This window comes from Haemophilus sp. SZY H53 (assembly GCF_054332375.1).
Map to the genome: position 1 here is coordinate 1 of NZ_JBTGNV010000005.1, position 57,671 is coordinate 57,671.

At 39.0% G+C, this 57,671-nt stretch carries 40 protein-coding genes and 2 pseudogenes (1 of these 42 running past the window's edge); 21 read left to right on the forward strand and 21 right to left on the reverse strand.

Translation table 11 applies throughout. The features are described from left to right. Nucleotides 1-240: 240 nt before the first annotated feature. A complete protein-coding gene (gene gmhB / locus ACXVWB_RS05815) occupies nt 241-795 on the reverse strand; it encodes a D-glycero-beta-D-manno-heptose 1,7-bisphosphate 7-phosphatase (protein ID WP_049357206.1) in 555 nt (184 codons plus the stop codon). A gap of 173 nt (nt 796-968) precedes the next feature. Here gmhB and metN point away from each other — a divergent pair, with 173 nt between their 5' ends. Genes metN through ACXVWB_RS05830 form a run of 3 tightly spaced genes read left to right on the forward strand, consistent with a single transcriptional unit; the run spans nt 969 to nt 3,558 of the window. Continuing rightward, the gene (gene metN, locus ACXVWB_RS05820; RefSeq protein ID WP_049357205.1) at nt 969-2,006 is read left to right on the forward strand and encodes a methionine ABC transporter ATP-binding protein MetN; all 1,038 of its coding nucleotides are present in this window, start codon (nt 969-971) and stop codon (nt 2,004-2,006) included. After that, nucleotides 1,996-2,688, forward strand: coding sequence for a methionine ABC transporter permease (locus ACXVWB_RS05825; RefSeq protein ID WP_049357203.1), 693 nt, complete (start codon nt 1,996-1,998; stop codon nt 2,686-2,688). Before metN ends, ACXVWB_RS05825 begins: the two co-directional genes overlap by 11 nt. A 39-nt stretch (nt 2,689-2,727) precedes the next feature. Continuing rightward, nucleotides 2,728-3,558 carry a MetQ/NlpA family lipoprotein gene (locus ACXVWB_RS05830; protein WP_289902098.1) on the forward strand — a complete coding sequence of 277 codons (831 nt, stop codon included), beginning with the start codon at nt 2,728-2,730 and terminating at the stop codon, nt 3,556-3,558. A 185-nt stretch (nt 3,559-3,743) separates the two neighbouring features. Here ACXVWB_RS05830 and rpoC read toward each other — a convergent pair whose 3' ends face one another. The 8 genes from rpoC to tal form a co-directional block, all read right to left on the reverse strand. After that, nucleotides 3,744-7,994 (reverse strand): DNA-directed RNA polymerase subunit beta', encoded by a 4,251-nt coding sequence (rpoC, locus tag ACXVWB_RS05835; RefSeq protein ID WP_458485242.1) that lies wholly within the window; start codon nt 7,992-7,994, stop codon nt 3,744-3,746. A 123-nt stretch (nt 7,995-8,117) separates the two neighbouring features. Then, a complete protein-coding gene (gene rpoB / locus ACXVWB_RS05840; RefSeq protein ID WP_289902100.1) occupies nt 8,118-12,146 on the reverse strand; it encodes a DNA-directed RNA polymerase subunit beta in 4,029 nt (1,342 codons plus the stop codon). Between the two features lie 298 nt (nt 12,147-12,444). After that, entirely contained in the window at nt 12,445-12,816 is a 372-nt protein-coding gene (gene rplL / locus ACXVWB_RS05845) for a 50S ribosomal protein L7/L12 (RefSeq protein WP_049357197.1), read from the reverse strand. 54 nt (nt 12,817-12,870) lie between these two features. Continuing rightward, nucleotides 12,871-13,362 (reverse strand): 50S ribosomal protein L10, encoded by a 492-nt coding sequence (gene rplJ, locus ACXVWB_RS05850; RefSeq protein WP_005694693.1) that lies wholly within the window; start codon nt 13,360-13,362, stop codon nt 12,871-12,873. A gap of 312 nt (nt 13,363-13,674) precedes the next feature. Then, complete coding sequence (locus ACXVWB_RS05855) at nt 13,675-14,064, reverse strand: RidA family protein (RefSeq protein WP_289902101.1); 390 nt, start codon at nt 14,062-14,064, stop codon at nt 13,675-13,677. An 80-nt stretch (nt 14,065-14,144) separates the two neighbouring features. Further along, nucleotides 14,145-14,891, reverse strand: coding sequence for an MlaA family lipoprotein (locus ACXVWB_RS05860; RefSeq protein WP_289902102.1), 747 nt, complete (start codon nt 14,889-14,891; stop codon nt 14,145-14,147). A gap of 167 nt (nt 14,892-15,058) precedes the next feature. Continuing rightward, nucleotides 15,059-15,682 carry a YagU family protein gene (locus ACXVWB_RS05865; protein ID WP_289902103.1) on the reverse strand — a complete coding sequence of 208 codons (624 nt, stop codon included), beginning with the start codon at nt 15,680-15,682 and terminating at the stop codon, nt 15,059-15,061. 198 nt (nt 15,683-15,880) lie between these two features. Then, on the reverse strand, nt 15,881-16,837 hold the full coding sequence (gene tal / locus ACXVWB_RS05870) for a transaldolase (protein ID WP_289902104.1): 957 nt from the start codon (nt 16,835-16,837) through the stop codon (nt 15,881-15,883). Nucleotides 16,838-17,129: 292 nt separating this feature from the next. Between tal and ACXVWB_RS05875 the strand changes: the two genes are divergently transcribed. The 10 genes and pseudogenes from ACXVWB_RS05875 (at nt 17,130) to ACXVWB_RS05920 (ending at nt 28,660) form a co-directional block, all read left to right on the forward strand. After that, entirely contained in the window at nt 17,130-18,755 is a 1,626-nt protein-coding gene (locus tag ACXVWB_RS05875) for an ABC transporter substrate-binding protein (RefSeq protein ID WP_128786789.1), read from the forward strand. Between the two features lie 80 nt (nt 18,756-18,835). Beyond that, entirely contained in the window at nt 18,836-19,756 is a 921-nt protein-coding gene (gene oppB, locus ACXVWB_RS05880) for an oligopeptide ABC transporter permease OppB (RefSeq protein ID WP_049357190.1), read from the forward strand. Between the two features lie 9 nt (nt 19,757-19,765). Next, nucleotides 19,766-20,701 carry an oligopeptide ABC transporter permease OppC gene (gene oppC, locus ACXVWB_RS05885; RefSeq protein WP_289902105.1) on the forward strand — a complete coding sequence of 312 codons (936 nt, stop codon included), beginning with the start codon at nt 19,766-19,768 and terminating at the stop codon, nt 20,699-20,701. 9 nt (nt 20,702-20,710) lie between these two features. Continuing rightward, nucleotides 20,711-21,682: an ABC transporter ATP-binding protein gene (gene oppD / locus ACXVWB_RS05890; RefSeq protein ID WP_128786786.1), complete on the forward strand. Its 972-nt coding sequence runs from the start codon at nt 20,711-20,713 to the stop codon at nt 21,680-21,682. Beyond that, nucleotides 21,679-22,677 (forward strand): murein tripeptide/oligopeptide ABC transporter ATP binding protein OppF, encoded by a 999-nt coding sequence (gene oppF, locus ACXVWB_RS05895; protein WP_014064663.1) that lies wholly within the window; start codon nt 21,679-21,681, stop codon nt 22,675-22,677. Before oppD ends, oppF begins: the two co-directional genes overlap by 4 nt. 278 nt (nt 22,678-22,955) lie before the next feature. Continuing rightward, nucleotides 22,956-23,570, forward strand: coding sequence for a ribosome biogenesis GTP-binding protein YihA/YsxC (yihA, locus tag ACXVWB_RS05900; protein ID WP_049357183.1), 615 nt, complete (start codon nt 22,956-22,958; stop codon nt 23,568-23,570). A 129-nt stretch (nt 23,571-23,699) separates the two neighbouring features. Continuing rightward, nucleotides 23,700-24,560 (forward strand): annotated as a pseudogene (locus ACXVWB_RS05905) (YifB family Mg chelatase-like AAA ATPase); the annotation flags it as partial. Nucleotides 24,561-24,665: 105 nt separating this feature from the next. After that, on the forward strand, nt 24,666-26,492 hold the full coding sequence (locus ACXVWB_RS05910; protein WP_297568323.1) for a hypothetical protein: 1,827 nt from the start codon (nt 24,666-24,668) through the stop codon (nt 26,490-26,492). A 228-nt stretch (nt 26,493-26,720) separates the two neighbouring features. Continuing rightward, on the forward strand, nt 26,721-27,665 hold the full coding sequence (locus ACXVWB_RS05915; protein WP_297568475.1) for a nucleoid-associated protein: 945 nt from the start codon (nt 26,721-26,723) through the stop codon (nt 27,663-27,665). After that, a complete protein-coding gene (locus tag ACXVWB_RS05920) occupies nt 27,662-28,660 on the forward strand; it encodes a GTP pyrophosphokinase (protein ID WP_297568325.1) in 999 nt (332 codons plus the stop codon). The genes ACXVWB_RS05915 and ACXVWB_RS05920 overlap by 4 nt, the downstream gene beginning before the upstream one ends. A 353-nt stretch (nt 28,661-29,013) precedes the next feature. Here the strand turns inward: ACXVWB_RS05920 and ACXVWB_RS05925 are convergent, their stop codons facing one another. Next, nucleotides 29,014-29,397 carry a helix-turn-helix domain-containing protein gene (locus ACXVWB_RS05925; protein WP_297568328.1) on the reverse strand — a complete coding sequence of 128 codons (384 nt, stop codon included), beginning with the start codon at nt 29,395-29,397 and terminating at the stop codon, nt 29,014-29,016. A gap of 151 nt (nt 29,398-29,548) precedes the next feature. Here ACXVWB_RS05925 and ACXVWB_RS05930 point away from each other — a divergent pair, with 151 nt between their 5' ends. The 7 genes from ACXVWB_RS05930 to ACXVWB_RS05960 all read left to right on the forward strand — a co-directional run bounded on the left by ACXVWB_RS05930 (nt 29,549) and on the right by ACXVWB_RS05960 (nt 46,347). Then, nucleotides 29,549-29,983 (forward strand): hypothetical protein, encoded by a 435-nt coding sequence (locus tag ACXVWB_RS05930; protein ID WP_297568330.1) that lies wholly within the window; start codon nt 29,549-29,551, stop codon nt 29,981-29,983. A 12-nt stretch (nt 29,984-29,995) separates the two neighbouring features. Further along, on the forward strand, nt 29,996-30,637 hold the full coding sequence (locus ACXVWB_RS05935; protein WP_297568332.1) for a hypothetical protein: 642 nt from the start codon (nt 29,996-29,998) through the stop codon (nt 30,635-30,637). Between the two features lie 60 nt (nt 30,638-30,697). Further along, nucleotides 30,698-30,898: a hypothetical protein gene (locus tag ACXVWB_RS05940; RefSeq protein WP_297568334.1), complete on the forward strand. Its 201-nt coding sequence runs from the start codon at nt 30,698-30,700 to the stop codon at nt 30,896-30,898. A 1-nt stretch (nt 30,899) separates the two neighbouring features. After that, entirely contained in the window at nt 30,900-31,397 is a 498-nt protein-coding gene (locus tag ACXVWB_RS05945) for a hypothetical protein (RefSeq protein WP_297568340.1), read from the forward strand. Nucleotides 31,398-31,584: 187 nt separating this feature from the next. Next, entirely contained in the window at nt 31,585-33,348 is a 1,764-nt protein-coding gene (locus ACXVWB_RS05950; RefSeq protein WP_297568343.1) for a ShlB/FhaC/HecB family hemolysin secretion/activation protein, read from the forward strand. A gap of 122 nt (nt 33,349-33,470) precedes the next feature. Continuing rightward, nucleotides 33,471-45,836 (forward strand): two-partner secretion domain-containing protein, encoded by a 12,366-nt coding sequence (locus tag ACXVWB_RS05955; RefSeq protein ID WP_297568346.1) that lies wholly within the window; start codon nt 33,471-33,473, stop codon nt 45,834-45,836. Nucleotide 45,837: 1 nt separating this feature from the next. Continuing rightward, entirely contained in the window at nt 45,838-46,347 is a 510-nt protein-coding gene (locus ACXVWB_RS05960; protein ID WP_297568349.1) for an SMI1/KNR4 family protein, read from the forward strand. Nucleotides 46,348-46,811: 464 nt separating this feature from the next. On the opposite strand, the gene ACXVWB_RS05965 is transcribed toward ACXVWB_RS05960, so the two are convergent. The 8 genes from ACXVWB_RS05965 to ACXVWB_RS06000 all read right to left on the reverse strand — a co-directional run bounded on the left by ACXVWB_RS05965 (nt 46,812) and on the right by ACXVWB_RS06000 (nt 54,706). Continuing rightward, the gene (locus ACXVWB_RS05965) at nt 46,812-47,447 is read right to left on the reverse strand and encodes a hypothetical protein (RefSeq protein ID WP_297568352.1); all 636 of its coding nucleotides are present in this window, start codon (nt 47,445-47,447) and stop codon (nt 46,812-46,814) included. 1 nt (nt 47,448) lies between these two features. Further along, nucleotides 47,449-48,336, reverse strand: a complete 888-nt coding sequence (locus ACXVWB_RS05970) for a DNA-processing protein DprA (protein WP_458485243.1) — start codon at nt 48,334-48,336, stop codon at nt 47,449-47,451. Nucleotides 48,337-48,398: 62 nt separating this feature from the next. Continuing rightward, on the reverse strand, nt 48,399-48,614 hold the full coding sequence (locus ACXVWB_RS05975) for a tRNA delta(2)-isopentenylpyrophosphate transferase (RefSeq protein WP_297568357.1): 216 nt from the start codon (nt 48,612-48,614) through the stop codon (nt 48,399-48,401). Nucleotides 48,615-48,735: 121 nt separating this feature from the next. Beyond that, the gene (locus tag ACXVWB_RS05980; RefSeq protein WP_458473283.1) at nt 48,736-50,190 is read right to left on the reverse strand and encodes a hypothetical protein; all 1,455 of its coding nucleotides are present in this window, start codon (nt 50,188-50,190) and stop codon (nt 48,736-48,738) included. Then, on the reverse strand, nt 50,151-51,269 hold the full coding sequence (locus tag ACXVWB_RS05985) for a TniQ family protein (protein ID WP_297568362.1): 1,119 nt from the start codon (nt 51,267-51,269) through the stop codon (nt 50,151-50,153). Before ACXVWB_RS05985 ends, ACXVWB_RS05980 begins: the two co-directional genes overlap by 40 nt. Beyond that, nucleotides 51,227-52,120, reverse strand: coding sequence for a TniB family NTP-binding protein (locus tag ACXVWB_RS05990; RefSeq protein ID WP_297568365.1), 894 nt, complete (start codon nt 52,118-52,120; stop codon nt 51,227-51,229). Before ACXVWB_RS05990 ends, ACXVWB_RS05985 begins: the two co-directional genes overlap by 43 nt. Continuing rightward, the gene (locus ACXVWB_RS05995; protein ID WP_297568368.1) at nt 52,120-54,051 is read right to left on the reverse strand and encodes a Mu transposase C-terminal domain-containing protein; all 1,932 of its coding nucleotides are present in this window, start codon (nt 54,049-54,051) and stop codon (nt 52,120-52,122) included. Before ACXVWB_RS05995 ends, ACXVWB_RS05990 begins: the two co-directional genes overlap by 1 nt. Continuing rightward, the gene (locus tag ACXVWB_RS06000) at nt 54,044-54,706 is read right to left on the reverse strand and encodes a TnsA endonuclease N-terminal domain-containing protein (protein ID WP_458473285.1); all 663 of its coding nucleotides are present in this window, start codon (nt 54,704-54,706) and stop codon (nt 54,044-54,046) included. The genes ACXVWB_RS05995 and ACXVWB_RS06000 overlap by 8 nt, the downstream gene beginning before the upstream one ends. Nucleotides 54,707-54,868: 162 nt before the next feature. Between ACXVWB_RS06000 and ACXVWB_RS06005 the strand changes: the two are divergent. Continuing rightward, nucleotides 54,869-55,540: pseudogene (locus ACXVWB_RS06005) on the forward strand (ATP-binding protein); the annotation flags it as partial. Between the two features lie 43 nt (nt 55,541-55,583). On the opposite strand, the gene nfuA reads toward ACXVWB_RS06005, so the two are convergent. The 3 genes from nfuA to ACXVWB_RS06020 all read right to left on the reverse strand — a co-directional run. After that, nucleotides 55,584-56,168: a Fe-S biogenesis protein NfuA gene (gene nfuA / locus ACXVWB_RS06010; RefSeq protein WP_005694707.1), complete on the reverse strand. Its 585-nt coding sequence runs from the start codon at nt 56,166-56,168 to the stop codon at nt 55,584-55,586. A gap of 113 nt (nt 56,169-56,281) precedes the next feature. Further along, nucleotides 56,282-56,971: a ComF family protein gene (locus ACXVWB_RS06015; RefSeq protein WP_289902165.1), complete on the reverse strand. Its 690-nt coding sequence runs from the start codon at nt 56,969-56,971 to the stop codon at nt 56,282-56,284. A 19-nt stretch (nt 56,972-56,990) separates the two neighbouring features. After that, nucleotides 56,991-57,671: the final stretch of a type IV pilus secretin PilQ gene (locus ACXVWB_RS06020; RefSeq protein ID WP_289902107.1), read on the reverse strand. It continues 705 nt past the right edge of the window; 681 of the gene's 1,386 nt are visible here — the last part of the coding sequence; its start codon lies beyond the right edge, outside the window; its stop codon occupies nt 56,991-56,993.

The following is a 57,671-nucleotide window of genomic DNA, read 5'->3' on the forward strand; positions in this document are numbered from 1 at the left end:
TTAAAAAATATTTTTAAAACAAGTCAATCAACAAGTGCCCACACAGATTGTCTGATATATTGTTAAAGAGCAAAAAAGAACGACGCACTGGCTTTATTACGTTTCACAACAGTGCGTCGTTGTGTGGGGCGTATTATAGATATTTCAGAATTCTTTGCAAGTGCTTTTTTGTAAAAAATGTGATTTTTTTCTTAATTGAATATCTTTTCGTCTATTCGCTCAAAAAATAGATTATTTTTGTTATTTAATTAATCGCTTTGCTATTCTTGGTAAATCTGCAATAGAATCCAAAACATAATCAGCGAGATTCTCTCCTTCTTCTGTAATAGGTTTACCTGTTCGTACTAAAATATTTGTTCTCACGTTTGCGTCAATACCCGCTTTAAGATCTTCAATCTTATCGCCAACCATAATAGATTGCGCAGGATCGATTTTTAGTGCTTTAATCGCCTCTAATAACATGCCTGATTTTGGTTTTCTACATGCACAGTCTTCTTTATATTCGCCTTTCCCTTCCGGGTGATGAGGACAATAGTAGATACCATCTAAATCAATACCACGATCAGCCAATGACCAGTCCATCCATTCTGTAAGCTGCAAAAATTGTTCTTCTGAAAAATATCCACGAGCAATACCTGATTGATTCGTCACTAAAACTAAAAGGTATCCCAGTTCTTTTAGCGCTTTTAGTGCATCAATACTGCCTTCAATAAATTGGAAATCTTCAATTTTATAAACATAACCATGGTCGATATTTAAGGTACCATCTCGATCCAAAAAAATAGCTTTCTTCATATATTTTCTTATTTACCTTCTTCTTAAGGCAAATTATCTCCTTTATCTTCTACATTAGCAATAATAAGTCATAACCAATCAATCTAAAAAAGATCCGTTAACATATTGACATAGCAATCTAGACGTCTAGAATACAGATTAAACTTAGATATTAACTGACGACAAGGGCTTATATGATTAAGCTAAATAATATTACGAAGATTTTTACACTTCCAGATAAAAAACTGACTGCACTTGATAATGTTTCATTACATGTGCCTAAAGGACAGATTTGTGGGGTCATTGGTGCCTCTGGTGCGGGCAAAAGTACGCTGATCCGTTGTGTAAACTTATTAGAAAGACCAACTCACGGTGCCGTAATCATCGATGGCGTAGATTTAACTCAACTTTCTGACGCTGAATTAGTGAAAACACGCCGCCAAATCGGCATGATTTTCCAACATTTTAATTTATTGACCTCTCGAACCGTTTTTGAAAACGTAGCGTTACCACTTGAATTAGAAAATAAATCAAAAGCAGAAATTCAAGAGAAAACAACCGCACTTTTAGCGCTTGTTGGATTAAGTGATAAACATAATGTGTATCCAGCTAATCTCTCAGGCGGCCAAAAACAGCGTGTAGCCATTGCTCGAGCACTTGCAAGTGATCCCAAAGTATTATTATGTGATGAAGCTACTAGCGCATTAGATCCCGCTACAACACAATCCATTCTAAAATTATTAAAAGAAATCAACCGCTCTTTAGGCATTACAATTCTTCTTATTACCCATGAAATGGAAGTAGTTAAACGAATCTGCGATCAAGTTGCAGTAATTGATAAAGGCCGTCTCGTTGAACAAGGCACAGTTAGCGAAATTTTCTCTAATCCAAAAACAAAGTTAGCTCAAGAATTTATTAGTTCTACTTTCCATATCTCGTTGCCAGAAGAATACTTGGAAAATTTATCTCATAGTCCCAAACATGCAAGATCTTACCCAATTATCAAATTTGAATTTACTGGTCGCTCTGTCGATGCGCCACTACTTTCTCAAGCATCGAAAAAGTTTGGTGTCGAACTCAGTATTTTAACTTCACAAATTGATTATGCCGGTGGCGTTAAATTCGGCTTTACTATTGCAGAAGTTGAAGGTGATGAAGATGCAATTACACAAACTAAGGTCTATTTAATGGAAAATAATGTTCGAGTAGAGGTACTAGGCTATGTTCAATGAATTATGGGCAACACTTAGCCAACAATTTCCCGATAATTTTGCTAATTTATTAACGGTATCTACCGTTGAAACAATTTATATGTCGGTCTTATCAACATTAATTGCAGCTTTATTAGGTTTACCATTAGGTTTTTTAACCTTTTTAACCAATAAAGGGGCGATTTTAGAAAGCAAAAAGCTCAATGCGTGTTTAAATGTCATTATTAATATTGGACGTTCAATCCCTTATATTATTTTGTTACTTGCTTTAATTCCGCTTACCAGTTGGTTACTTCCTAGCGGGAGCATTGGTTCTAATGCAGCGATTGTGTCATTAAGTGCGGCGGCAACACCATTTTTTGCTCGCCTAACAAGTAATGCGCTTTTTGAGATTCCAATGGGTTTAACTGAAACCGCAAAAGCAATGGGTGCAACCAATTGGCAAATTATTCGTAAATTCTATTTGCCTGAATCCCTACCTACGCTAATTAATGCTATTACGCTCACTTTCGTGACATTAATTGGCTATACCGCAATGGCGGGAACGCAAGGCGGTGGCGGCTTAGGAAGCCTCGCCATTAACTATGGTGTCTATCGCAATATGCCATCGGTAACTTGGGCGGCAACGATTGTTATCGTGATTATCGTGATGCTCAGTCAAAAATTAGGCGACACGCTCGCAAAACGAGTGGATCACCGTTAATTATTTTCTATAGTATTTTATTCACAACAAGGAAAAAACATGAAATTAAAAAACTTATTTGCTATCACTGCTATTGCGTCAGCATTAGTATTAACAGGGTGTAAAGAAGAGAAAAAAGCAGATGTAGCATCAACTACACCTACTGCAACATCAATCAAAGTTGGTGTAATGGCGGGTCCTGAGCACCAAGTAGCTGAAACTGCTGCAAAAGTCGCAAAAGATAAATACAACTTAAATGTTGAATTTGTTTTATTCAATGACTACGCATTACCAAACACTGCGGTATCTAAAGGTGATTTAGATGCTAACGCAATGCAACACAAACCTTACCTAGATGAAGATGCAAAAGCAAAAAGCTTAAATAACTTAGTGATCGTTGGTAACACCTTTGTTTACCCACTTGCTGGTTATTCTAAAACTATTAAAAATGTAAATGATTTAAAAGAAGGTGCTAAAATCGTTGTTCCAAACGATCCGTCAAACCGCGGTCGCGCATTAATTCTTCTAGAAAAACAAGGTTTAATCAAACTTAAAAATGTTAACGACCTTCTTTCAACTGTAGCTGATATTGTTGAAAATCAGAAAAACTTCAAAATTTCTGAAGTAGATACTTCTGTTGCCGCTCGTGCACTAGATGATGTTGATCTTGCTGTTGTAAATAACACTTATGCGGGTCAAGTTGGTTTAAATGCGCAAGATAACGGTGTCTTCGTAGAAGATAAAGATTCTCCATACGTAAACATCATCGTTGCACGTACTGATAACAAAGACAGCAAAGCGATCCAAGATTTCGTCAAAGCGTACCAAACTGAAGAAGTTTACCAAGAAGCGAAAAAACACTTTAAAGATGGTGTTGTAAAAGGCTGGTAATCTTAGCTTAGAAGTACATATTTCAAAGCCATCCATTAGGGTGGCTTTTTATTGATGAAAAGAAAGTGCGGTCATTTTACAATACTTTTCCAAAAGAAAAATTCATCAAAACCTAACCGCTCTTTCTGTATTAAGATAATAAAAAACCCAAGTTTAAACTTGGGTTTTCTTTTATTGATTAGCGATTACTCTGCATCATCTGCCATATTAAGCATTTCTGCTAAGTTAGCGGTTGCATCATCTACTGTCATGACAAATTCATCAGCAATTACTGCTTCATCGTCTTCAGACAATTTAATCACAACATCGTCTACAATACGTTTTTTGTGACGACCTTGGTGATACGCAAAACCAGTACCTGCAGGGATTAAACGACCTACAATTACGTTCTCTTTCAAGCCGCGTAATTCATCACGTTTACCCGCCACCGCAGCTTCAGTAAGCACGCGAGTGGTTTCTTGGAACGATGCCGCAGAAATGAAGGATTCTGTCGCCAATGATGCTTTGGTAATACCAAGTAATTCACGTTCGAATTCAACCGGTGGTTTACCTTCCACTTCACGTTTACGGTTCACAATTTTCACGCGAGCTACTTCAACTTGTTCCCCTTCGAGGAATTCGCTGTCATAAGCTTTCGTAATGACTGCTTTACGTAACATTTGACGTACAATAACTTCGATGTGCTTATCGTTAATTTTTACCCCTTGTAAGCGGTAAACTTCTTGCACTTCGTTTACGATATATTCAGTTACAGCACGAACACCGCGTAAACGTAAGATATCGTGTGGTGTCTCTGCACCATCAGAAATCACGTCACCACGTTCTACCATCTCACCTTCAAATACGTTGAGCTGACGCCATTTTGGAATCATTTCTTCGTAGATTTCACCTTCAGTTGGGGTGATTAACAAGCGACGTTTACCTTTGGTTTCTTTACCGAAGGACACGATACCTGAAATTTCTGCCAAAATAGCAGGCTCTTTCGGTTTACGAGCTTCGAATAAATCAGCAACGCGTGGAAGACCACCAGTAATATCTTTAGTACCTACAGATTCTTGTGGAATACGTGCAAGTGGTTCACCCACTTTCACTTCCGCACCGTCATCTAAACTTACGATTGCTTTACCTGGTAAGAAGTATTGTGCAATAACATCAGTTTCAGGTAAGAAAATATCGTTACCTTTTGCATCAACTAATTTGATGGTTGGACGTAAATCTTTACCTGCTGTTGCACGTTCACCCACGTCTTGTACCACGATAGAAGAAAGACCGGTTAATTCATCCGTTTGACGAGTTACAGTTAAACCGTCCACGATATCAACGAATTTCACAAAACCTGATACCTCAGAGACAACTGGCATGGTATGTGGATCCCAGTTTGCCACTGTTTCACCTGCTGATACTTCTTGACCATCTGCTTTATTCAATACCGTACCGTAAGGCACTTTATAGTGTTCTTTCGTACGACCGAATGCATCGGTTACGGTTAACTCAGTATTACGAGAAGTTAACACTAATTTACCTTCGTCATTCACAACGAATTTTGCGTTAGCAAGGTGTAAAGTACCGTTGTTTTTGATTTGTACGCTAGATTCTTTCGCGGCTGCAGAAGCTGCACCACCGATGTGGAACGTACGCATGGTTAACTGTGTACCTGGCTCACCGATAGATTGAGCAGCGATAACACCCACTGCTTCACCTTGGTTGATGAGGTGACCACGTGCTAAGTCACGACCGTAACATTTCGCACATACACCGAAGTCAGTATCACAAGTTACAACAGAACGTACTTTTACGCTGTCCACTGAGTTTGCATCTAACACATCACAAAGTTTTTCATCTAATAACGTGTTACGTGCAATTAAAACTTCTTCTGTACCTGGTTTATACACATCTTCAGCTACAACACGACCTAACACTAATTCGCGAAGTGGAACTTTCTCATCGCCACCTTCGATTAATGGAGTCATGACTAAGCCTTCGTGTGTACCACAGTCATCTTCAACGATCACTAAGTCTTGTGCTACATCAACTAAACGACGAGTTAAGTAACCCGAGTTTGCTGTTTTTAATGCGGTATCCGCCAAACCTTTACGTGCACCGTGGGTTGAAATAAAGTACTGAAGTACGTTCAAACCTTCACGGAAGTTCGCTGTAATTGGGGTTTCGATGATCGAACCATCTGGACGCGCCATCAAACCACGCATACCTGCTAACTGACGAATCTGAGCTGCAGAACCACGCGCACCAGAGTCAGCCATCATAAAGATACTGTTGAAAGAAGCTTGTTTCTCAGGGTTACCTTCACGGTTGATGACTTCTTCCTGAGATAAGTTTTCCATCATCGCTTTCGCTACGCGCTCATTCGCCGCAGCCCAAATATCGATAACTTTGTTATAACGTTCGCCAGCTGTTACAAGACCAGATTGGAACTGTTCTTGAATTTCTGCCACTTCTTCTTCCGCTGCAGAAATAATTTCATATTTTTTCTCTGGGATAACCATATCATCGATACCCACAGAAGAACCTGAACGTGCAGCGTAAGCAAAACCGGTATACATAATATGGTCAGCAAACATTACTGCTTCTTTCAAACCTAAACGACGATAAGCTTCGTTGATGAGTTTAGAAATTGCTTTTTTACCTAATGTTTGGTTGAACAATAAATAAGGCATGCCTTTCGGCGCGATCATCCATAAGATTGCACGACCGATAGTGGTATCGGTTAATGTGGTTTTCTCTTCTAATTCGCCAGCTTCATTTTTCACATATTCAGTAATACGTACTTTAACACGAGAATGTAACTCCGCTTCACCTGTGCGATACGCTTTTTCAGCTTCGCGCGGATCTTGCAATAACATGCCTTCGCCTTTACCGTTTACTTTTTCACGGGTCATATAATAAAGACCCAACACCACGTCTTGTGATGGAACGATAATTGGATCACCGTTTGCTGGTGAAAGTACGTTGTTGGTTGACATCATTAACGCACGTGCTTCTAACTGCGCTTCAAGTGTTAATGGTACGTGAACCGCCATTTGGTCACCATCGAAGTCCGCGTTGAACGCCGCACAAACAAGTGGGTGTAACTGGATTGCTTTACCTTCGATTAGAAGTGGTTCAAACGCTTGAATACCTAAACGGTGAAGTGTCGGTGCACGGTTCAATAGAATTGGGTGCTCACGAATAACTTCTGCCAAGATATCCCAAACGATCGCGTCTTCACGCTCAACCATTTTCTTAGCCGCTTTAATTGTGGTTGCATAACCACGGCTTTCTAATTTTGCATAGATAAACGGACGGAATAATTCCAATGCCATTTTCTTCGGTAAACCACATTGGTGTAAGTGCAAGTATGGACCTACAGTGATTACAGAACGGCCTGAATAGTCAACACGTTTACCTAATAAGTTTTGACGGAAACGACCTTGTTTACCTTTGATCATATCCGCAAGTGATTTTAATGGACGACGGTTAGAACCCGTAATCGCACGACCACGACGACCATTATCTAATAACGCATCCACAGATTCTTGTAACATACGTTTTTCGTTGCGCACGATAATATCTGGTGCAATTAAATCTAATAAACGTTTTAAACGGTTGTTACGGTTGATCACGCGACGATATAAATCGTTCAAATCAGATGTTGCAAAACGACCACCATCTAATGGTACTAACGGACGTAAATCTGGTGGAAGTACCGGTAATACCGTCATCACCATCCACTCTGGTTTATTACCAGACTGTTGGAAAGCTTCTAATAATTTTAAGCGTTTAGTGATTTTCTTACGTTTTGTTTCAGAGTTAGTTTCTTGTAACTCTTCACGTAATTTTTCACATTCCACTTCAAGATCAATACCTTTAAGTAAATCTTGAATTGCTTCAGCACCCATTTTCGCTTCGAATTCATCTTGCCAACGGTCTTCTGCATCAAGGAATTGTTCTTCAGTTAATAACTGTCCACGTTTCAAATCGGTCATACCCGGTTCGGTCACGATGTACATTTCAAAGTAAAGCACACGTTCAATATCACGTAATGGCATATCAAGTAATAAACCAATACGGGATGGAAGTGATTTTAAGAACCAAATGTGTGCAACTGGACAAGCCAATTCGATATGGCCCATACGTTCACGACGCACTTTAGTTTGTGTAACTTCAACACCACATTTTTCACAAATCACACCACGGTGTTTTAAGCGTTTATATTTACCGCATAAACATTCGTAATCTTTTACTGGCCCGAAAATACGTGCACAGAAAAGACCATCACGCTCAGGTTTGAACGTACGATAGTTGATTGTTTCAGGTTTTTTAACTTCACCAAATGACCACGAACGGATCATGTCTGGAGAAGCTAACCCAATTTTAATCACATCAAAATCTTCACTCGTTTTTGATTGTGCTTTTAAAAACTTAACTAAGTCTTTCACAAATAGTCTCCTGTCGGAGTTAAGGGTTTCAAAGTGTGGTCAAAAATATTTTGTTTTTTAATCGCACTTCGGTGATTTCTTCCTTTTGCTTCCCCTGCGAACAGGGGAAGACAGGTTTGTCGATTACTCTTCGTCTAACTCGATATTCAAACCAAGTGAACGGATTTCTTTCATAATTACGTTGAAAGATTCTGGCGTACCCGGATCCATTTGTTGGTTGCCACCGACAATGTTTTTATACATCTTCGTACGGCCGTTCACGTCATCGGATTTCACGGTTAACATTTCTTGTAAGGTGTAAGCTGCACCATATGCTTCAAGTGCCCATACCTCCATCTCACCGAAACGTTGACCACCGAATTGTGCTTTACCACCAAGTGGTTGTTGAGTAACAAGACTATAAGAACCGGTTGAACGAGCATGCATTTTGTCATCAACTAAGTGGTTCAATTTGAGCATGTACATATAACCTACAGTTACTGGACGCTCGAATTTCTCACCAGTACGGCCATCATATAACGTAATCTGACCTGAAGTTGGTAAGCCACCGAGTTTCAACATTTCTTTGATTTCTTGCTCAGCAGCACCATCAAACACAGGTGTTGCTACCGGTAAACCTTTACGTAGGTTTTCCGCTAAACGCATGATTTCGTCATCGCTAAAGGTGCTTAAATCAACTTTTTGTGCGCCATGACCTAAATCGTATGCTTTTTGCATATAGCCACGAAGTTTCTCAACATCTTGTTTTTGTTTGATCATCGCATTGATTTGATCACCGATACCTTTCGCCGCTAAGCCTAAGTGGGTTTCTAAGATCTGACCGATGTTCATACGAGATGGTACGCCCAGTGGGTTCAATACGATTTCAACAGGTTGGCCATTCTCATCGTATGGCATATCTTCAACTGGGTTAATTTTCGAGATAACACCTTTGTTACCATGACGACCCGCCATTTTATCACCCGGCTGGATGTGACGTTTCACCGCAAGGTAAACTTTAACCACTTTTAACACGCCTGGTGCAAGGTCATCGCCTTTAATGATTTTCTTACGTTGTACTTCAAGTTTGTGTTCAAACTCTTTACGTAATTCTTCATATTGCTCAGCAAGCTGTTCTAATTGGTTTTGTTTTTCTTCATCTGAAATGGTTTGTTCTAACCATTTAGTGCGATCCATTTTATCTAACTGAACCGCATCAATACCGCCTGCAATAAGTACATTACGTACACGAGCAAACAAGCCAGCTTCTAAGATTTCTAATTCATCAGAAAGGTCTTTCTTAGCTTGTTTTAACTGCATTTCTTCAATTTCTAATGCACGTTTGTCTTTTTCTACGCCATCACGGGTGAAGACTTGAACGTCAATTACAGTACCACTTACGCTGTTTGGTACACGTAATGAAGAGTCTTTCACATCAGATGCTTTTTCACCGAAGATTGCACGTAACAATTTTTCTTCTGGTGTTAATTGCGTTTCGCCTTTAGGGGTTACTTTACCGACTAAGATGTCACCACCTTTCACTTCAGCACCCACATAAACGATACCTGATTCATCCAATTTGCTTAATGCAGATTCACCTACGTTTGGAATATCCGCAGTGATTTCTTCAGAACCTAATTTAGTATCACGTGCCACACAAGATAATTCTTGAATGTGGATTGTCGTGAAGCGGTCTTGTTGTACAACACGCTCAGAAACTAACATTGAGTCTTCGAAGTTATAACCGTTCCAAGGCATGAACGCCACACGGATATTTTGACCTAATGCTAATTCACCTAAATCTGTTGAAGGACCATCAGCTAATACTTCACCACGGTTAATTGGATCGCCTAAATTCACACAAGGAATTTGGTTGATACAGGTATTTTGGTTAGAACGGGTGTATTTAATTAAGTTATAAATATCGATACCCGCTTCGCCTGCTACAGTTTCGTCTTCATTTACTTTGATAACGATACGAGACGCATCAACGTATTGAACTGTACCACCACGTTTCGCAACAACCGCCACACCTGAGTCAAGTGCGATTGGTTTTTCCATACCTGTACCCACTAACGGCTTATCAGCACGTAAAGTCGGAACTGCTTGACGTTGCATGTTCGCACCCATTAAGGCACGGTTCGCATCGTCATGCTCTAAGAATGGAATTAACGCTGCAGCCACAGATACCACTTGTTGAGTTGAAACGTCCATATAATGAATTTCTTCTGGTTTATAAAGACCAGATTCACCACGCTCACCACGCGCAGTAACGAATGCATCAGTAAAGCGATTGTTCTCATCAAGATTTGAGTTCGCCTGTGCAATGATGTAGTTCGCTTCATCAATTGCAGATAAATATTCGATTTCTTCAGTTACTTGGCCATCAACCACTTTACGATACGGGGTTTCTAAGAAACCATAATCGTTCGTACGAGCAAACGCAGAAAGTGAGTTGATCAAACCGATGTTTGGACCTTCAGGAGTTTCAATTGGACATAAACGACCATAGTGGGTGTTATGTACGTCACGTACCTCAAAGCCTGCGCGTTCACGCGTTAAACCGCCTGGACCTAATGCAGAAATACGACGTTTATGTGTCACTTCTGATAATGGATTGTTTTGGTCCATGAATTGCGAAAGTTGTGAAGAACCAAAGAATTCTTTCACTGCCGCAGAAATTGGTTTTGGATTAATTAAGTCTTGTGGCGTGATCGCATCTAAATCGCCTAAAGATAAACGCTCTTTAACCGCTCTTTCTACACGAACTAAACCAATACGGAATTGGTTTTCTGCCATTTCACCTACGGAACGAATACGACGGTTACCCAAGTGGTCGATATCATCCACTTCACCACGACCATTGCGGATGTCGATGAGTTTTTTCATCACACCAATGATATCGTCGTTACTTAAAATACCCGTCCCCTCGCCTTCAGGAATACCTAACGAGCGATTAAACTTCATACGACCTACTGCAGATAAATCATAACGTTCTGCAGAGAAGAATAAGTTATTGAATAACGCTTCCGAAGATTCGGGTGTAGGTGGTTCACCTGGACGCATCATGCGATAGATTTCATATAATGCACTTATACGATCGTAAGTTGGATCAACACGTAATGTCTCAGAAATATATGGACCATAATCTAAATCGTTAGTAAACAATGTTTCGATGACTTTATAGCCCGCTTGAGATAACTTCGCTAATCCTTCTAATGAAATTTCACTGTTAACTGGACAAATAATCTCTCCAGAATCAAGATCAACGTAATCTTTTGCAGAAACTTTACCAATAATGTATTCCGTTGGCACCTCAACTTGTGTCACATTATCTTTTTCTAATGCTTTGATATGACGAGCTGTAATACGACGACCACGTTCTACATAGACTTTGCCATTTGCTTCGATATCAAATGTCGCCGTTTCACCGCGTAAACGCTCTGGTACTAAGGTCATTAATAATTTATTGCCAGCGATTTCGAACGTTACTCTGTCAAAGAATAGGTTTAAGATTTCTTCAACCGTATAACCTAACGCACGTAAAATAATGGTTGCCGGTAATTTACGACGACGGTCAATACGTGCATATAAGTTATCTTTTGGATCAAATTCGAAATCCAACCAAGACCCACGGTAAGGGATAATACGTGCGTTATAAAGCACTTTACCTGAAGAGTGTGTTTTCCCTTTATCAGAATCAAAGAATACGCCTGGGCTACGGTGTAATTGTGAAACGATAACACGCTCGGTACCATTGATCACAAAGGTACCATTATCAGTCATCAATGGGATTTCTCCCATGTACACTTCGCTTTCTTTGATGTCTTTTACTGCATGTGATGAAGATTCTTTATCGTAGCTAACTAAACGTAATTTGACACGCAACCCTGCCGCATAAGTGGAACCACGAATTTGACATTCACGTACATCAAACTCTGGCTCTTCTAAACGGTAATCAACATATTGTAATTCTGTATAGCCATTATTGCTTACGATTGGAAAAACAGAACGGAATGCAGCTTCTAAGCCTTGTTGACCTTCAGGATCTTTTTGAATGAATTTATCAAAAGAATCTAATTGGATAGTTAATAAATAAGGTACATTTAAAACTTGCGGACGTTTGCCGAAGTCTTTACGAATTCGTTTTTTCTCAGTATAGGAGTAACCCATTATTGGTTTTCCTCTGTAAATTTTAGTGAGACCGAGTTGATATAAAGAAAAGTGCAGTCAAATTGATTGACGTTTTTATTTATATCGGAGATTGACGCCGTTTCGGATACCGCACTCTGAACCTTACTTCTGTAGTGGGCTACTTAAATTAAAACGTCTGATTAATTTAAGTGGAAACAGATACCATTAAACGGAAAATGCCTATCTGTTTTTTTGTACTGTTTTTGATAGCACAAAATGGCTGATGGTAAACCACCAGCCATTAAGCCTGAGAAACAGGACATAAGTGAATCAAAAATTATTTGATTTCTACTTTTGCACCAGCTTCTTCTAATTCTTTCTTAAGTGCTTCAGCTTCTTCTTTAGAAATGCCTTCTTTTAAGTTAGCTGGAGCAGATTCAACTAAGTCTTTAGCTTCTTTTAAGCCTAAACCAGTTGCACCACGTACTGCTTTGATAACTGCTACTTTGTTAGCACCAGCTTCAGCAAGAACTACGTCGAATTCAGTTTTTTCTTCTGCCGCTGCTGCTGCACCGCCAGCTGCTGGAGCTGCTGCTACTGCTGCTGCAGAAACGCCGAATTTTTCTTCCATCGCTGCGATTAATTCAACGATTTCAGTTACAGATTTAGAAGCAATCGCTTCAATGATTTGTTCGTTAGTTAATGACATAACAATCAATTCCTAAAATTAATAAAGTTAAATGAAGTAAGAAACGCTTAATGATTAAGCTGCTTCTTGTAATTTGTCGCGTAATGCCGCAAAAGTGCGAACAAGTTTGCCTGCCGCAGCTTCTTTCATTGTGCCCATTAAACGTGCAATTGCTTCTTCGTAAGTTGGTAATGTTGCTAAGAATTCAACATCTTGGATCTTACCTTCAAAGGCTGCACCTTTAATTTCAAACTTATCGTTTGCTTTAGCAAAATCTTTGAACAAACGTGCTGCTGCACCTGGGTGTTCATTAGAGAATGCGATAAGTGTTGGACCTACAAACGTATCTTGTAAGCATTCGAAATCAGTGCCTTCAACCGCACGACGTAATAAAGTATTACGAACAACGCGCATTGTTACACCCGCTTCACGAGCTGCTTTACGTAATTCAGTCATTTTATCAACAGTTACACCGCGAGAATCCGCGATTACTGCTGAAAGTGCACCTTTGGCTGCTTCATTTACTTCGGCAACAATTGCTTGTTTGTCTTGAAGATTTAATGCCATTGGCTTTTAGCTCCTGAATACACTCCGATTTCTCGGAATTAATTTACCTCATCGAAAGAGTTATCTTTCAGACTAGGACGACTTCGGTGCCCAGAAGCAAGAAATATTCTTATTCTGTTCACCATCTACGTAGGATTATTAAGACGATTATTGCTAACCATTCCCTACGGTCTTGGACGGGGCTTGAATAGGTCAAGCACCAACCAGAAATTTTACGCTGAGCGTAATTTAGGAGCGAGATTATAGTGATTAATCTCGCTCTTGTAAAGTCTATTGTAGAAAAAATCTGCAGATTTTAACCGCACTTTGCGATTATTTTCTTACCGCAATTGCTTCGATTTCCACACCTACATCTTTTGGTAATCGAGCCACTTCTACACAAGAACGAGCTGGGAAATTCGGATGATTGTTTTCTTTAAAGAACTTCTCGTACTCTGCATTTACTGCTGCAAAATCATTCAGATCTTTCACAAACACAGTAGTTTTCACAATATCACCCACGGCCAAACCCGCTTGTTCAATAATCGCTTTCACATTCTCTAAAGATTGACGCGCTTGTGCCACAATATCTTTCGGCACTTCACCATTCGCCGGATTAACGGGAATTTGTCCAGATGTTAAAACTAAATTACCTAAATCTACCGCTTGAACATAAGGACCGATTGCTGCTGGGGCTTTTTCTGTGTGAATGATTTTAGTCATGATATTCTCCTTTAATATTGACGAATAAATACGCTTGCTATCCTAACATATAAGTGACTTTATCGCTTATACGAGTATTCTTAATCAATCTCTTTTAATACATCATCAGACAATTCTTTCTGTGAGCTTTCTTTTACTTTGCCATCATTTACTTTAAATTCTAAATTCTGATAATAAGCTTCGCGGAAGGTAACATAAGGATCTTGTGCTTGATTGAGCAACTCGGTTTGATCCAATGTTTTCGAGCGTTTATCTACCGCTTGCACTCCATATTTTACAAGTGACCACGGACCGCCTACCCAATTCCAGAAAGGATAGGTATAAGCTGCATCAACTACTGCACCCGTTAATTGACGAGGTGTCGTCGCATTATAAATTGGCAATACAATATAAGTACCTGCATCTACACCATAGGTGCCCAATGTTTCACCAAAGCTACGTTGATCATAAACCTGTAATTCTTTACTTGCACTTGCAAAGTCAAATAAGCCACCGATACCAAAGGTTGAGTTAATCCAAAAGCGGTTGAAGTGAACAAAGGCTTTTTTCGGTTCACCTTCTAATAAACGGTTAACAAAGCTCACCGGCTCATCCAAGTTATTTGCCACATTGGATAGACCTTTTGTAACCGGTGTTGGCACGTAATCACGCCAGCCTTTTGCTGCTGGTTCCAACACATAGCGATCCATGACTTTATAGTTAAAATCAAACATCGTACGGTTAAAACCTTCTAATTTATCATTGCGTTCACCATCAGCTTTGGTTGCACAACCTGTTAAAACAGCCGTTGTCATTAAGCTTACTGCAAGTAAAGGTGCTTTTTTCATTCCACTTTCCTATTACAAAAAATTGTCTTTATTCTAACCAACTTGAGAGATAACTACAAAAAATTTATTTAAATTCTAGTACTAACTTTCTTGTAAAACGATATTTTGGATTTCAATGTCAGTAAAAATGCCACCTTATTGGTGGCATTCTTACTCAAAAAGATTGATTATTCTGTTGTATTTTTTAATGGAATTTCTGCATCGGGCTCGTGAGTAATACGGTTACGTAGATCACGGCGAATAATCTCAATTGTCCAGAACCAGAAAATGTGTCCCACTAATTCAGAAATATGTTCATATAACGGCCATTCTGCAACAGGTGGTGTTAAACCCAATGCAGGGAAAGTAATGTAATGCACAAAAATATCGGCGATTAAACCAGCACCAATACCCTGCCAAAATTTGATTTTAGGGAAACGTTCTGCCACTAAGCAGTAAGCAATAGCAAATACTAATGAGAAAGTAATGTGAGTCACACCAATCCAGTCAAAACCATGATCTGCAAAAGTAAATACGGCTTGAGTTGGATCAATACCTAAATAATCACGTAAGAATACGTGTGGTGGGTTTAAGAATGCACGTGAACAGACTTGAAGAATTTGATCTTGGCTTAAGCCTGTAATGTCTACTTTACATGCTGCCGCGAAGAAATCAATTGGACTACGCGGTGGAAATGGATGCTCTGCACCCCATTTTACGAATGCAGAAATCAAACCTGCAATAATACCAACAAAAATCGCTACGCCATAACGACGACGATTAGCAGGAGTTTGTTCAAAAATACCTGACATATATTTGCTCCGAAAAAAGAAAAAAATGACCGCTCTTTGTATCAAAAGTCGCAGTTCCCATTTTGCTTTAGCAAAACTTATCTTGAATTTTCAATGACTTTGGTGAGTTAGTCAAGAACTAATTATTAAGAGTTAGAACATTTTATGATAAGAATAAAAAATGCGGTTATTTCCAACCGCACTTTCTTCTCTATCAAATTAAAGTTTTGCTGAAAGCATTGCTTCTAATTTCTCTTGGTCAACTGCAAATTTGCGAATTCCCTCTGCTAATTTTTCAACTGCCATCGCATCGCTGTTATGTTGCCAATAGAACTCTGCTTCAGTAGTTAACGGTTGAGGTTTCGCTTTTACTTCACCTTTGTACTCTAGTTTACGTACAAGTGCGGTTGAATTTTCTTGTAATTCTTTGAGTAAAGCGGGTGCAATAGTTAAACGGTCACAACCTGCTAATTCAATAATTTCGCCTACATTACGGAAACTTGCGCCCATCACCACCGTTTTATAACCATATTCTTTGTAATAGTTATAAATTTTGGTTACAGAAATGACACCTGGGTCTTCTGCTGGCGCATATTCTTTTTTATCGGTATTTGCTTTGTACCAGTCTAAAATACGGCCTACGAATGGCGAAATTAAATAAACACCCGCTTCAGCACAGGCGCGAGCTTGCGCTTCGGAGAATAATAACGTTAAGTTACAGTTAATGCCTTCTTTTTCAAGAATTTCTGCCGCACGAATACCTTGCCATGTTGAAGCAATTTTGATCAAAATACGATCATTTGAAATGCCTGCCGCATTATAAAGTGCGATAAGTTTACGTGCTTTTTCAACGGTTGCTTGGGTATCGTAAGAAAGGCGCGCATCTACTTCTGTTGAAATGCGTCCCGGAACAATTTTTAAAATTTCTAACCCAATGTTTACCGCTAATTTATCTTCTGCATCAATTAATTGTTGTGCTTTATTCGCACTTTGCGCTTTTGCATAAGCAATCGCTTCATCAATTAATGGTGCATATTGAGGTAATGCTGAAGCACTTAAAATTAAAGATGGGTTTGTTGTTGCATCTTGCGGTTGGTATTTTTTAATTGCATCAATATCGCCAGTATCAGCCACAACGACGGTCATTTTACGAAGTGAATCTAACTGAGTTGTCATTATATTCTCCTTGAATGGACTTGTTTGAATCTAATTGAGTTAAGATAGCATAATTAGCTTTAAAAAGGTAATTTCTCCAGCAAAATATTTGCGATAGGAAAAACCAATACATTCTAGATTTCTCCTCTCATATCATCACTTTTAGCAATTTTTTTAGCGATTTATTAGACACAAATCACAAAACTCAATTTTTCTTCAAATAATCCCCTTACAAATCTTTACAAAAATAATTTTTTGAGCTAATAAGTGGAAGACTCTTATAAAAATATCACCTAATAACAAGGAGGCTCAAATGCAACACAAACTACTCTTCTCAGCAATCGCTCTTGCTCTTTCCTATTCTGCGCAAGCAGTTATACTACCTGAGGGAACGCAATTAGATGAAAAACAGCATATCGTGTTCAATAATGGGGCTGAACCGCAAAGTTTTGATCCACAAAAAACCGAAGGTGTACCAGAATCTAACGTTGCTTATCAATTACTTGAAGGCTTAGTCACCTCAGACTCTGAGGGTAAACTTCAACCGGGTGTGGCGGAAAGCTGGGAAAATACACCTGACTTCAAAACCTGGACATTCCATTTACGTAAAGATGCTAAATGGTCAAACGGTGATCCTGTTACAGCACACGACTTCGTATTTGCGTGGCGCCGTTTAGTGGATCCTGCAACTGCTGCACCTTACGCAAGTTACTTAAGTTATTTACAAGTTGAAAATGCGCAAGACATCATTGACGGTAAGAAAAAACCGGCTGAATTAGGCGTGGAAGCAAAAGATGATTACACCTTTATTGTTCATGCAACCAATCCTGTGCCTTATGCGGTCAGTTTAACGACTCACCAATCCTTATTGCCATTACCACAAAAAGTAGTCGAAAAATTGGGTGATGCATGGGTGAAAAAAGAAAACTACGTGGGTAACGGTGCGTATAAGCTCGCTAACCACATCATTAACGAAAAAATCGAATTTGAACGTAACCCACTTTATTGGAACGATAAAGAAACCGTAATCAATAGCGCGACATTCCTCGCTATTGAGAATCCAAGTACCGATGTAGCGCGTTATCGTGCCGGCGATTTAGATATGACGAGCTACGCCTTACCACCAGAACAATTTGCTAAATTACAAAAAGAGTTGCCCGGCGAAGTATTCACGACACGTACTCTCGCAACCTATTCTTACGAGCTAAACAATAAGAAAGCGCCTTTTGATAACGTGAATATTCGTAAAGCCTTAAACTTATCCCTTGATCGTCATGTGATCACCGATAAAGTATTGGGTCAAGGTCAAACACCAACCTATGTGTTTACCCCAACTTACATCGAAGAAGGTCATCTTATTCAACAACCTGCTTATTCAAAAGAACCAATGGCACAACGTAATGAAGAAGCCATCAAACTCTTAGAAGAAGCGGGTTACAGCAAAGCAAATCCATTGAAATTCAGCATTCTTTACAATACCAATGAAAACCACAAAAAAGTGGCCATTGCTGCAGCATCTATGTGGAAAGCGAACACCAAAGGTTTGATTGATGTGAAATTAGAAAACCAAGAGTGGAAAACTTACATTGATAGCCGTCGTGCCGGTCGTTACGACGCGGCACGTGCAGGATGGAATGCGGATTACAACCAAGCCACAACATTCGGCAACTATTTCTTATCTAATTCGAGTAACAATACCGCAAAATACACGAATCCAGAATATGATAAAGCGATTGCTGAATCTTATGTCGCAACGGATGCAGAAGGTCGTGCAAAAGCTTATGCGAAAGCCGAAGAAATTCTTGCAAAAGATTACGGTATCGTACCAATCTTTAACTATGTGAATCCACGCTTAGTGAAACCTTATGTAAAAGGTTATTCAGGCAAAGATCCGCAAGATCACATCTACTTACGCAACCTTTATATTATTAAACATTAATTCGTTGCTCGTATTTAAGTGCGGTTAAAAATCGTCGTATTTTTTGACCGCACTTTTCGCCCATTTTGGTTGGAGTTGTTATGCTCAAGTTTATTTTTAAACGGCTGTTGGAAGCCTTGCCGACGCTGTTTATTTTGATTACTTTTTCTTTCTTTTTGATGCGTCTCGCCCCTGGCAGCCCGTTCACTTCTGAACGCGCTTATCCGCCAGAAGTCATGGCTAATATCGAAGCGAAGTATCATTTAAATGAACCATTATATAAACAATATTTCCTTTATTTAGAAAATCTTTCCAAAGGCGATTTTGGACCCTCTTTTAAATATAAAGACCAATCAGTCAATGATTTAATCGCGTCAGCTTTCCCTGTTTCCATAAAATTGGGAATGGTGGCTTTCGCCTTTGCAGTCGTGTTAGGGGTGACAGCAGGTACGCTCGCCGCTCTAAATCAAAATAGCCGCTGGGATTATATATTGATGAGTTTCTCGATGCTTGGCGTCATAATGCCAAGCTTTGTCTTCGCTCCAGTCTTGGTGCTGATTTTCGCCATTTATTTAGGATGGCTGCCAGCTGGTGGTTGGAACGGCGGTACCGCCATGTACATGATCTTACCTGTAGCCTCCTTAACTATCGCTTATGTGGCAGGGATTGCGCGTATCATGCGTGGCTCGATGATTGAAGTGTTACATTCCAACTTTATTCGTACCGCTAAAGCTAAAGGACTTTCTACGTCGAGAATCATTTTAAAACATGCTTTACGCCCTGCTCTTTTACCCGTGATTACCTATTTAGGCCCGGCTTTCGTAGGGATTATTACCGGCTCAATGGTGATCGAAAGCGTATTTGGTTTACCTGGCATGGGATTATTATTTGTAAACGGCGCATTAAACCGCGATTATTCTTTAGTTTTGAGCCTTACTATTTTAGTGGGGACATTAACCATTTTATTTAATGCGATTGTGGATATTTTATACGCCATCATCGATCCAAAAATTCGTTATTAAGGATAAGTTATGACAGATTATCGTACTCAGCCGATTAATCAGAAAAATGCGGATTTTGTGGAGCAAGTGGCTGACCGTATTGAAGAAATGCAACTGGAAGGCCGCAGCCTATGGCAAGATGCCAAACGCCGTTTTTTCCGCAATAAAGCGGCCGTTGCCAGTCTGATTATTTTAGCGTTTATTATTATATTTATTACCGTAGCGCCTTGGTTCTTCCCATTTACCTACGAAGATACCGATTGGAATATGATGAGCGCCGCACCAACAATGGAAGGCTATCACTTCCTCGGTACCGATGCTTCAGGTCGAGACTTGTTGGTACGTACTGCTATTGGTGGACGTATTTCCTTATTGGTCGGTATTGCGGGTGCTTTCATTTCCGTCACTATCGGCACAATTTATGGGGCGATTTCCGGCTATATAGGTGGTAAAACAGATATGTTGATGATGCGCTTTTTAGAGATTCTCAGCTCATTTCCATTTATGTTTTTCGTGATTTTGTTGGTGACGCTTTTTGGCCAAAACATTTTCTTAATTTTTATCGCAATCGGGGCCATTGCTTGGCTTGGTCTTGCACGTATTGTACGCGGACAAACCCTCAGCCTAAAAAATAAAGAATTCGTCGAAGCCGCCATCGTTTGTGGCGTACCTCGTCGCCAAATCATTTTGAAACACATTATTCCGAATGTATTGGGCTTAGTGGCAGTTTACGCCTCGCTTGAAGTACCGGGGCTCATTCTATTTGAATCATTCTTAAGCTTCTTAGGATTAGGTACACAAGAGCCGATGAGTAGTTGGGGCGCACTCTTAAGTGATGGTGCTGCGCAAATGGAAGTCTCGCCTTGGTTATTAATTTTCCCGGCATTTTTCCTTTGCCTTACCCTATTTTGTTTTAACTTTATCGGTGACGGGTTGCGTGATGCACTCGATCCGAAAGATAGATAGGAGCGAATAATGAATCCTTTATTAGATGTAAAAAATCTCTACGTTCGCTTCAAAACACCAGATGGCGTCGTCACAGCAGTGAATGACTTAAACTTCACGCTGAATGCAGGAAGCACGCTGGGTATTGTAGGCGAAAGTGGCTCAGGCAAGTCACAAACGGCCTTTGCTTTAATGGGTTTATTGGCAGCCAACGGAGAAGTGGAAGGTTCAGCCATTTTTGAAGGGAAAGAATTAGTTAATTTACCGAATGCTGAATTGAATAAAATCCGCGCCGAGCAAATTTCCATGATTTTCCAAGATCCCATGACGTCACTCAACCCATACATGAAAATCGGTGAACAACTCATGGAAGTGCTGCAATTGCACAAAGGTTATGATAAACAAACTGCCTTTGCTGAATCCGTGAAAATGTTAGATGCAGTTAAAATGCCAGAAGCTAAAAAACGTATGGGCATGTATCCGCATGAATTTTCGGGTGGTATGCGTCAACGGGTGATGATTGCGATGGCCTTATTATGCCGTCCCAAACTACTCATTGCTGATGAACCAACCACTGCTTTGGATGTAACGGTTCAAGCGCAAATCATGACTTTATTAAATGAGCTAAAACGTGAATTTAATACTGCGATTATTATGATTACCCATGATCTTGGTGTAGTGGCAGGTATCTGCGATCAAGTTATGGTGATGTATGCTGGACGAACCATGGAATACGGCACAGCGGAACAAATTTTCTATCATCCAACCCATCCTTATTCCATTGGCTTAATGGATGCAATTCCTCGCTTAGACGGCAATGAAGAACACTTGGTAACCATTCCAGGCAATCCACCGAATCTGTTGCATTTGCCAAAAGGTTGCCCATTCTCACCACGTTGCCAATTTGCAACCGAACAATGCCAAACTGCGCCCAAACTGACTACATTTAATCACGGTCAATTACGCAATTGTTGGTTACCCGCGGAGAAATTTAACCTATGACAGTCTCAAATAACAAAGAATTACTCCTTGAAGTCAATCACTTAGGCGTCAGTTTTAAAATTAAAAATGAGAAATCCCTTTTCTTCGCCAAACCGCAAACCTTAAAAGCGGTGAAGGATGTCTCTTTTAAACTTTACGCAGGTGAAACTCTCGGTGTGGTGGGTGAGTCCGGTTGCGGTAAATCCACACTTGCACGCGCTATTATCGGTTTAGTCGAAGCGAGCGAAGGGGAAATCTTGTGGCTTGGTAAAAATTTACGAAAACAATCAGCCAAACAATGGAAAGAAACGCGTAAAGATATCCAAATGATTTTCCAAGATCCGCTGGCCTCTCTCAATCCGCGAATGAATATTGGTGAAATCATTGCTGAGCCATTAAAAATCTACCAACCGCACTTAAGTGCCGCTGAAGTGAAAGAAAAAGTACAAGCAATGATGTTGAAAGTTGGGCTTTTACCAAACTTGATTAACCGCTATCCGCATGAGTTTTCTGGTGGCCAATGTCAGCGTATCGGTATTGCTCGTGCGTTAATCATTGAGCCGAAAATGATCATTTGTGATGAGCCGGTTTCTGCATTGGATGTATCGATTCAAGCTCAAGTGGTAAATTTATTAAAATCCCTACAAAAAGAAATGGGGCTTTCCTTAATTTTTATCGCCCATGACTTAGCGGTGGTAAAACACATTTCTGACCGCGTATTAGTCATGTATTTAGGCAATGCCATGGAATTAGGCAGTGATGAGGAGGTATATAACAATACCAAACATCCTTATACCAAAGCCTTAATGTCTGCAGTTCCGATTCCCGATCCAAAATTGGAACGCAATAAATCCATCGAATTGCTTGAAGGTGATTTGCCTTCGCCAATTAATCCGCCGTCTGGTTGCGTGTTCCGTACCCGCTGCCTGAAAGCTGATGAAAATTGTGCGAAACAAAAACCACCTTTCACCAGCCAAAACAACAGCCATTTTGTGGCTTGTTTAAAAGTCTTATAAAACAAAAAGTGCGGTTAAAATTGATCTGCACCCCAAAAGTTGGACTCAACAAACCAACAATTGAGGTGCAGATTTTTTATGGGTAAACACTACACAATCGAATTTAAATTACAAATTCTACAACATATGAGAATTTTGGATAAAACGAGATTTATTTTGATATTCTTGTGGAATACCTAATTAAAAATGTTTAAATCATACAAAGTCCGCATTCTCTCATCATTTCAGCAATTTTTCTATTTGTGATATGCTAGGATCAATTGATGAAAGGAACTATTATGTCTGAAATTAAACTGAATTATCATAAAACGCATTTTCTTACGAGCGCCCCCAATATTCGTTCTATCCCAGAAGATACAGGAATTGAAATTGCTTTTGCGGGACGCTCAAATGCTGGAAAATCAACCGCACTTAATGCATTAACCAATCAAAAAAGCTTAGCTCGAACTTCTAAAACACCTGGTCGTACACAGCTCATCAACCTTTTTGAGGTGGAGCCGAATTGTAAACTAGTGGATTTACCCGGCTATGGTTATGCTGCTGTTCCTGAAAAAATGAAAATCGAATGGCAAAAATCCCTCGGGGAATATTTGCAAAAACGCGAATGTTTAGGCGGGCTTGTTGTTTTAATGGATATTCGCCATCCTTTAAAAGATCTCGACCAACAAATGATCGAATGGGCTGTTTCTGCTGATTTACCGGTTATGTTACTTTTAACTAAAGCAGATAAGCTCAGTCAAAGTGCGCGTAGCAAACAGGTCAAAATGGTACGTGAAGCTATTTTACCCTTCCAAGGTGATATTCAAGTTGAGGCTTTTTCTGCACAAAACAAAATTGGTATTGATAAATTAGCAACTAAGTTAGATAGTTGGTTTGCGCCACTTTTCGTGTAGTTTTTTATCAAGAAAAAGTCATTTCTGCGATCAAGATCGCAAAAAAAGCACAGAATGCATGATTTCATTCTGTGCTTTTTTTATAGTGCGAAAATCTAATTATTTTTGACTGCACTTTAAGGAATCTGAATGTCTCTTGCCATTGTTTATAGCCGTGCCTCAATGGGGGTACAAGCCCCCCTTGTCACCATTGAGGTGCACTTAAGTAACGGAAAGCCTGGATTTACCTTAGTTGGCCTACCTGAAAAAACAGTAAAAGAAGCGCAAGATCGTGTCAGAAGTGCATTAATAAATGCCCAGTTCAAATATCCGGCCAAACGCATCACCGTTAACCTTGCACCAGCCGATTTACCCAAAGAAGGGGGACGATTTGATTTACCTATTGCAATCGGTATTTTAGCCGCATCAGATCAACTTGATGGCAGCCGTTTAAAACAGTTTGAATTCGTAGGTGAGCTCGCATTAACAGGTGAATTACGTGGTGTACACGGTGTCATTCCTGCCATTTTAGCGGCACAAAAAGCGAAACGCGCCCCCATTATCGCTTATCAAAATGCTAATGAAGCTTCGCTTGTTTCAGAACAAGAGACTTATTTTGCTAAAAACCTGTTAGACGTCGTACAATTCTTAAATAATCAAGAAAAATTACCTTTAGCCTCATTACTCGCACAAGAAAGTGCGGTCGGATTTTCAGCTAAAAATCACTTAGATTTGACCGATATTATTGGTCAACAACATGCTAAACGAGCACTAACGATAGCGGCAGCAGGTCAGCACAACCTACTCTTTTTAGGGCCACCAGGGACGGGTAAAACCATGTTGGCAAGCCGTCTTACTGCATTGCTACCTGAAATGACCGATTTAGAAGCCATTGAAACCGCTTCGGTTACGAGCTTAGTACAAAATGAATTAAATTTTCATAACTGGAAACAACGTCCGTTTCGAGCGCCACATCATAGTGCCTCATTACCGGCCTTAGTAGGTGGGGGATGTTAAAGTTACAAATAATTGGCAAACGATACAAATAATTGTCACATAGCTACCACATCATTTATAATCTACATATCTCTTGAAATAATAGAAAGGATGTGGATTATGTCTTTCGTAGATGAACTTATTGGAAAAGAATTCACTTATGAATCCTATGATGGTTTCTGTCCTGATTTTTCAGTATTCTTTAATAAAATGAAATATCTAGAAAACCATGCTGAATTAAACCCACGCCCACCAATTAAAGGTAGTAGTTGGTATTTTCCTTCTTATGAATATATCGTTGTTTGGTACGATAGTAGCTTGATTTTTCAAAGAAAAAACACTCAATCACACATTAAAGTTAAGTTGGTAAACCTAAAGAATCCTACCTATAAAAAGGAAGGTGTCACTTATTTAAGCATTCTGTATATTTCTGTACCTATTAATATTCTTCATTACTTCTTTATTGGTAGTGTTTGGAAAGATGGTAAGGCAATAAAACAGATAAAACTCAAAGAATATCTTGTTACAGCTAATCAAGCATTTGAAGGAAACAGAGATAACGTAAATTATCAACCTTTCTATGATAAAGAAAACCATAAATACAACGAGCCATTCTCACCAAATTTATACACTATTGAATCAGACTGTAACAACTATAAGTATGATAAAAATCAACTAATCAAAATTCAGCAAGATGGTATAGATTTCATTATTCATCCATTACATCTTTTCTGTGCTCATTATGGAATGTCAGCAGATATTAAGAGAATTTTAACAACCTACGATTGGAATGAAGTCAAAAAACGGTTTTATTTAGATATAAATGAGCCATCTTTATATCATGAAAAACACGTTGTTGTATCAAAGTATTTTGTGAAGAAAGATGCAATTTTCCTTTACCATCTCAAATATGATAAAGCAGTAACACTAGAACGAACAAAAACGCTTAATAATGAAATTAAGATTTCAGATGAGAATCCAAAGCCGATAAAAGTTCAATTTTGGCACGACCAAAAAGTGCAACTAAAAATTCGTGGTATTGAGTTAAATGGAGTTATTTTATGTGCAGAAATTGTAGGTATAAATCAACCTATCGGCGATGATATTACTCTTGTATTACATCGCAATAAAAAGGAAGAAGAAAAAAATATCCAATCAAACGGAAATGAAAAACCTGCCATCAAAAAGTATAAACGAGAAGTAAATACAGAATATCTCAGCACAAAAATTACAGATAGCGAGCCTAATAATAGAACATCTCAAAGTATCAGAAAAAAATTTGAAGAACTAGGGCAAAAAAGAATCATGAATACGGTTCATGTTCAACACCAAAATAACAATTTACATCAAACTAAAGGAATACAACCCAAAGAGGCTGATGAGCTTGGATTCGGAGACCATTATGGTGCAGAAGGTAATATAGGCTTAGCGGCTTGTTTCCTAGATGATACAAGTGAAAATAAAGATATAAAGCTATTTCGACTTTGGGATATGGCAAAAGACTTTGTTTTAAAGAATGGCGGACAGGTCCACTGGTTCACTCCCAAATTAGGATTCAGAGATGACAATGATTTGGTGTTCATATCATTAGATCAAGATAATTCTATTGCCTACCCTGAAATCGCATTGGTAATTCGTATCATCCTAGACGATGAAAAATTCTACATTATAGATTTTTCTCAAAAATCACATGACATTTCAATGAGCGGTATTGCTTATAAAGAAAGCGACGATGAAGACTTCATTTCATTAGATAACACTCAAAGCAGTAAATTAATGGAAATAATTTGTGAAGTGATACTTTCAGAGCAACTACCTACTGAGTATATTTCACAACAGAACGAGAAAGAAATGAAGATTTCAACATTCAAACATCCAACAGCAGAAAGTAGTAATTGGGTATATAACGCTATAAGTAAATTAACACTCCAAAATTTAAATAAATAATAAAGGACCATTTTACAGTAGAGCAGATCATAACCCAATTAATAGTGAATCTAGCAAATATTAACCCTAATAAATGAGCGATAATATGAATTTTGAAAATTTACAAGTAAAAAAGTTATTTCACACTTTATTCATCAACCTGATTATGCAGGAAATTCCATCCCACCTATCATTAGTCAAGAGCTAATTAGTTTAGATACACTTGCAAAAAGCCTTTTAACTGAGCGACTGGTAAAAGTCTTAGGAAGTGATTCTAAATCTGTTGAAATGCAAATATCTGATACTCAAGCAGGTAGTTGCTTTGATTATATAAACAGGGCTTTAATAAATAATAGAAGTAATTTTATAGAGCAATCTCAAAACATCGCTAATAAGCTTGCAGCCATACAAAATTCTGATAGAAAATATCCAAGTGGATTACTTATTTTAATTTATGCTACTGTAACCGCTGATAATTTAGATTGTATAATTGTGATAAAGGCAGAAGAGCAAAGTGCATTTCAAAAAATAATAGATGAAAACACGCAGTCTATTTCTTTAAACTTACTTAATGATTTATTCTTAACTCCTCAAAGTAAGCTCTATAAAGTTGGTGTTTTTATTGGGAATAATATAGAAAATAAAGATATTAGTTTATCGGAAAGAGTAAAATATTACAATGCCTTTTTATATGATTCAAATTTCACTAGAGATTTAAAAAATGCAGCAAAGTATTTCTACTCACTATTTTTAGGATTATCAATCCCTGAAAATGATAAAATTATAACTCAAAAGTTTTATGAAGAAACTCGGAAATTTATTAATAATATGCAAATTCCTTCAGAAAAAAAGATCGAGTTACAGAATGCACTCTATACAGAATTAAAAACCAATAAATCTTCAATTATTTCAACGGCAACCTTTGCAGAAAATTATCTAGATGGAAATGAGCAAGATAATTATTTATCAGTTATGTCTGATGCAAATATTCCAGATAGATCGTTCACAAAAGATATATCATTAATTGAAAATGTGCTAAAATTAAGACATTATCATTTTTCTAGTGGGGTAAAAATAATCTCACCAAGTGAAAGCGATCTAGTGAAAATAATTTCTACTGATGAAGAAATCTCGCTAATTGACAGAACACAATCAACGATTATTCGTATTAAAGGCACTTTATCTGAGCAATGATAAGAGAAGAATTTATAGCTAAATATGAACAAGACAAACCCATGTTAGAAGCATGGGCGCAGTTTATTATTGCTGAAATTCGTAAACACTTACCAGAGGGATTTGAGCAACATTCTGTAAAAATCCCCGTATCATATCGTCTTAAAGACAACCAATCTATTCTTGAAAAAGTTTTTATTAGAAAAAGGGATAAATATAAAAATCCATACGAAGACGTTCAAGATAAAGTTGGATTAAGATGGGTAGTTTTGCTTACAGAACAATTAGAAACTTTTTGCAAAATTATTGAAAATAGTGAATATTGGTCTTTTTCTAAAGATCGAACATTAAATGATTGGGAAGAAAAACCTGAGGTTTTTAGCTATCAATCTATTCATTATGTTCTCATAGCTAAACAAAAATTAGTATATAAAAGTACAGAGATTCAAATTGGTACACCTTGTGAAGTTCAACTAAGAACGCTATTGCAACATACTTATTCTGAATTTGGGCATGATACAATTTATAAAGGAAATTTAAATAAACCACCTGAAGTTTTAAGATACCTAGCTAAAAGCATGGCACTACTTGAAACAACAGATGAACTTCTATGTAATGCTAAGGAAAAAATTGAGAAAATTAATTATAAAGATCCTAGTTATCCTCTTATAAAGAAATCTAATGAAATATTTAAATCGCATTTAAACTTTACAGAGAAGCAAATATTAGATAGTGAAAAAACGGCATACTTTATTTTAAATAAAATTCGAAGTATCATTGATGACAATAAAAACTTATCAGAAGAAGATTTTAATATTTTTCTTGAATCAAAAAAATTTATTCTTGAACAAATCAAGGATAAACAATCGCATTTTATTGAATTTTCTCAACCTATCATCCTATTAATTTATTTCCTTGTTTATAAAAATCGAAGAAGAAAAGATTGGCATCCATTCTCGGGTAATATAATGGATAAAATTTATACTGATTTAGGGTACTCTTATGAACAAGATTAAATTCTTCGCCATTATGTCGCAAATGAACAAGTACTAACCACTTAAAATTACTAAAATCCTCGTAATGCATTTTCTGATTGCGGGGATTTTTTATGGCTCTAAGTTTACTAATAAACTAGGAGTAATTAAAGGGATAGTAAAAATTGATGAAATAAATTTAATGATATTATTTCCGCAAGTAAGAGAGTTTATTTGGGATTCAACCAAGTCAGAGAATGACCATATAGATAAACAGATAATAAAAGCAGTATTCCGAGATTTTCTTGAAGATGTTATAGAAAGATTATAGATAAAATAAGAGCTTCTGATTTAAAATACAGGTATGAAAAATCAGAAGCTCTTATAGTTTATAGTTATTTTCTGAAATTTGATAAGCTATCTAAAAAGACTAATAGCCCACGTCTTTCATCCGCACTTAGTTGATCCATGTGATAAGTTAAACGTTCTCTCACTTCATCTTCGCCAACAGGTATAAATTTTCTTGTATGCGTTGTCTTACCATCTTCCGCTAAACAATCAATAAAGAACCAACCAATAGATGTATCAAGTGCAGTTGCAATTTCAACTAAATGGGAAACATTAATTTTGTTATCCCCACGCTCATAGCGAGAAAGTTGTTGTTGAGCAATACCAATTTGTTCCGAAAGTGCTGATGCAGTAAGCCCCAATTCTTTTCTACGTTGCTGAATACGTTTACCAATAAATCTATCTACATCTGTAACGGATAACTTTGACATCGATCTAAATTCCTTACTTATCTTTTATTGATATTTTCGGGATTATTTACTAGTAAAAGAACATCTGATATAGTACATATAACCTAAATTACCTAATAACGGTGTATTTAGAATGTAAACATAAATTAAAACATCACAAAGGGTTATCACAATGAAGAAGCTACTTCTCTTACTCGGAATAGTTGTATTTTCAGCTAACGCCACAGCCACATCCACACTTGATCAAGCCAAATTAAATACGGTTGCAAAGGTTTATCAAACAGGAAATTTGTATAAATACGCCACTCCTGATTTTCAGAAATTGTTAGCTAAAAAGGCAAAATACGATAAATCCACGCCTTGTGATGATTGTGTAGGACACGAATCTTGGATTGATGGTCCATCTGCACAAGATGTTCCTGATTCAATTAACCCTAAATTCAAATTAGTTAAAGATAAGGTATATGCCACGTTCTTATTTTTTGATGAGAAAGTGACCATTAAATTTAGCCTAGATTGTAATAAGAATAATCAATGTTTGGTTTCTGACTTTATTACAGCAGAAGGCGATAGTTATAAGAAATCAATAATGAAATATATCAGATAGGGAAATTAAGATATGAAAAAAGTCTTTATTGCAACAACACTTGCTTTATCACTGACATCTTGTGAGGAATTAGCTTCATTTGCAAATGCATTACAACCTAGCAATACAATGCCTTCTTATGAGTTTTATGAGAAATTTAGCGAAATGAATAACGCTAAAGTAGTATTGACGATTTTAGAGAAACACCTAACAACGATATCGATAGATGGGCAAAATGAACAAGTATTTTTATTTTCACCTAGTTTAGTGAATCAATCTACATTTGGTTGGTTTACCCCAAATGATGATTATTCCTTCAATAATAGAGTAAGCTATTTACAAGAAACGAAGAACAATAAAATTGAATATATTAGCTTTGGATTCAGCCACGTTCTAAGTTTATCTAAATCAAATTTTTATCAGATATTCAATCTTAATCCAAATGATGTTTCGATAAGTCAATTAAAACAACATTGTTCTGCTTATCGAAGAATTGTTCCACTTTACAAACTTTCTATTAAGAATGGGAAATCACTCTATTTAGCTGAAGATATGGGAAGTGGTTCTGCTAATTCTTCAACAAATTTGATTATGTTTAACAGCAAGCCAGCTTGCAAGCGTTTAGGTTTTGATAAAACAGTCAAAGAATATGGTAATGAAAACTTTGAACAATAGAGTTTATCTATTTTAGTTTAATCCCAAAAATCAATCATCTTATTACAGAAGGAAACCATTATGAAAGAGTTGATCTATTTCTATCTTATTGTCGGTTGCTACATTGCACATCGTAGAACATCTCATCTTGATGCTAATTCAACTGAATTTCTAAAAACATACCTGAAAATAGTATGTACATATCCTAAAGAGTTATTTAGCAAAATACCTAGTTTAAAGAAAAAAGAGTCTGAAAATCCTGAAAAACAACAAGGAGAATAAAATGGCTTTTTCTAAGTTTAGAAAATATATTTTTCCAGTGATTGCTACTGCATTTAGTATAGATGTTTTAGTGCCTAGTATATCGCCTTTACAACTAGTACCTACCTTTCAAAAGGAAATTGAGTGCGATGATTATGTTGTTGAAGAAACAGTCCGCAGATTCATTAACGAAGGAATTCGAGCTCAAAATGTTCAAGCAAATAAACTCGCTCAATTTTTTGTAGGGCACGCTACGCAAGGGTTAGACCGCTCTAATCCACTCTGGGATATGTTTGGTCGAGCAATGGAAGGTGCAGGAAGTATTGCTGAAGGTACAACAAGAATGCAGAATTATATTGCATTTTCTTCTTTTGAATCTAAAGAAATATCTGATAACAACGGTGTGAAGAAGTGTAGAATTATGGCTAATTCTATTGGTAACAGATTATCAGGTAGTGCAGACTATACTACACATAACTATATTGTGAGCATTAATGGTAATCAGGTTAGCGTTGATTAACTTGTTATATATCCATTTTTTAGAATCACAGTTCATAAGCAACTCAGCAATGGGTTGCTTTATTTTTTAATTTAATATTTAAAATAAAGTTGTTTAATTGAAGTATTTTAAATTCAATGAGTATTTGATTATAAATTATAAATAGCATAAAATTAACGACATGAATTTCGTCATCTTGAGTAAAAATATGAAAGTAGTTTATCAGCATATTTATTCGGTAATGATATTTGCCTGCCTTCCTAATTCTCTTTTTGCTAATCAAACTGAAAACTTCTCTCGCTTAAATCAAATTGATGCTACGCAGCAACAACGACAGCAACACATTCAACAAGCACAAGATAAAATATTGCAACCTCAATCTGATGTACGTTTAGATACCACCAATAAGGAAAGGTTGACATTATCAAACCACGAAATGCCTTGTTACCCCATCCATCGTATTAGTATCATCGATTACTCCACTACGCCCACTTCCTCTAAAAGCCAATTCCAATGGGCATTTGAACAAGCCGCCCGAGATTTAAAACTAACCTTGCCGCACTGTTTTGGTGGGGAAGGTTTAGGTATTTTAATGAAGCAAATTCAAAATCGAATTATTGAAAAAGGTTATGTGACAACCCGTGTGGTAACTCCTGAGCAGGATTTACGTGGTGGGCAGTTACATTTAACGGTTATCCCTGGGCGGATTGGCAATACCATTGTAGCTGATAGCGGTGTAGTACCTCGTTTTACGCGTTTACATGCGTTAACGGGGTTTACTTTTTCTAAAGGCGACTTGTTAAATGTGCGTGATATTGAGCAGTCTTTGGAAAACTTGAAACGCATTCCGAGCGCAGAGGCGAACATTGAGATCTTACCGAGTGAAAGCGAACAAGCACAGCTTGGCGAGAGCGATTTAAAAATCAGTTATGCACAAGCTTTTCCTTTTCGGCTGAATATTGGTTTAGATGATGCCGGTTCAACCTCTACGGGGAAATTTCAAGCCAGCGGAACGTTGTCGTTTGATAATATGTTCTCGGCAAATGACCTATTTTATACGGCTTTCACGCATAGTTTAAAAACGCATAATGATGATAAAGGCAACCGTGCCAGCAAAAATCTAACCTTCTATTATTCAATTCCTTTTGGTTATTGGACACTTTCTGCTTCACAAACTTATAGCCGTTATCATCAAGAAGTCTTCGGAGCCTTTGACAATAACTACCTGTATGCCGGTGAGAGCAATACCACCAAAGCAACACTTTCTTATCTACTCTATCGAGATAGCAAACGCAAAACGTCCATTTCGGGAAGTTTTTGGTCTCGTCAATCACATAACTATGTTGATGGGGCGGAAGTTGAAGTTCAACAACGCAGAATGGCAGGTTGGGAAGCCGGGCTTTCACATAAAGAATATTTGGGCAGTGCCACACTTGAATTATCAGCGAATTATAAACGAGGAACAGGCGCAAGAGGTGCTTTATCTGCACCGGAAGAGCTTTGGGGCGAAGGGACATCTCGTCCACAAATCATCTCGGCTTCAATCGATTTTACCCAACCATTTATGTTAGGCGAACAACCTTGGCAATATCAAACCGGTTGGAATGCACAATGGAACAAAACACCATTGATTGCCCAAGACCGTTTTAGCATTGGTGGGCGTTATACGGTGCGAGGATTTGATGGCGAATTAACGCTTTCTGGTGAGCGGGGCTGGTTATGGCGGAATGAATTGGCTTGGAATGTGAATGGCAAAGGGCAACAGCTTTATTTTGCTTTAGATGGTGGACGAGTGATGGGCTGGGCAACCGAATCGCAATTAGGTCATCATTTAATGGGAATGGCGATGGGCATTAAAGGTGGCTGGCAAGGCTTTTATTACGATGTTTTTGTCGGTAAGCCAATCAGCAAACCACAAGGTTTTAAAACCTCTAACGCCGTAGCAGGCTTTAATGTGGGTTATAGTTTCTAATAAAAAATGACATCACTTTGCTCCCTCCGTTTACGGAGGGAGCAAGGTTTTTGTGGGGTAATGTGGATTTACATCCACCCTACATGATTTTGAATAAAAAATTTTGAAATAAGGATTAAAAAATGAATAAAAAATGTTTCCGTGTGATTTTCAGCAAAACGCTTCAGCGTTTGGTGGTAACCTCTGAATTAGCAAAATCAGAAGGTAAATCTACGGAGTCGTCCGCTTTTGGCTTATCGCACATTTTTGCCCAAATCCGACCGCTTACCTTTAGCCTTTATTGTGCATTAGGCTTTGTAGCATTCTCTAATTCGGCATTAGCCAATCTGATTATTCAAGCCGATAAATCCGCCCCGAAAAATCAACAACCGATAGTACTACAAACAGCGAACGGTTTACCGCAAGTCAATATTCAAACCCCGAACGACAAAGGGCTTTCACATAATAAATATGCCAAATTTGATGTTGATACCAAGGGGGCGATTTTGAACAACAGCCGCACCAATGTGCAAACACAGCAAGGCGGTTTGATTACGGGCAATCCTTATTTGGCGAGAGGGGAAGCCAAGGTCATTTTAAATGAAGTCAATTCCTCCGACCCCTCAGTGTTAAAAGGCTATGTGGAAGTAGCAGGCAAAAAGGCGGATGTGATTATTGCCAATCCGTCCGGTATTCATTGCGAAGGGTGTGGGATTATCAACTCTAACCGTGCGACGCTCACAACCGGTAAACCACAGATTAAAAACGGCAACTTAGAAAGCTTTGTGGTGGAAAAGGGTAAGGTCAAAGTATCGGGCAAGGGGTTGGATAACAGCCGAGTAGATTACACCGAGATTATTGCTCGAGAAACGCAAGTCAATGCCGGTGTTTGGTCTAAAAAAGAAGCTAAAGTGATTACCGGTAAGAATACGGTCAAGCGGTTGGAAACTTCGACAGATTTACAAATTATTCACAACAATCAACCGCTTGCGGATGAACCACGCCCACAGGTGGCGGTGGATGTTGGCGAGTTGGGTGGCATGTACTCGGGCAAAATTCATCTTATCGGCACGGAAAAAGGCGTGGGCGTGCACAATGCCGGACATATTGGGGCGAGTGCGGAAACTCTCAAAATTGACAGCGAAGGTCGCATTGTCAATACCGGAACTTTAAACGCCAATCACGCCGTTCAACTAGCAGGCACAAAAGGCATTGAAAACCGAGGTAAAATCGAAAACCGCCAAGGCGACATGACCTTTAACACGGCAGCCGATATTCAACAAGATGGCTCTGTAGTCGCACGTGGCGGTCAAATTCATCAAACGGCAAACCAAGCCATTCACCAGCAAGGTGAAACGGTGGCAAAAGGGCGTATTACCTACAAGGCACCCAAGGTTACCGCTTCAACGTCTTCCTTAATTGCCGCCGGTGTAGAGATTCAAGACACTCCAAACGGCGAAACCCGTACCCTTGAAAAAGCAAGTGCCCAAGGGCAATCGATTGTAGTAAACACGACCGGAAAAAGTACGCTGCAAGGCAAGGTGTTGGCGTCGAATGTCCAAGTCAATGCTGCTGAGGCGAACTTTGATAACAGCCAAATCCACGCCTATGCGCTGAATGTGCAAGCAAAAGCGGGCAACATTCAAGCGGATAATGCCGTGCTGATGGCAGAAAAAACGCTCAATCTCACTACGCCAGCCCAACTCCAAACGCAAAACAGCGTGCTGAAGGCGGAAACACTGACGACCCAACAACGCTCACTGAATACCAACGGTGCCATTTGGGAGCAAACCGGCAGCAGCGAATTAAAGCTCAATGTTGCCGATAAACTGCAAAATCGTGGCGGTACTTTTAAAACCCAAGGGGATTTAACGGTTAATGCACAGGGAATGGATAACCAACAAGGGCGTTTGTTGGCGAAAGGCAAGCTGACGGTTAATGTTGCTCAAGGTAAGGTTGATGCTACGCAAGGCATGTTGGTGGCGGAGAAAGACGTTGTGATTAAGTCGGGCGAATGGCTTAATGACGGCGGTTTAATTCAGTCTCATCAAAATGTGACGATAAATACCCATGGGCAAACACTTTCGAATCAACAAACGCTCACGGCAACACAAGACAAAGGCATTGTGGCATTGGGGCAATTAAATATTCAGTCGTCCAATTTTTCCAACCAACAAGGGCGAGTGGTTAGCGGTGGCAATCAACAGCTTACTGCCACGAACGTCAATAACGACCAAGGTTTGGTTTATACCCAACAAAACCTCGCCTTAAACGCACAAAACCTGACGAACCACCACGGCACGCTCAATGCCACCCAACAGGCAACCTTGGCACTGACCGGAAATTTAAGCCAAACGGCAGGCATGGTTGAGGCGGAGCGTATCACGCTTTCGGCTCAAAATCTGCACAGCCGTGAGCATAGCCGTATTGTGGCAAATCAAACGGATTTAACGCTGGCGAATCAGTTAGATAACAGCAACAGCTTGATTCAAGCGAAAACGGCGGCTTTAACGATTTCAAGCCAAGCATTAAATAATACAAAAGGGGACATTCAGAGTTTACAAGGTCGTGCTGATATCAATACCCATCAACAAACGCTTGATAATACCGCCGGTAAAATTCGCTCAAAATCTACGCTGACGTTAAATAGCGGAAAATTAGATAACACCCAAGGTGCAATTCATAGCGAAAGTGATATTTGGCTTGATACCCATCATCAAACATTAACCAACCAGAATACCCTTTCATCAGAACAAGGGATTGTGGCATTGGGTAAATTGACGCTAAAAAGCGCAGATTTGGTTAATCAACAAGGTTATATTGCAAGCCGAGAAGCACAAACGCTAGAGGCTAACGCAGTTGATAACACGCAAGGTTTAATCAAAGCAAATCAGGCATTGACGTTTGTTGCACAGTCGGTTGAAAACAAGGAAGGGATTATTTCAGGGAAGACGGTTGCTAATATTTCTGTCGCTGATCATTTTTCACAAACAGCAGGGCAGCTTGGGGCGGATACACTGTGGTTAAATGCAGCGCGTTTAACGAGCGAAGAGGGCAGTTTGATCTCGGCAACGAAGGCAGATATTCAAGTCTCAGGGCCGTTCAGTCATCAACAAAGCCGTTTAAATACGGTTGGGGATCTCACTGTTCAAAGCCAGGGCTTAAACAATCTACTTGGGGTTATCAATAGCGTTGGAGGGAATATCACTATTCAGACCCAACAACAGCAGTTGAATAACACTCAAGGTCAAATCACGGCGAAAGGTAAACTGACGGTCAATTCAGGCGAATTGCAGAATCAGGCAGGTTTGCTTTATGGCGAACAAGAGATCACGATTAACACGCATGGAAAAACGTTAAACAACCAACAAACCCAAGGTCAAAATCAGGGAATTTTAACGCCAGGTAATTTAACGATAAATTCAGGGAAATTAGAGAATACCCAAGGCGTGATTTCAGCTAAATCTGTGCAATTGAATAGCACGGCATTAACCAATCGCTTAGGGCGCTTACAAAGTAATGAAGATTTATCGCTGACGACTCAACATCTTGAGAACAGCCAAGGGATCATTTCAGGTGCAAAAAAGGTGACCTTAACGGTTGCAGAGAGCTTACAACAAACGGCAGGTCAAATTGGTGCAGGCGAATTAACCCTTAATGCCGGCTCACTCCAATCAACAGAAAAAAGTGTGATCGCGGCAGATAATGCCACCTTAACGGTTCAGCAGGCATTAACTAATACAGACAGTGAAATCTCTGCGACTCATCATCTTGCGATAACAAGCCAAGCACTAGATAACCAACGAGGTTTGTTGCTTGCCGAGCAAGGCAATTTAACGCTTAACAGCCAACAACAGCAGATCAATAATCAGTACGGTAAAGTGGTTGCCAACCAACAACTACAAGTTGAAAGTGGCGCATTAAATAACCAAAACGGCTTGGTGCAAGGGAAAACCGGTGTCAGTTTAAATACGCACCAGCAATCGTTGGATAACACCTTAGGCAAAATTATCAGCCAGCAAGCCTTAACGATTGCCGCCGGTGAGTTAAATAATCAGCAAGGTCATATTCAATCTACGCAACAAGCCGACATTCATTTGGGGCGTGCGACATTGCATAACGCATTGGGTGTGATGAAGTCTGAAGCGGATTTACGTTTAAATGCCGGTATCGTGCGTAACCATCAAGGTGTGGTGGATGCAAAAAATCTGCAAGCGGATCTCATTACTCTTGAACAAGAAGGGGGCGTGATTCAAGCGAATCAATCGCTCAATTTAACGGCAAGCGGTCCAATTTCTTCTACCAATCGCAGCTTAATACAGGGCGAAAATCTGCACATTACAGTTGCCGGTCAGCTTGATAATCAGCAAAGTGAAATCATTGCTAAAAACCATGCAACGCTTAACAGCGGACAGCTCAATAACAATGATGCAGCGATTGTGGCAGAGCAAGGCAATCTTGAGATTACCACCCACCAACAAGCCTTAACAAACCAGCAAGGTAAGTTAAGTGCCGGGGCGAATTTGACGCTTGAAAGTGGCGATTTAGACAACACTGCCGGTTTAATTCAAAGTCGCCAAAATATGACGATTCATACGCATCAAGGCAATTTGAATAACCAACAAACGCAAGTCTCTGCACAAAATAAAGGCATTATTGCGCTAGGCGAGTTAGCTTTAACAACACAAAATTTCCTGAACCAACAAGGTTATTTATTAAGCCAACAGGCACAAACCTTGAACACACGCAACCTTGAAAATGACTCGGGGGTATTGGCTTCGCTGGGCGGACAAAAGGTCTCGGCACGTGAAAATATCACTAATCGCCAAGGCAGAATCAGTGGTGAGTCAGCCGCTCTTACTGCCCAAGCCATTGATAACCAATCTGGATTATTGCAAGGGAGCCAAGCTCTCACTGTCCAAGTGCAAGGCAATCTGAACAATGTGAAAGGACAAGTGAAATCCAAAGAAACGCTCAATATAAAAGCGAATGAAGTCAATAATCGTGAAGGGCAAGTGCGTGCAACGGAGGGGACGCTATCACTTTCTGGGTTATCAACACTAGATAATACACTTGGCAATATCACAGCCAAACAACAAGCCACTATTGAAGCGACTGCCTTAAACAATCAACAAGGTTTAGTGTACAACGAGCAAGGTTTACTCCATCTCAACCTGAAGCAAGCTCTTGATAATGCAAACGGCAGCGTGATCAGCAAAGATACATTTGTGCTCAAAAGTGATTCATTAAACAATCAACAAGGCACACTTTATGCCGAAAACCAAGGCAACATTCACGTCAATGGTTTATTGGATAACCGACAGCTGGGCAAAATCCACGGTTTGGGCGAAATGGCGATTCAAGCGAACCAAATTGATAACCGAGGTGGCGAAATCCGCACCCAACATAAACTGGTGCTGAATGCAACGGCGGATATCAACAACCAAAAAGTGAGTAACACCGGCTCATTTATTGAAAGTGGTAATGTCTTATCCATCCAGACCGCACAACTGAATAACAGCCAGACCAAAGCCACGAATGAAAAGATGACCCAAGGGATTTTAGCCTCAGCGCTAACGATTTCAGCGCAGGTGCTGGATAACCAACAAGGGAAAATCCATAGCCGTGTGCAAGGCGATTTACAGATACAATCGAACCTGAATAATCAGCAAGGCGAAATAACCGGCGGTGGCAATGTCGCGATTCAGGGTAAAGCACTGACGCTTAACAACCAAAACGGGCGTTTGCAAGCGGTGGATTCGCTTTCCCTTTTTGCAGATGAAGTGACGACCAACGGGCATATTGAAGGGCGAGATATTACGATTCGCCAGCAAAAAGATTTTGTGACGAATAACCACATCAATGCCGACCGAAGCTTATCCATTAGCACGGCAGGTAATCTGACCAATCAGCATAACTTATATGCCGATGAGCAAGTTACCTTAAATGCCAACCATATTACCAACCGTATTGATGGACGCATCAGTAGTGCTAACACGCACATTACTGCAAAAGGCGATTTAACCAATGAAGGGTTAATCAACAGCGTGAGTGCCGATGAAAATGCCCAAACCGTGATTAAGGTGGGTGGTCGTTTAACCAACACGGGCAAAGGACGCATTTATGGCGATAATATTGCCCTGCAAGCGGATAAGTTTGAAAACCGCGATAAAGATTACGGCAATGGCGAAATTCTCTCTGCGGTAGTGGCTGCACGTGGGCGTTTAGATATTGGCGCACGAGAAATTGAGAATAATACCGGCTATTACCTTTCGGATAACCAAGTAGGCGCAACGCTTTTCAGCGTGGGCGATATGAGCTTTGGTCGCATCTTAAATGAGCATCATCAAGCAGAAGGCAAAGCAGATGTGTTGCGTAATAACAGTAGTGTGATTGAGTCAGAAAGCCGTATTCGTTTTGGGGTGGATAAGGTTTATAACAATAATACACACTTTACAGTGGAGCATGTTGAAGAAGGTAAACCCAATAAGGATATTACGTTATTACAAGATAAAACAAAACCAATCAATGAGCACTATATCATTCCTAAAGATGGCTATGATAAATTACCTGCAACGTTCATCAACACCTTGAAAGAAGAGAAAGGCGCACTTTCTAATAGTCCGTTTATCCCTATGAAATATCTCAAATGGGTTGGTTGGAGCCGAGCAGGACAATTAGTTTACCAAAGTGATGGTACGAAACCTGTAGAATTAAAAGCAGGAGATAAGATTACACCTGATATGGTGCTTGCTGTTCGCAACCAAATGAACTGCGATGAATATGGTGGAGAGAAGGCAAAATGTAACTACGATCCAGCGGGTCAATATGGGATAGATAGTCCAATTTGGGCACATTTTAATGCAACAGCTCCAGCTGAGGCTGCACCATTATTTCCATTTGATAAATTAGAGGCTCAGCCTTGGTACAAAGAAGCCGATTGGTTCTCACTTGATGATAGCACAAAAGAATTTGATACCTTTAAAGTACAGGAAGATCCGGGTAGTGCGCCAAGCAAGCCTAGAAAACGTTTTTTTGAGAAAGAAGAGGCTTATCAGAAAAGAGTTGAGGAATATGAAAATCAACTTGCTGCATATACATTAGCAAAAGAAAAATGGGATTTCTATCGTACGCATATTGAACCTTATACGATATGGGAAAATAAATATAAGGAGGCTTTGACAAAAGTAGATGAGGGTATACAAAAACATAACCAAGATCGTATCGATAAACTCAAATTACCTTATTATCGTCGTTTTTGGGATATTAAATTAACCCATCATCGTGAAGATGAAAGTAAAGTCTTGACGACCGTTGCAGGGCAAATTATTGCCGGCGGAAATTTAGAAGCCAATAGTCAGTCTTTTGTGAATAATCGCAGTGTGGTGATTGCCGGTCAAGATATGTTGCTCGAAAATAAAATTAAAAATGAAGATGAAGAGGGCAGACATCGCATAACAGATACAGGTAAAAGTGAATACACTTACAGCCGTTGGCGTGGAGGATTTAGACGTTATCATCAGCGTAAATGGGACGGTGAAAATGATTACACCCGCATTATCGAAACACCATTTAATATGCAGGTGGTTAGAACAGAAAAAAATGTAAATTATGCTGACAACAAACAAACCGATGATTCACTCAAAAACAAAACGCTTCATCAACTTTCGTTAAGCAATGTGAGCGTACAGAATGACGCACTTTCTGCACAAGGGAACAAAACGCTGGGGGGATTAAACTCGCTCGGCTCGGCTTCGTTTACCTCACTGGGCGGAATGGCGCATCAGATGGATGTATTAGGTGCTTGGTCGGGCAATGGGGCGACTGTAGATGTTCAAACGCCGACAGGGAAGCAAGATGCCTTCCAAACCTTGCGTGATGAAGCCTTTAAGCCGACCACGGTGGCGAAGAACAATGCCAATACCTCAGCTCGCCCACTGGTACGCATTGCCCTGAACGAACAGCAAGAAGTGCGGAGTATTCAGCCGAATTTAGTGATTCCGCAGAATGTGTGGTATCGGGTTAATGCAAATCCGACCAACCGTGTACTTGTTGAAACCGACCCGGATTTTACTAATCAAAAACGTTGGTTAAGTTCGGATTATATGTTCAATGCTTTACGCTATGAGCCGAATGCGGTGCAAAAACGCTTAGGCGACGGTTTTTATGAGCAGCGTTTAGTGCGTGAGCAAATTAACCGTTTAACGGGCAGAAATTTTGTCGGGAATTATACGGATTTTGACAGCCAATATCGTGGCTTGATGGATGCGGGTATCACCTTTGCCCAAAAATTCAACTTACGCCCGGGGATTGCCCTTTCACCAAACCAAGTGGCACAGCTGACGGCAGATATTGTGTGGTTGGAGAGCGAGCAGGTTACTTTACCAAACGGCAAAGTGGAAAACGTGTTAGTGCCGAAAGTGTATGCCTTGGCGAAAAAAGGCGACATCACGGGCAATGGCACGTTGCTTTCGGGTAATAAAGTGATTCACAAAGGTGGCGAGTTTATTAATAGTGGCACCGTTGCCGGTCGTGAACTGGTGCAGTTTGACAGCGAGAGCATTCGCAACAGCGGCAACATCAGCGGTGGTGCGATTGTGGGCAAGGTAAGTGGCGATATGGAGAACGTGGGCGGCACAATAGAAGCCGACCGCGCGATATTGCTGAACGTTGCCGGCAACTTTAACCACACAAGCCAAACGCATACGACTTCCGTGAATGAACAAGGCTACCAACGCACCGACACCACCATTGGTCGTAAAGGCTTGTTACACGTCAAAGGCGAGAACGGTACGCTGCAAATCCAAGCGAACAACATCACTCTTGCCGGTGCAGACATCATCAATGACGGGCAAGGTCAAACCTATCTTTCTGCAAAAAACAACTTAAATCTGACCGCTTTATCGGTGGGCTTTGATGAGAAGATGGGCGGCGGCAACCACTATCGTAATGAAGCGGTACAAAGTGTTGAAGTCAGCCGTGTGCAAGGCAAGGGTGATGTGGTGCTAAGCGGTCAAAACATTTATAGCGAAGCGGCACAACTGGAAGCAAAACAACGTTTAGCCTTGTTAGCGGAAAATGATGTGGTGTTGGGAACGGCGAGTACCTCAAGTGATTATGCGGAATACCACCACACGAAAAGCGGTGGGGCATTCGGCAGTTCGAAGAAAACGACCTTAGATACCTATCAAGACAAAACCCAAGTCGGCACGACATTGGGCGGTGGCGAGATATTGGTTTCTGCCGGCAATGACCTAAAAGCCCAAAACCTTCAAGCGATTGCCGATAAGGATTTAAGCTTACAAGCGGTCAATAATGTCAGCATTTCTGCCGATACGAACTACTTTAAAGAAACCCATTTTGAGCAAAAATCAAAATCGGGTGTGTTCTCGGGTGGTGGCATTGGCATTACTTTTGGCAAAAAATCGGAAACCCACGAAAGCGAAGCGGAAGGCTGGCAACAAAGTCAAGCACGCAGTACGCTGGGCAGTGTGTCGGGCAATGTGAGTGTGAAAGCAGGCAATCACGCCCATCTTTCAGGCACAGATTTAATTGCTTCTAAAGAACTCGACAAAGCCATTACGATTGAAGGTAAATCAACTTACATTGGTGCAAGCCAAGATGAGTTAAGTTCAAAAGAACGCCACGAGTATAAACAGTCAGGCTTAACGGTATCTTTCAGTTCTGCAGTAACCGATGCGGCAATGGCAGTGCAAAGCAGCTTAAAACGTTCGGAGCAAGTCAAAGACGAAAGACTTGATAAATTGCTGAAAGTGAAAGCAGCGAACGAAGCCATTGAGATGGCAGAAAAAGCCGGCCAAGCGATTGACGCAATACAAAAAGCGGACAGTGTCAGCGAAGCGCTAGCCAATAGCGATGCGAAAGTCTCGGTGAGTGTGGGCGCAAGTAAATCCGTCTCCACCAGCCACACCCAACAAACTACCCATCAAGGTAGTGAGTTAAGTGCCGGCTCGGTTACAGTTCGTGCCACTGAGGGCGATAACACGATTGTTGGCTCAAAAATCAACGCCAAAGAAGCGACCTTGGAAGGCAACAACGTTACACTACTCGGCACCACCGACAGCCAAACCAACCGCAGCGACAACAAGAGCGGCAGTTGGAGCCTGGGCGTGTTTGTGGGCAAATCGGGCGGTTCGACCGGTTTAGGTATTGAAGGAGCCGCAAGCGTAGGCAAAGGGCATTCAAACAGCGACTCGCAGGTGCAAAACCACACCGAAATCAACGCCGACCGTTTAACAATTAAAGCAAACGAAACCACAGCCTTAAAAGGCGCGACGGCGAATATCAACCACTTAGCACTTGATACCAAAAATCTGCATATTGAAAGCGTGCAAGATATTGAAAAATATGACAGCAAGCAAACGCAAGGTGGTGTAAGTGCTTCAGTCGCTATTTATGGAAGTGGCTCGAGCGTATCGGCTCAAGGTAGCCGCACCAAAGCCAATGTGGATTATGCGCAGGTTACTCAACAATCTGGCTTTAATATTAAAGAAAGCTCGGCTATCAACGTAGCCGAAAACACCCACTTAAAAGGCGGCGTTATCAATGCGGAAGGAAAAAAAGAAAACCACCGCTTAACCACAGGCACGCTCACGACAGAAAACATTGAAAACCGTAGCGATATTAAAGTCAGCACCGTAACCGCAGGGGCAAGCACGGATATGTCGCAAATGGCAACGATGGCAATGGGTGCGGCATTAAGTGCTTTAGGTAACACAAACGAAAGTGAACGCAGCCAAACACAAGCCGCGATTAGCTCGAATATCAATGTACAAATTACCGACAGCGAAGCCCAAAAACAGAAAACGGGCAAAACTGCTGAAGAAACCTTGCAAAGCCTAAATCGAGATGTAGCAAATGCGAACCAAAAACTGGAGAAGCAAGACTTAACCAAAGCGAAAGAACGCCAAGAAATGGCACAAACCATTGGGCAGATTTCGGAAGACTGGTTGCAGTTTGCGGTGGGCGATAAGCTCAAAGAAGCCGATAAAAAACGCCAAGAAGCGGACGCTATCGAGAAAGACAACCCAACAAAATCCTCCGAGCTCAAAGCCCAAGCACAAGCGATTGAAGCGGAATACGGCTTAGGCAGCAACTTACAAATGGGTGTTCGAGCAGCCACCGCTGCTCTACAAGGCTTGGCAACAGGCAGCGTAAACCAAGCGGCAGTGGGCGCAGCTTCGCCATATCTGAACAAGCTGATTAAAGAGCAAACCGGCGATAATAAAGAAGCCAACTTAATTGCTCACGCCGTATTAGGTGCAGTAGAAGCGCATTTCACAGGCAACAACGCCGCAGCCGGTGCAGTGGGTGCATTAACCGCAGAGGCAGCAGCTCCCTTGATTATGCAAACGCTTTACGGCACGGAAAAACCGGAAAACCTAACCGACAGCCAAAAACAAAACGTGGCGAATTTAAGTCAAATCGCAGCTGGTTTAAGCGGTGGTTTAGTTGGCGACAGCACAGGCAGTTTTGTGGCTGGGGCGGAGATTGGGAAAAGAGCGGTGGAGAATAATGCTCTTTCCCTTAAAGATGTTTATCAATACCAAAAATCATTAAAAGCAGCTATTCAAAATGGTAAAAGTGTTGGGGAAGTTCATCAGAGATTTAAAGAATTAAGTGAAAAACAACGAGCTGAATTGCTTGCTAATTGTGATATTGAATGTAGAGCAACGGTACCGAATGAATTATTGGGTGCTGTTGGTTTTGCAGATGAATTATCAGGTATATTGCATAGCTGGTTGAATGGCTTACCGTTAGATGAGCAAACAAAATTCTATCAGTTAGTTGAAGAAGAAAATGCGAAAACGATTGAGGCATTAAAAGCTCAGCAAACTGATTTTGAAAAAGGCATAGAATTAGCCATGAATGCTGCGCATTTGTTTGCGAAAGAGGATATAAACAATACCTCCAATAAAAAAGCTATTTATAATCCAAAACAAACAAGAGCAAAAATTGAAGATAAATTTGGAGAGCATAATGTAAAATCGACCACGGTTGTTCAAAATGCACGTTCTACCGTTACAGAACGAACCTTAAAAACGGGAGAAAGTGTTCAGATTATTCAATCAGAAGGTGGCAAAGCAATTCAAGTTCATTCTAAACCTGATGAATTTGGTAATACAAAACTGCTCGCAAATATTCCGTATGATACGAGAGGTTTACCTGTTTTTGATGATGTGGCGACATTTACCACAAAAATTGAGAAGCCTAAAAATTATCAAAATTTATCTAGTAAAGTAAGGAGAGAGCTTGAAATGAAAAATGCAACTCTAGCATTAAAGCAAGAAATAGAGCAAGGTAAAGTCAATAAAAATCTATTTACTCAAAGGCAGCTAGAAGATATTTATTCAGGTAAAGCTCAAATTGATAAATATACATGGCATCATAATGCTCAAAGTAGCCCTAATAATATGCAATTATTACCTACAAATATTCATGATGCAGTGAAGCATATTGGCGAAGCATCTTTAAGTGAGGGGAGATAATATGAAATTTAGAAATTTAGAAATTACATATGATAATGGCACAGTTGATATTTCAATCATTAAAGACGTTGAAAATATTTTTAATATCAAGTTTCCTAAGTTATATGTTGAATTGATATCGAAACATAATAATCTTTCGGTAGAACCTAGTTATATTACTTATTATGATAGCTATAATAAAGAAGATGGTATGGCTGCTATTGGTTTTGATAGCTTTGAAACTGAACAGAACCCAGATCCTCAAAATATCTGTAGACAATATATTTATGATGATCCAACTTATGGTTATGAAGCTGTGTATTCATTTGCTCGTACAGGAAATGGGGACTTTATCTGTTTTGATTATCGAGAGGATCCAAACGGAGATGAACCAAAGATTTGTATTGTAATTCATGATGAATATGATGAAGAAACAGGAAAGATGCTGCTTTTTCCTGTGGCAAATAATTTTGAGGAGTTTTTAGATAGCCTAAAATCTTTTGATGAAATTATGGCTAAATATTCCACATAGAACACAGGGATAATACAAGCGGTTGTTTATGATTAAGATTTTGCAAGTTCTAGCAGTAAATCTACCGCTTGTATTTGAGTTGGGGTATTGGGGCAACATGAGTATAGAGAAATAAATCATGTCAGGTTGTAACTATTATTGAGTTTTAAAATCGCCTGTGATGACGATTTTTTATTTCTATATACAATAAAATTAGTTGCTAATACTTGCAATATGCCTAAAACTTGATTTAGAATGATGTTGAATTTAGGCAAATATTCTCGATTTGCTTTTTTGGGAATCACCCGTTTTTATTTTGTTCAACCAGTTTTTTAGAGAAATAGGGCTTATCGTAAAGATAAGAGAGAATTTACTTACTGGTTGAACAAAAATGAAAAAGGACTTACGCCTCCAACTCTCCACATCTCATGCAAACTATCTAAGCTACTTAACATCACACAGAAAAATTATTATGCCGTTTTATTTTATGTCCTAACCACTTTAGCAATAAATAACCCATATATTTTACCTTCTAAATAAGGATACTGCTCTAATAACAAGTTCTTTATAGCTTTAAAATGGCTACCTGTAGTTAAGACATCGTCAAAAATCAAAACCACTTCAGAATTTTGTGGAATTTGCTTTAATATACGATAGTTATTTTGTAATTGGTTCGGGGTTGGTCTAGAGCTTTCAGACAAATGAAAAGCATCTGTTGAGTGAATTTGCTCTACAAATTCTATTACATTTATCCTTTCTTCATTTAAACTAGCTTGGGTTGCTATTCTAAGCATTCTGTCATCATATAATTGATGTTCTTTAGATTTTGACGGCGGTATAGGAATAATTACAATAGGGTCTTTTGTCTGTTCTAATACATCATTTAGAACAGATTTAACCATTGATACACACTGTTCTATAGCTAAATTCTTATATTTATAATCTCCTCTATCTTTTCTATCAATACCTTTCTTTAAATTTGCGATTAATCGATTTACATCACTACAATCATATCCACCTCGTGGAGTGTAATCACCAAAGTAAAAGCAAACATCGCCTTTTTCTAGATAATAGCAATCAGAGAGATTTTCTTCTTCCAAAGTTTTAATAAAAGATTTCATATCACCCTTCCAAATTATTTAAAATATCTTCTATTTTCTTTACCCTAATAGCACCTTTATTTAGAAATTTTTGAGGCCATCTAATATTAGGATTTAGAAAACAATTATCTAAGATAAATAATTTTCTCCCTTGAGCAAGAGCTGCCCTAGCTTGGATTAATGTTCCAGATGTTTCACTAGCCTCAACAATTATTGTTGCCTGAGTCAGAGCTGACATTGTGACATTTCTCTCTGGGAAATACTGTCTATTAGTTCTATAATCATGCTGATTATATTTCCAAATTGGAATTTGACTAATTAGAAGATAATCTCTTGCAATTTTATCTTGTAAATGTTTATTCTCTAGAGGATAACTCTCTGTAATAGGCGTACCTATAACGGCAACTGTCCTGCCTGAACATTCTATTGCTGTTAAATGAGCAATGGTATCCACTCCTTTGGCTAAACCTGATACAATTGTATATCCATTTTCTACAAGTAATTTTGTTAGCTTTCTAGTTCTCTTGACACCATCATTACTAACATTTCTGGAACCAACAATAGCTATTCGTTTGGGATGCTCAATTAATTCCCAATTACCTCTAAAATAAAAAGCCTCAATAGGATTTCGAGCATCTCGTAATCTTTCGGGATAATCGAAACATCCATTTACACGAATACCAACTCGATCAATTCCCTTGTTTTGAAATTGATTTTTTATAAACTCTTTCATTTCATCAATTTCTTTAGGGGGTACGAATTCAGAGGGTCTAGAGTGTGGATACTCCCTAAACAAATCTGCTACTGTTTTAAATGTATTATATTTTTTCCATAGTGCTTCATAAGCAGCCATTTCATGAAATGGCTGAATGATTCGATCAAAGGGAAAAGAATTTTCTTGTCGTTTCATACCTAATTATCCTAAAAATAGAAATGTATAGATAGTATCTAGAATTCATTATAATATTAAATTCACTTATAAATCTCTTTATCTATACGAAATAATCTTCGCCATTTGCTTAGATAATATTTCTCGAACCGATTTCCTTTAATGATAGCTAATCGCTTATCAAACCGTCTTAATATATGCGGAATAGTGCCGATAACAATCATTTCATCGTTTTTCTGTTCCTCTTCAAGCCATTGTTTAAATTGAGCTTTTAAGGTTAAGTTTGTTGTACTGTTCATAACTGCTCTCCAATTAGTATTGATGGTTAATAACTGGATGTAACTTTAACAGTCGGGCGATTTCTGTCTAGAAATATGTTTCAATTTTTCGATCTCGCTCGAAAAAATAACATTTTTCTCGTCAAAATTGCAGTTTTATGCGCAGATAAATATCTTGAGGAAGGAAATAATCCTTCGTCTTATCGCGGTAATAAGCCACACCATCTAGCAGTAAAATGGCATCAGGTTTTGGCTTTTTGATTTCAATACCGTGTAAGCTATATAGGACAACGGATACTAATTCCATCTGTTCATCATCCATTAATTCGGTCTGTTTGTAGAGTTCAACTAAACGTTTCGAATAATGCTTTTTAAGCCGTTTAGCTTTCATCTGTTGAATAAGTTTGCGGTCAATGTCTAACTCGCAGTGATATGCCGATTTTAGGTGATTGACAAAGCCTGTAATTGACGCCACTTGTCCTGATTTATCAGTAAGATAGTCATTTAACTGTTCCTGTGTTGGATAATCAGTAATGTCGTTAGAGCTTATTAAGTCGATAGCTGGCTGTAAAGCTAACCGAACAGATTTTAGTGAAGTTTTACCATCATCATATCGTCTTTGTAAAAGTTTATAGTAACTTGCTATACAAGGTACAGATTCTTTAAGTTTATTAAAAAGGGATTGTATGCGTTGCATTTCAGCTAAATCGTCTTTTAAAGCTTCATCTACAACTACTTGATTCGTATCAAGTAACCAGCGTAATACAGTTAAATTTGCACGCAAGCCATTTGGTTTAAAATGAATAACCAACTTTTCATAATCAGGGATTTTCTGCCAAATATCATCACAATCAATAAAAAATCTCATAAAGTCTGAACCTTTATGTAAAGCAACGCTAATCCCGCATTTTCTCATGTACCAAAAAATAAATTTCTTATAGGCTGTTTTAATTGTCTTATGGCGAAAGATATGCACATTTAAGCGAATCATATTGAATAATAAGGTTCGTCTTGCACAGTCAGGACAAATATTTCCATAACCTGAAGCCATTTCCGTTTTGCACTTAGGGCAAGTTGAAAGTAACTGTTCATCACATTTTTTGCATAACTGCTTCTCTTGATTATGAATTTTGCGATAACGGCTACAATTCTTACACGTTGCAAAAGTATATCGTCGATAGCAAGAAAGGCATATAGATTCTTTTGTGATTGGTGAACGATACCTATCTCGGGTCATATTGCCACATTCTGAACACATTTGTTCTTCACGGAAGTAACGAACACATGATGAACATACAGCTCCGTAATTCGTCACCATTCCTACATTAAATGTACCAGCTTCTTTTCCACAACGAACACAATCCGTCAAACGTTCGCACTCAAGGCAAAATTCGCCATCACGGTGAATACGCTTTAATTGACCACATGACTTACAGGTTTTCTTTTTAAACCATTGAGCGTAACAATTCGCACAATAGTATTCCTCTCGGAATTTGCGTGTAACTGGTGTTTTTCCACAAATAGAACAACTACTTTGCGAACGAATTTGGGTTATCTTCATACTGCAATTTGTAATTGTCGTTTTAGTCGTTCCCATTGACGGTTAAGACTTAAATTAGAATTAATTTTAGGCTTATTTACTATTGTTTTTCGATTAACTTCTCTACCTTCTCTTGCATGCTTGAATAGTGAATCAAGCTCAGAAGGGTAATTTTCAAAAGCAAAGGCTTTTTGTGTAATCTCACTTTGTTGAATCGTATAAATAATTGCTTCGGAAGATAACTGAAGAATTTTTACAGCATTCACCAAAAGATTTTTACGTTCCTCTATCGGTAGCAATTCAAATGCTAATGCTGTTTTAGGTTGACATAGATTACCTTGTGATATGCCTAACTGTTCAAGAAACCTTGCAATAGCGTGAGAAGATTTTACTATTGCTCCACGACGAATGAGATTAATAAAATAACGTAAAATAATAAAATACTCTTGAGAATTAACTTGTTTCTGAAAACATATACCTAAATCACTTGTAAAAACAGCATCTAGTATTTGTAGTGTTTCAATTTCCGTTTCACTTAATAAATCAGAGTGATGACTCAACATCTCACCACATTGATGACAATAATTGAGTTGTCTTTTATCCGCAGACAGTAAATGCGGTTGATATAGCTCACCACAACAAGAGCATTTTGCATCAAGTAATGTTTGATGTTTCAGACAACCAAAATACCATGCAAAACGCCATTCATTCCGTAAATATGGTGCTTCATCTAAACAGCATGAGCAATAATGCTGACCACTATGATGTGAGCGATTACGAGAGCTTCTTGGCAGTACCCACTTCGCTTGACCTTTCATTAGGGTCTGTTCACCGTTAATCCGTTTTAATGCAGAATAAAGAGAGTGAGCTTCTAGGTTTACCATTCCATTCAGAGATAAGTCACAAATATCAGAATAGATTTGCTGCTGAATAGGTTCAAATCCCCTATCTAAATCATACGTCCATAACCGCAATTTATCCCAATAAAATCCTGTGAACGTTAATGGGTCAGTGCCGCAATCTAATGCTGCACGAATTAACCACGAACTAATGCTTTCATTTGGTTGTATTGGCGTTCTAATCGTACCTGATTTTATCCGATAATTTTTCGGAAGCCCTGCGTCGGTTGTACCCATGAGTTTTTCTCAATAATGTCTAACGTAATTTGCTCAGTACCTGATGTAATTGCTTCTACTGCACACGCAGTCAATAAACGATGTACATTCCCTAGATTTCCACCTGAAATCGTATGAATTTTAGTAGCGAGTTCAGGCAATTGTAGGTTAGAGCATTTCTTCAATGGCAAAACACCCTGAAATTGGAAAAGTAACTTTTGAAAGTCCTTATCCAATTTCCACGTTGGCAATTCAGCAACGTCAAAACGGCTGGCGTGTTGTGGGTCAGTGTGTAGTACACGAATTGCATCTCTTGTACCTACACCAACAATAGGAATTTGCAGTTCATTACATAACATTTTAATCGCATTCATCACCTGACGTTGCAAACGTGGCGTACCCACAAGTAAAGAATGAAATTCATCAATAACTAACATTTTTACTTTGTATTCACGAAACAAATGAATCGTTTGATAACGTAACTTTGCTACACTATCTGTTGCACGATAAGGTACATAAAAACGCTCTAACAATGAAATATAAAGTTCTTTCTCATTTGCACTCGGCGGTGCTTCTGCCAAAATAATAGGGCGAACACCATCCGATCGGCTATCAATATAAGATTGTCCGTACAAATCATAGAAATGGCGAATTAACGTTGTTTTACCATTATTAGAATCACCTACTACCAACAAATTAAACATTCTTGGTCTTTTCGGTTTATTCATCAGTGAAACTAGATTGTCAATGATTTGATTTGCAACAGAATAACCCACCCAACGAGGTTCATCTAAAAACTCAATCCGTTCTTGATTATTTGCGGTAACTAAATGACGAAATTTCTCATGAACATACTCATATTTCTTTTCCATTATTCAATATCCCCAAATGTGAATTCATCATCTGAAAGCAAGCTAGAAGCTGGTGCTTTTACTATTTCATGTTGTGTTTTCTCGATTACATTAGTCGGTATTACTACATCACTTTTTGCATGGACTTTCTGTCGTTGTGCTTGTCGGCGAGCTTTCTTCGTTCTATGAGCTGATTGCTCAACCATTTCACGCATTTCTGTTAAAGCATCATTAATTTGTTGTGAATGAATCAATTTTTCATCTTTGTCTTTCAAGAATTGACGAACTTGTTTATATTCCCAAATACTCATATCAGGTAATGATTGATCTGCAAACGGAATAGGGAAATAACGTTTTAATCTTGGATCGTAAAACCAAATTTTGCCAATATTACGTGGATCTCGACGAAATAAAAATTCCTTGCTTTTACCGTTTTCATCCGAATCATTAATGTACATATTGAGAGCAACATCATAGTAACGTAAGCCATCTATCGTTACGCCATTATGTTGAATCGTGCGTTTTTCACTTGGTAAAAAATCGAGTAATAATGTTTGTTCATCAACAGGCATCTGCGGATAACCGCAGCCCACATGGTCTTTATCACCAAAAATACCTAAACGCCATTTTTGAACAGGCGACATTCCTAAAGCAGAGTGCGTACGTTTATGGTACACATTCACAATGTAGTTAATTAGCCAAGATTCAAATTCATCTAACGTCATTACAGCTTCGGCTTCGGATTGATAAGTATCTTTTTCTTTCGTATTAGAGAAAGTTGTACCACTCAAACCATGAACCTCTTTCATAAATGTACCAATCACACGTTCAATATGTCCGCCAAATTCAGGACGACCGACTGGGCGAAATTCCAAAGCAATACCGTGTGCTTCACAAGATTTTGATAAATCAAGTGAACGGAAATCTGCACCGTTATCTACGTGAATTTTATTTGGATAACCAAATACAGCCCATTCACCTTTGATATTATGGTCTAGTAATAAACGCTCTTTGGGCAAAATACTGCGAGCAATACACATTGCGACAGAAGTAACAGATGGTGCATCAAGCGAAAGGTAATAACCTGTAATCATTCGGCTATACACATCCATTGCTAACGTTAAATATGGTCTGCCAATCGGCTTGCGATACTGATTATCTACGATAATTAAATCAACAGGTGTATGGTCAATTTGAATCACACTTAGCGGAGAATCAGCATTTGGAAAACTATTTGGTTTAGGTGTAAATTTATTCTTCGCTTTTTCTTTTTGTCCACGTTTACGTAACCTTTCTTCTTCCGAAATACGTAAAATACGTTGTCGAATTGTTCTACGACTAGGGCTATCAATGCCTTTTTGACTCGCTACACGTTGTACTTCACGAATCGTCTGCTCAATAGAAGGACGTTGCTTGTGCAGGTAAAACTCATTAATGACTAATGTAACTAATTCATCTTGTTCTTTAGTTAAACGAGAATTACCTTCAGCCCAACCACGTTTACGACTAACCAACCCTGCGATAGAGCCTAGTGAATTATAGGATTGCAACCATCGGTATAAACTGCGTTCACTTACGCCAACTTCTTCCGCTCGAGCTCTTACCGAAGCTGGACTATGTTGCTCATAGTTAAGTAACGGTTTAATCATTTCGTATTTTTTCAATGCCTTTTCCCAATAATCATCACTGATTGCACTTAAATCAACTGATACATCTTCACGTTCGTTGATTTTCAAATTATCTAACTGATGAATACTGGCAATCTTACTTTGGCGAGTATGAATATGTCGAATCATGACCTGAGCATCTTCATCAAGATATTCAAGTAACTCATATTGTTCGCCATCTTCACGATTTACATAAATATTACCCTTTTGAAGAATAATACGACCACGCTCTAACTTGCCATGATAACGTAGGTGAATAAATCCTTTTTCATTTGAATTAGTCATTTGAATATCCCCAAACTTCAGTAAATTCAGAAAGTGGCTCAAACCAATTACAAGTTAGTTGTTTGGTTGCCAACAAGTGATAGATAATTTGTAATCCTTTCGTGCGATACAAAGAACCTGTAAAGAAACGAGAAAGTAGATAATCTATTGTGGTGCCACCAAGCAATTCCACTTGAGAGAGTACCGCTTTAATATCTTCAGGATCGCACTGTAATCTCTTATATCGCTGTACAGTATTGATATTGAATAAAGCAAGATGACGAATTTTATCTTCATCATAAATATGAAAGATGCAATCATTCTTCTTCGCAAATTTCATTGCAGCTTTCCATTTCTCTTTCCAATCCCGCCAATGTTCTTGCCATTTTGATTTTGGTTTCACTTCAATTAACAAGGACGGTCGCCCATCATTGAAACGAATGAGGAAATCTGGTGTGTAAGGATAGGTTAGCCCATTTTTTACAAACAAAATGCGAGCAGGCTGAGAAACGATTTCCTCTACCGCAGACATATAAGTAAAATAGAGCAATAGGTCACGCTCAAGCGTAGATTCGTAAGGTACGCTAATGCCTTTCTTGAAAGGAAGATAACCTGATACACTAAGGCGTGTTGGTTTAATCTTACGAACTTGTTTAAAAATTTGTTCTGTTTTCATAGATAATTTGACTTTTATTAGTATCTTTTTAAAGATTTTGACAGTTATTTGTGTAAATAGTGCCATTAAATAGTATCTTTTTAAGGTAAAAAAATAGGCTTAAGCCTTATTCTACCGTTCCATTTGTTGCCTATTATGCCACTTATTTGTAACTTTGACAGGGGAACCATTCCAAAACCAGGCGAAATATCACTCGCACATAACGGCGTACTTTTTCTTGATGAATTGCCTGAGTTTGAGCGAAAAGTGCTTGATGCACTTCGACAGCCCTTAGAAAGTGGAGAAATTATTATTTCGCGTGCCAATGCAAAAATCCAATTCCCCGCTCGCTTTCAACTCGTTGCCGCGATGAATCCAAGTCCAACCGGGCATTATACGGGAACACATAATCGCACCTCGCCGCAGCAAGTGATGCGTTATTTAAGCCGACTTTCAGGGCCATTTTTAGATCGCTTTGATTTATCTATTGAAGTACCTCTTCTGCCACAAGGTAGCTTACAGAATACAGGGGATAGAGGTGAGACAAGCCAGCAAGTACGAGAAAAAGTGTTAAAAGTGAGAGAAATTCAACTTGCCCGAGCCGGTAAAATCAATGCGTATCTTTCAAGCAAAGAAATTGAACGGGATTGTAAATTACAAGATAAAGACTCGCTATTCCTTGAGAATGCACTCAATAAGCTAGGACTTTCAGTAAGAGCCTATCATCGGATTTTAAAAGTCTCACGCACGATTGCTGATTTAAATGACGAAAAAGAAATACAGCAACCCCATTTAGCTGAAGCGCTCGGATATCGAGCCATGGATCGATTGCTACAGAAATTATCTGCCGCTTAAAAAATAAAAGGGCGAATCATTCGCCCTTTTTTATCTTCTATTCTTAGTAATAAGAATGTTCACCACGTTGGTGTTCGGTTACGTCTCTTGCACCTTTTAATTCATTTGGGAAGAGCGAAACTAACTGTTTCTCTACCCCATCTTTTAAGGTGACATCCACCATTGAACAACCGTTACAGCCACCACCAAATTGTAAAACTGCATAACCGTCATCAGTAATTTCAATTAACGTGATTTTACCGCCATGACTGGCTAATTGTGGGTTGATTTGTGTTTGAATCACATACTCTACGCGCTCAATTAAAGGCGCATCATCCGCAACTTTACGCATTTTTGCGTTAGGCGCTTTTAAAGTCAGTTGAGCCCCAAGCTCTTCTGTTACATAATCAATTTCCGCATCTTCTAAAAACGGTAAGCTGATTTCATCCACAAATGCAGAGAACGTATCGTACTTCATTTCAGTATCAGTCGCTTCAACTGAATTTGGCGGGCAATAAGACACGCCACATTCTGCTCCAGGTGTACCTGGATTCACAACAAAAATACGGATATTGGTACCTTCTTCTTGTGTATCTAAAAGTTTCCGAAAATGTGCTTGTGCAGCATCTGAAATAAAAATTTGTTCCATAAATAAAATCCTAATACTTGATGCAATATATCAAGAATGATACTCCTATATGGTAATTTTTTCTATATTTATTCCTATTTTTATAAATATAGATAAATCCTATCTTTAAAAATTTAGGCTCTCGCTAAGCCCCACACTTGAATTTCTTTTACGCCTAATTTTCGAAGCTGTTTGGCTATCTCTGCCAACGTTGAGCCGGTTGTAATCACATCATCCACCAACGCAACACGTTCATAAGGAAAAGACTTTTTGGTATTCACTGTAAAAGCATTTTGTAGATTATATCGTCGATCTTTCGCACTTAAACCTCGCTGAGTGTGGGTGTGTTTAATTCGTTTCACCACATGATGACAGTTAGGCACATCACACCAACGGCTCAACCAGTTCGCTAATAAATCAGCCTGGTTGTAGCCTCGTTGCCATTGCCGAAAATGATATAACGGCACAGGGATAATCGCCTGTGGCAGTGAGAGTCCATGCGTTCGTCTCGCCTCTCGCACCGCAAGATAAAGCAAACGCGATAAACTGCGATCTAACCAAGACTGTTTTTGAAATTTAAAACGATGAATAAGTGAAGAAAGCGGTTCGAGGTAATGCCCAATAATCACAATACGATCCCAAGCGGGTTCATTTCTCAAACAATGTCCACAGCCCATTGCATAATGCTGCAAGGGTGAACCACATCGCCCACAATAAGGGAAAGTTTTAATTTGCTTCTGACATCGACTGCACAATCCATTTCGACCAAGATGAATAGATCGCTTGCAATACACACAGCTAAATTGAAAAAAATGAGAAAACATCAGAGAAATTGACCGCACTTTATTTTTTCGCTTTTTCAATTTGCTTAAAATGCTTTTCTTTCTTAGCCATTTCCATTCTTTCACCTTGTTTTAAAATATGAGGAGTCACAAAAATTACAAGCTCTCGCTTTTGATGACGTTCACTTTCCTTACTAAATAAGCGCTTAATACCTGGAATATCACCCAATAGCGGCACTTTATCAATTCCTTTTGTGATCGTATCGTGGAATACACCACCTAATACAATCGTTTCCCCATCTTTAGCAAAAACTTGTGTATTAATTTCTTGTTTATCAATAGACACGACTTCGTTACCTTGCCCATAAGCCACACGGTTTCCCGGGGAATTTTGACTGACTAATAAATCCAATAAGATATTATTATCCTTTGAAATATGCGGTGTGACTTCCAATCCCAACACAGCTTCTCGAAACTCCACTGATTGGGTGTCATTTTTCCCGTTCGTCACTACATAAGGAATTTCCGTCCCTTGTTTGATACTTGCACTTTTCTTATTGGTCGTGAGTAAGCGAGGGCTCGCAATAATTTCTACGTTATTTTCACGTTCAAGTGCAGTCAATTCTAAGTCTAATAATCGGCCATTAATTTTAGCGACTTGAAATGCTAATGAGCCAGCTGGCGTGACCGTTGTCGCAAAATTCACATTTAAATTATTACTGATATTACTAAAACCATTCGC

Excerpts from the sequence above, each read along its gene's own strand:
- gmhB (WP_049357206.1), bottom strand. The coding sequence starts at position 795 with ATGAAGAAAGCTATTTTTTTGGATCGAGATGGTACCTTAAATATCGAC.
- metN (WP_049357205.1), top strand. The coding sequence starts at position 969 with ATGATTAAGCTAAATAATATTACGAAGATTTTTACACTTCCAGATAAA.
- ACXVWB_RS05825 (WP_049357203.1), top strand. The coding sequence starts at position 1,996 with ATGTTCAATGAATTATGGGCAACACTTAGCCAACAATTTCCCGATAAT.
- ACXVWB_RS05830 (WP_289902098.1), top strand. The coding sequence starts at position 2,728 with ATGAAATTAAAAAACTTATTTGCTATCACTGCTATTGCGTCAGCATTA.
- rpoB (WP_289902100.1), bottom strand. The coding sequence starts at position 12,146 with ATGGGTTACTCCTATACTGAGAAAAAACGAATTCGTAAAGACTTCGGC.
- rplL (WP_049357197.1), bottom strand. The coding sequence starts at position 12,816 with ATGTCATTAACTAACGAACAAATCATTGAAGCGATTGCTTCTAAATCT.
- rplJ (WP_005694693.1), bottom strand. The coding sequence starts at position 13,362 with ATGGCATTAAATCTTCAAGACAAACAAGCAATTGTTGCCGAAGTAAAT.
- ACXVWB_RS05855 (WP_289902101.1), bottom strand. The coding sequence starts at position 14,064 with ATGACTAAAATCATTCACACAGAAAAAGCCCCAGCAGCAATCGGTCCT.
- ACXVWB_RS05860 (WP_289902102.1), bottom strand. The coding sequence starts at position 14,891 with ATGAAAAAAGCACCTTTACTTGCAGTAAGCTTAATGACAACGGCTGTT.
- ACXVWB_RS05865 (WP_289902103.1), bottom strand. The coding sequence starts at position 15,682 with ATGTCAGGTATTTTTGAACAAACTCCTGCTAATCGTCGTCGTTATGGC.
- tal (WP_289902104.1), bottom strand. The coding sequence starts at position 16,837 with ATGACAACTCAGTTAGATTCACTTCGTAAAATGACCGTCGTTGTGGCT.
- ACXVWB_RS05875 (WP_128786789.1), top strand. The coding sequence starts at position 17,130 with ATGCAACACAAACTACTCTTCTCAGCAATCGCTCTTGCTCTTTCCTAT.
- oppB (WP_049357190.1), top strand. The coding sequence starts at position 18,836 with ATGCTCAAGTTTATTTTTAAACGGCTGTTGGAAGCCTTGCCGACGCTG.
- oppC (WP_289902105.1), top strand. The coding sequence starts at position 19,766 with ATGACAGATTATCGTACTCAGCCGATTAATCAGAAAAATGCGGATTTT.
- oppD (WP_128786786.1), top strand. The coding sequence starts at position 20,711 with ATGAATCCTTTATTAGATGTAAAAAATCTCTACGTTCGCTTCAAAACA.
- oppF (WP_014064663.1), top strand. The coding sequence starts at position 21,679 with ATGACAGTCTCAAATAACAAAGAATTACTCCTTGAAGTCAATCACTTA.
- yihA (WP_049357183.1), top strand. The coding sequence starts at position 22,956 with ATGTCTGAAATTAAACTGAATTATCATAAAACGCATTTTCTTACGAGC.
- ACXVWB_RS05910 (WP_297568323.1), top strand. The coding sequence starts at position 24,666 with ATGTCTTTCGTAGATGAACTTATTGGAAAAGAATTCACTTATGAATCC.
- ACXVWB_RS05920 (WP_297568325.1), top strand. The coding sequence starts at position 27,662 with ATGATAAGAGAAGAATTTATAGCTAAATATGAACAAGACAAACCCATG.
- ACXVWB_RS05925 (WP_297568328.1), bottom strand. The coding sequence starts at position 29,397 with ATGTCAAAGTTATCCGTTACAGATGTAGATAGATTTATTGGTAAACGT.
- ACXVWB_RS05930 (WP_297568330.1), top strand. The coding sequence starts at position 29,549 with ATGAAGAAGCTACTTCTCTTACTCGGAATAGTTGTATTTTCAGCTAAC.
- ACXVWB_RS05935 (WP_297568332.1), top strand. The coding sequence starts at position 29,996 with ATGAAAAAAGTCTTTATTGCAACAACACTTGCTTTATCACTGACATCT.
- ACXVWB_RS05940 (WP_297568334.1), top strand. The coding sequence starts at position 30,698 with ATGAAAGAGTTGATCTATTTCTATCTTATTGTCGGTTGCTACATTGCA.
- ACXVWB_RS05945 (WP_297568340.1), top strand. The coding sequence starts at position 30,900 with ATGGCTTTTTCTAAGTTTAGAAAATATATTTTTCCAGTGATTGCTACT.
- ACXVWB_RS05950 (WP_297568343.1), top strand. The coding sequence starts at position 31,585 with ATGAAAGTAGTTTATCAGCATATTTATTCGGTAATGATATTTGCCTGC.
- ACXVWB_RS05955 (WP_297568346.1), top strand. The coding sequence starts at position 33,471 with ATGAATAAAAAATGTTTCCGTGTGATTTTCAGCAAAACGCTTCAGCGT.
- ACXVWB_RS05960 (WP_297568349.1), top strand. The coding sequence starts at position 45,838 with ATGAAATTTAGAAATTTAGAAATTACATATGATAATGGCACAGTTGAT.
- ACXVWB_RS05965 (WP_297568352.1), bottom strand. The coding sequence starts at position 47,447 with ATGAAATCTTTTATTAAAACTTTGGAAGAAGAAAATCTCTCTGATTGC.
- ACXVWB_RS05970 (WP_458485243.1), bottom strand. The coding sequence starts at position 48,336 with ATGAAACGACAAGAAAATTCTTTTCCCTTTGATCGAATCATTCAGCCA.
- ACXVWB_RS05975 (WP_297568357.1), bottom strand. The coding sequence starts at position 48,614 with ATGAACAGTACAACAAACTTAACCTTAAAAGCTCAATTTAAACAATGG.
- ACXVWB_RS05980 (WP_458473283.1), bottom strand. The coding sequence starts at position 50,190 with ATGGGAACGACTAAAACGACAATTACAAATTGCAGTATGAAGATAACC.
- ACXVWB_RS05985 (WP_297568362.1), bottom strand. The coding sequence starts at position 51,269 with ATGGGTACAACCGACGCAGGGCTTCCGAAAAATTATCGGATAAAATCA.
- ACXVWB_RS05990 (WP_297568365.1), bottom strand. The coding sequence starts at position 52,120 with ATGGAAAAGAAATATGAGTATGTTCATGAGAAATTTCGTCATTTAGTT.
- ACXVWB_RS05995 (WP_297568368.1), bottom strand. The coding sequence starts at position 54,051 with ATGACTAATTCAAATGAAAAAGGATTTATTCACCTACGTTATCATGGC.
- ACXVWB_RS06000 (WP_458473285.1), bottom strand. The coding sequence starts at position 54,706 with ATGAAAACAGAACAAATTTTTAAACAAGTTCGTAAGATTAAACCAACA.
- nfuA (WP_005694707.1), bottom strand. The coding sequence starts at position 56,168 with ATGGAACAAATTTTTATTTCAGATGCTGCACAAGCACATTTTCGGAAA.
- ACXVWB_RS06015 (WP_289902165.1), bottom strand. The coding sequence starts at position 56,971 with ATGTTTTCTCATTTTTTTCAATTTAGCTGTGTGTATTGCAAGCGATCT.